Source organism: Streptomyces sp. NPDC002076 (assembly GCF_053593835.1).
In genome coordinates this window covers 1-57,671 of the sequence record NZ_JBSFDI010000034.1, presented here as the reverse complement: position 1 = coordinate 57,671, position 57,671 = coordinate 1, and the positions used below count along the sequence as shown (strand labels likewise).

Here is a 57,671-nt window from a genome sequence, read left to right as displayed (position 1 = left end):
GTGGCCAGCGCGGACTGGCCGCCGGCCGCGATCAGCACCTCGGCCGCGGTGACGCCCCCGCCGATCCCCCGCGCGAACCACTCCCGCAGCTCCGGCAGCCCCTCCAGCGGAGGCCTCTCCCAGGCGCCCGGCCGCCGCCCGGCCCGGGCGAGTGCCGCCGCCATGGCCCGCTCGGGCTGGAGGGAGGGATGGAGATAGCCGCCGTTGAACTCCAGCACGCCGGGCGGCGGCGCGGCCAGGGAGACCGTGACCCCGGAGGCGTCCACCGTGCGCGGTACGAGCTCGGCGGCGCCGTCGGCGCTCAGCGCGACCTCCTGCCAGGAGGTGTCCCCGGCCGGGGTCTGCTGCGCGCGCGGCCGGGCCCGGAAGGCGCCGGCGCCGGGCCGGGTGACCACCAGCCCCTCGGCGGCCAGCTGGGCGAGGGCGCGCGAGACGGTCACCGGGCTCACGTGGAACCGCTCGACGAGCGCCCGACTCGACGGGAGCTTTCCACCGGGAGAGTAGCGGTCAAGGTCGTGCCGGAGCTGTTCTGCCAGATCACTGACGCTGCTACGCTGGCGCATGAGAACACAGAGTAGCGCTACTGCTCCGAGCCCGATAGCGGTCACCGCTTCCCGCGAGCGCCGCGGCCTCGGCACCGGTCTCGCCGCCCTCGGCGTCGCCTCCTTTTCCCTGACCTTCCCGGCCACCGCATGGGGTCTGCAGGGCTTCGGCCCCTGGTCGCTGGTGGCCGTGCGCAGTGCGCTTGCCGCGCTCGTCGCGGGCGGCTGCCTCCTCGCGCTGCGGGTACCGCTGCCGGAGCGCCGGCATCTGCCGGGCCTCGCCGTCGTCGCCGCCGGTGTCGTGATCGGCTTCCCCCTGCTGACGACGCTCGCCCTGCAGACCTCCACCACCGCGCACGCCGCCGTCGTGGTGGGACTGCTGCCGCTGACCACAGCCGTGTTCTCCGCGCTGCGCACCGGCAACCGCCCCTCGCGCCGGTTCTGGACGGCCGCGCTGGCGGGCGCCGCGGCCGTGGTCGCCTTCACCGTCGGGCAGAGCGGCGGCGCGCTCACGGCCGCCGACGGGTATCTGTTCGCGGCCCTGCTGGTGTGCGCGGCCGGCTACACCGAGGGCGGCCGGCTGGCCCGGATCATGCCGGGCTGGCAGGTGATCGGCTGGGCGCTCGTGCTGTGCCTGCCGCTGAGCGTGCCGGCCGCCGCGGTGGCGCTGACGTACGAGCCCGTCCGGCTCACCGCGCACGGCATCGCCGGCCTGCTGTGGGTGGCGCTGGGCTCGCAGTTCCTCGGCCTGGTCGTCTGGTACCGCGGCATGGCGGTCATCGGCATCCCCCGGGCCAGCCAGTTGCAGTTGGCTCAGCCGCTGCTCACACTGGTGTGGTCGGCGCTGCTGCTGGGCGAGCACTTCACGGCGGCCGCACCGGTGACCGCCGTCGCCGTGCTCGTGTGCATCGCCGTCACCCAGCGGTCGTGATCGTGAGGAGGGCCTGCGATATGCGCGCATCCAAGGGCGACCGGCTTGTCCAGCACGGCAGGGTGGTCGGTCAGCACGACCAGGTCTCGGAAGTCGTCGAGGTGCTGGGCCAGGAGGGCAACCCGCCCTACCGTGTCCGGTTCCAGGACGGACACGAGGCAATCATGTCCCCCGGGCCCGACTGCCAGGTCAAGCACCGGGACGAGCGGAATCAGCGAGGTGGCTTCGCCGATCGCCCGTAGTGGTCGGTGATCACGCGTGACATCGCCCCGATCGGATCGGCCGCCACGTCCGCGGCGGCGAAGAACACATGCCCGCGCACCTGCGGGTAGCCGGCGGCGAGGGTGAGGTGCCGGGACAGCTCGACCGGGTCCTGCCAGGCCGAGGGCTGCCCGGCAGCCCCGGCCCGGTACAGGGCCTCGCCGATGTACAGGTGTGTCTTCGTGCCCTTCGCGACCGCCGCCCACCATGCGACCAGCTTCGCGTAGTCGGCGGCGGCGAAGCCGATGTGCCAGTACAGCTGCGGGACGATGTAGTCGATCCAGTGGCTGCGCACCCAGGTGCGGGTGTCCGCGTACAGGTCGTCGTACGTCTGCGCGCCCGCCCGGGTGTCCGAGCCCCGCGGGTCGGTCGAGGCGTTGCGCCACACCCCGAACGGGCTGATCCCGAACCGGGTGCCGGGCCGCACCTTCCTGATGCCGGCGGCCATCCCCTTCACCAGCCTGTTGATGTTGTCCCGCCGCCAGCCGGCCCGGCTGGAGAAGTCGCCGCCGTAGCGGTCGTAGGCGTCATCGTCGTCGAAGGTCTGCCCCGCGACCGGATACGGATAGAAGTAGTCGTCGAAGTGGACGGCGTCGACCGGGTACCTGACGACCGCGTCGAGCACCGCCCGCTGGACGAAGGCCCGGACCTCGGGCAGGCCGGGGTTGTAGTAGAGCTTCCCGCCGTAGGGCACCGCCCAGTCGGGGTGCTTGCGCGCCGGGTGCGAGGCGGCGAGCCGGCCGGGGTCGGTGTGGTTCGCGATCCGGTACGGGTTGAACCAGGCGTGCAGTTCCAGGCCTCGGGCGTGGGCCTCCCGCACCGCGGTGCCCAGCGGGTCCCAGCCGGGGCTCCGGCCCTGGGTTCCGGTCAGGTACTCGGACCAGGGCTCGTACGGCGACGGCCACAGCGCGTCGGCGGTGGGCCGTACCTGGAAGATCACCGTGTTGAGCCGGTCCCGGGCCGCCCTGTCGAGATGGGCGATCAGCTCCTTGCGTTGCGCGTGGGCCGGGAGTCCGGGCCGGGACGGCCAGTCCCGGTTGGACACCGTGGCGAGCCACACGCCCCGCATCTCGGCGGCGGCCCGGGGCCGGCGATCCGCCGCCACCGCCGGGCCCGGCGCCATGGCCAGCGCCGACAGCGCCGCCGTGGTGAAGGCCCGCCGCGAGAGTTGCCGCATCCGCGCACCCCATACGCTCCGGATCCGCTCCGTCACGGATCGTTCCGCGCCCCAGGATGCCCCCACCCCGCCGATCGATCATCGATACTTGACGGTAACGTGCTCGATCGGAGCAGGCGCCGAAACCCGGAGTCCTGCCAGCGAGCCGGAGAACCAGCGAAGGGGACGATGTGACGGGCATCCCAGCGGGAGACATTGCGCGCGTCGGAGTCGTGGGCTGCGGCCAGATGGGCGCGGGCATCGCCGAGGTGTGCGCCCGCGCAGGACTGGACGTGAAGGTCGCCGAGACCACCGGCGAGGCCCTGGAGATCGGCCGTACCCGGCTGTTCAGCTCCCTGGCCAAGGCCGCCGAGCGCGGCAAGATCACCGAAGAGGAGCGGGACGCCACGCAGGCGCGGCTCACCTTCACCACCGACCTCGGCGAGTTCGCGGACCGCGACCTGGTGATCGAGGCCGTGGTGGAGAGCGAGCCGGTGAAGACGGAGATCTTCCAGGTCCTCGACCAGGTGGTGACCCGCCCGGACGCGATCCTGGCCTCCAACACCTCCTCGATCCCGCTGGTGAAGCTGGCGGTGGCCACCTCCCGCCCGGACCACGTGGTGGGCATCCACTTCTTCAACCCGGCCCCGGTGCAGCAGCTGGTCGAGCTGATCCCGGCGCTCACCACCTCCGAGGGCACCCTCAGCCGCGCCCAGGTCTTCGCCGAGAAGGTGCTCGGCAAGCACGCCATCCGCGCCCAGGACCGCTCCGGCTTCGTGGTCAACGCACTGCTCGTGCCCTATCTGCTCTCCGCGATCCGGATGTTCGAGTCGGGCATCGCGAGCCGCGAGGACATCGACAACGGCATGGAGATGGGCTGCGCCCACCCGATGGGCCCGCTGAAGCTGTCCGACCTGATCGGCCTGGACACCATCGTCTCCATCGCGAACAGCATGTACGCCGAGTACAAGGAGCCGCTGTACGCCGCTCCCCCGCTGCTGCAGCGCATGGTCGAGGCGGGCCGGCTGGGGCGGAAGACCGGCTCGGGCTTCTACACGTACTAGCGAGTGCGGCGACGCCGCCAAGTGGCGCTGTTCCAGAGCGAGTTCACCTGGGCCGGCGCCCATGGCGGCGTTGCCGTCGCGGGTTCTCACTGCGCCCGCCAGGTCCTCATCCGCGCATCCTCGCCCTGCCCATGTGGACTGCACGGGGACACGGCCTTGTGAGCGGCTTCGACCGACACCAAATGGGCTCTGACCTGGGGCTTTGTGTCTTTCGAAGCTGTCAGGGTCTTTCCCGCTTACTCAGCGGAAAATCCCTGGAAGTCCCTGGGACAGAGCTGAAAGTCCCTGAAAAGTCCCTGGTTCGGAGCAACCTGTCGAGCGCTTGCGGGCCCCGCACGGGCGTCCCGGGCGACTGGATTCGAACCCAGGACCTGGGCATTACGAGGGCCCGCAAGATCATCCCGGGTAGTGCTGGACGGTGCCACTAAATCCCATTGCGCGCAGCCAGCGGCCACGAACGTCACCGACAAGCCCTCGTTCGTCGACGCCGCGCACCCGGCGAACTGGCCGTACGAGGAGAAGGTGATGGGCTGGGCCACCGAGTCCATCGATACCGGCTACTCCTACGACACCGACGGGAACCAGGACCGCCAGGGCGCCTCCGGCTACTCCACGGCGGGCTTCCGCCCCGCGTGGTGGGACACCGAGAAGGACCGGATCATGGTCAAGCCGCCACTGGAAACGTTCTGCTCCACCAGCGCCAACGCCTGCGACACCGCCTCCCCGCCGCAGTGCGAACCGCAGCACCTGGGCTCCTCCTGCGACATCCCGCACTGGTGGCACCAGCAGAACGCGACCTGGAAATCGGACTGCTCCACCAGCTGCGGCCACGAGAGCCTGAAGTACGACGCCCTGCGCGCCGAACCCGGGCGCGGCTACAACCTCCTGCACGGCCAAACCCAGTGCTCGGGCGGCCTGCCCTCCGGCGCACAGATCGTCACCACTGTCCCCAACGGCACCCCCACCTACTCCGACTGCGGGAACGTCAGCGGTGACGACGGCGCCTTCTTCTTCTCCTTCCAGCCGGACGCCGACAGCTACTACGAGGCCCGCATGGACCTTCAGCAGATCGGCGGCGGCTGGGGCGGGCACTTCTGGTACGCCCACACCCGGGCCGACAGCGCCGGGGTCTCCGGCGTGGGCCTGTCCTCCGGCGTCGACGGTGTCACCGGACCGATGTCCATCGTCGGCTCCTGGAAACTGTTCAGCGCACCTCCGCCGAGCCTGCCTCATCCTTCTTCTCGCTTCGGGCCTCAGTCTGCGATCGTGTCAGTGGGGCTTGACCGCAGGGTGATCCTGCCGGGCAGTACCGTCGCGATGAGGGCCAGCGTCGCGGCTGCCGCCACGATCGTCAGATAGATCACGGGGGACATGGCCGGAGCCGCCTCACCTGCCATGCCGATGCTGAAGGACGTGAGCGTGGCCAACGAGATCCCCGTGCCGAGCACGATCGCGGTGAGTGCCACGGTCAAGGCCTCCAGGCGGAGCATCCGCAGGACCTGCCGCCGGGTCATGCCGGCCAGGCGCAGGAGGGCGAACTCGCGTGACCGGTCGGCGGTGGACATGGCCAGGGTGTTGACTGAGGCGATGGCGGTGAAGGCCACGATGAGCCCCATGGCCACGTAGTTGACCTCGGCGTTCTCCTTGTGGGTCGTCGCCTGACGGTCCGCCATACGTCCGCTGCCGGTGACCACCGCGCCGGGGAAGTCCCTCACGACCCCTGCCAGTTGCTCCCGTACCGTGTCCCGCTTGGCACCACCGCCGACCGCGACGAGCACGGAGTCGCTGAGCGGATTGTCGATGTGACCGGCCACGAGATCATGTGCCATGGTCAGGTCTCCGAAGCCGAGACCCCGCTTGTACACCGCGACGACGCTCACGGTGGCGGGAGTGCCGTCGCCCAACACCAGTTTCATCGTGTCGCCGGGCTGAAGGCCCTTGCTGTTGGCGACCACATCACTGACGGCGACCGCGTGGCCGCCGAGCCGGTCCAATGAGCCCTCGGTGACCTTCAGGTCCATGGTCGAGGCAAGGCCGCGGGGGGTTACGCCCTGGACGGAGTACTTGTCCAGGCCTGGCGTGCGGACGGACGTGTGGACGATCTCGGTCACGGCCATCACGCCGGGCAGGCCCCGTATCCGGTCGGCTACGGCGCCGGGCACGCCGGGACCTGTGGAGTCGACCACCCAATCCGCTGTGACACCGTCGCGGACCTGATGCTCGGCCGCATTGCCCAGGGTGGTCTGGACGAAGATGATGGTGGACGCCATGCCGACCAGGAGGGTGAGTGGCGTGATCACGGCCGCCAGCCGCTTGGCGTTGGCGCGAGCGTTGTGCGCCGCGAGGTACCCGGCGACCCTGGACAGCCGCAGCGGAACACCCAGCACGGCCAGTGCGCCCTTGGCCGTCAGCGGGCCGAGCAGCGCGAGCCCGATCGAGATCACGAGGACCACGAGGTAGGTCACCGGCATCGAGGTCGGTTCCGTGTGCAGTGCGGCCAGGACCACGAGCAGGACGACCCCGCCGACCAGTGCGATTCCCCCGGCCACGAGCCGCCCCCAGGGCAGGCGGTCGCCCTCGATGGCGGCTTCGGACATCGCCTCGGCCGGACGGATCCGGGAGATGCGGCGCGCCGAGATACGCGCCGCCGCCCACGCCGCGAACAGTGTCGCGGCCATCGCCGCGAACACCGGGAAGGGGCTGCGGACGAGCTTGAGGGTCTCCGGGATCGTCCCGAAGTCCACGAACTTTCCGTGCAGCCAGGACGCCAGCGGCAGACCGGCCGCCGCGCCGAGCAGACCGGCGCCGAAGCCGACGCACACCGCCTCCCGGCCGATCAGCCGGCGCACCTGCTTGGGGGTTGCCGCCACGGCCCGCAACAGGGCGATCTCCTGGCGGCGTTGCTGGATGGACAGGGCGAACGTGCCGGACACGACCAGGACCGCCACGAGCAGCCCGATGGCGCCGATCGCGCCTCCCATGCTGATCAGCTTGACCCGGGCCTTGGCCGCCCCGAGGAACTCCACCCGGCCGCGGTCACCGCCGGTGGACACCTGTTCGTGGGACGACTCACCGAGGGCCGTCCGCACCGCCTTGGCCAACTCCCCGGTGCTCACACCCTCCTTGGGCAGCACGCCGATCACGGCTTCCTGGCCAGGGTGGCCGGCCAGCCGCCGGGCCTCGTCCGAGGAGAAGAAGACCGCGGCCTGTTCCTTCAGATCGCCGTTGGGGGTGGTGGCGATCCCCGTCACCGTGTAGGTCGAAGGCGAGCCGGTGGCCTGAACGGTCACCTTGTCGCCGGGGGCCAGACCCGCACGGGAGGCCAGTCCCCGGTCGATGACGATCTCATGGTCGGTCCGCGGAGGCGTCCCCTTGTCGATGCGGAACGGTGTCAGCTGGGCAGACGCCCATGCGTGCCCCGACGACTCCTTGCCGTCCGGGCCGCCGAAGATCCTGCCGTTCGGTCCGACCACGTACGCGGGGAAGTCGAGTTCCGGCACGACCGCCCGCACCCCGGGGGCTGTCTCGATCCGCTCTCGGGCGGCCGAGGGCAGCCACACCCTCTCGTCGAGCGGCTTGGCCTTGTCCTTGGTCTTGCCCTTCTTCTTCGTGACGTGGTGGACGTTCTGGTCTGCCGCCACGATGACCGGCGTGCCGGAGTACCGTTCGGTACCGATCTCGCCGCGCAGTCCGGTCTCCAGCAGACCACCGCAGGCGGTCACCAGAGCCGCGGCGCACATCAGCGCCAGGAATGCCCCGATGAACCCCGCCTTGCGGGCCTTCAGGGACTGCAGTGCGTAACGCAGCATCAGGCCCACGCTCCGAGGTGCGTCATACGGTCGGCGACGCGGTCGGCGGACGGCGACTGCATCCGGTCGGCGATGCGGCCGTCCGCGAGGAAGAGCACCGTGTCCGCGTAGGACGCCGCGACCGGATCATGGGTGACCATCACCACCGACTGGCCGGTGGCGTCGACGCACGAACGCAGCAGGGTGAGGATGTCCCTGGCGGTGACCGTGTCCAGCGCGCCGGTCGGCTCGTCACCGAAGATGACATGAGGGCGCGTGATCAACGCACGAGCGATGGCGACCCGCTGCTGCTGGCCGCCGGAGAGCTGGGACGGCCGCGTGTTGGCCTTTCCGGTGAGACCCACCCGGGCCAGCACCTCCTCCAGCCAGCGCCTGTCGACCCGTTCACCGGACAGCCTCAGTGGCAGGATGATGTTGTCCCGGACCGTCAGTGACGACACGAGGTTGTACGCCTGGAAGACGAATCCGACGTGCTTGCGGCGCAGCTTCGTCAACTGGGTCTCGTTCATGCCGCTGAGCGCGATGCCGCCGATCCAGCAGGCGCCGGAGGTGAGGCTGTCCAGGCCCGCCGCGCAGTGCAGAAACGTGCTCTTGCCCGATCCCGACGGACCCATGACCGCGGTGAAGGTGCCGGGTGGGATGGTGACGGACACCGTGTCGAGCGCCCGGACTTCACGTCCTCTGCGGTCTGCGCTGCCGTAGATCTTGGTCACCGAATCGAGCCGGACGGCCTGGGGCGTACCGCTAAGCAACGTCTTCTCCTGACGGGTTCGGGGCCGGAAAGGCCAGGAATCGGGTGAGTACGGTCCGTGCCCCCGCCGGGGCTCCCTCGGGCCGCTTGTACCGGTTGAGGAGCGCGATGTACTCCTCGAAGAGGTCGTGCAGCTCGGTGAGGGTCACCTGGACGGTTCCGCGTGAGTAGGGGAAGGCGTCCATCCACGCCCCCAGGTCTTCGCCTTGCTGCTGGAGTTGTTCGAACAGCCGTAGATCCGCGGTGTAGGCGAGCCGGTTCATCTCGTCGACGACGACACGGGTCTGCGGATCCTGCGCGCTGCGCATCGGTAGCCGCAGGTCGCCGGAGACCGCACGCCACCAGCGCTCGCGACCGTGTCCCTTGCCCTTGTTCCCGGATACGGCGTCGGCCTGGATCTCCTCGACGAAACCGTGCCGGGCGAGTTCTCGCAGGTGGTAGCTGGTCGCGCCGGTGTTGAGATCGAGGGCACGGGCGAGGGTGGCGGACGTGGCCGGTCCGTGCATGGCCAACTGCTCCAGCATCTGCTGGCGTCTGGGATGTGCGAGAGCCTTCAGCCCGCTGAGGGAGGGGATGAACGTCATGTCCACAGATTGCTGTGCACAGACCTTTGTGCACGATCCTGCAGGCACCCCGGGCCATGGTGGGGATATCCCCACCATGGGCCGGGGCCGGCCGGCCCGGCACCGCCACAGCGGGGGGTTACCTTTCCGCCACGGTGCTCGGCTGCCGCCGCGTTGGTGGTCGCCCTGCGCGCAGGCGGGCTTGTGCCCGGTCGAGCAGGGACAGGAGAGGGCCCGTCAGGGTGGTGGTGGCGAGGGCCATCACCACCAGGGCCAGGAACATGGGCGGTGTCACCATTCCGGTGCTGTAACCGACCTGAAGAACGATCAGCTCGGTGAGTCCCCGCGTGTTCAGCAGGACACCGAGGCGTGCCGCCGTCCATCGGGACTCCCCGCCCAGGAGTGCCCCGAGAAAGCCGCCGCCGATCTTGCCCAGGGTGCCCAGTACGGTAGTGAGGATCAGCAGGGTCCACGGCGCCGAACTGAGGCTTTTGGTGAACACGGTGACACCGGTGACCACGAAGAACACCGGCACGAGTGGCCGGCCGCAGCCGGTCACAGAGGTCACGGCCGGGGTCCAGGCCGACGACGTGCCCGTGGGCATCGCAAGGCCGAAGAGCACCGAACCGAAGATCATCGACAGGCCGAGTGATTCCGATATCAGTGCCGCCGCGATGGCACCGGCACCGACCGCGGCGGCTCCCAGGCGCGGGAACCGGGTGACCCACGCCCGGGCGGGCCCGGTGTGCAGGAGAGGTCTGAGCAGCAGCATGGTCACGGCCACCGCGGCGGTGATCGTCAGCACCCGCAGCGTGCCGCTCACGCTTCCCTTGTCGAGTCCGACCGCGACGGACAGCAGGATCCAGCCCACGCCGTCGAGAATGATCGCGCAGGTGAGGGCGAGCTGTCCCGCACGTGAGGTCGTCAGGCCACGGTCCGATAAGAGGCGCGCCAGCACCGGCACCGCTGTGATCGACATGGCCACCGCGGTGAACAGCGCGAACGCGGGCAGTGGGGAGGTGCCGCGCAGCGCCGGGTCGTCGACGAGCAGCACCCAGCCGACCAGCAGTGTGCCGGCGCACAACGGGGGTACCAGCGCACCGAAGACGATCCAGGACAGCGTGCGGCGGCCGGGTCCAAAGGCTCCTGTGCGCAGTTCGTGGGTGAGACCGACCAGAAGCAGCGCGAGTCCGGCCTCGCCGAGCGTCTTCAGCGCGTGCAACACGTCGCCGGGCAGCAGCTGCCCGAATACGTCCGTGCCGACCAGTGCCTTGACGGCCGGCCCGGCGAGCAGGCCTCCGGTGATCTCGCCGATCACCTCCGGCTGCCGTAGTCGCCGGGCCGCGCCGCGGCCGAGCCGGGCCAGGGCCAGCACGGCTCCCAGGCATACGGCTACGTGGGTCAGGAACAGCGGTGCGTGTCCCGCACTCATGGAGGTTGTCCTTCACTTGGGGCACTTGCGTCGGATTCGGCAGACGGCCGCGGAGCCGGAGGGCAGCGGGCGGGCTCCTTGACCGCGGGTCCGGAACCGGTCATCCGGTCGCGAGGAAGTCGCCGTCGCCCTCCGTTCGCACGCATGGCCTGCCGGACACCCCCCAGGCCGCCTCCACGGTGCGGCCGCGGTGTCAGCGGGCCAGCAGGGTGCCGGTCCCGTTCCTGCGTGCGGCCGCGTGCACCAGCGCGGCGAGCGCGACATCATGGACGCCCATGCCGAAGGGGTTGACGACGATGCGGTCCTCGGCGCTGACGGGCCGCCTGTAGCCGCCGGAGAACAAGGTGGCGAGGTCGGCATCGACCTGCCGCCCGCCCTGGGGCGGCGCCACGTCCGGCCCGGTCACCCGGCCCGCCCGCGCGAGCCTGCCCAGCAGGCGGGTCTCGTCCTCGGCGACCAGCGGCCAGTCGTCGACCAGCAGGTGGTCGCAGCCCAGCAGCAGTTCCTCGGTCGCGTCGTCCAGCGAGACGTTCACGAACACCGCGCCCCTGGGCAGCCACTCCAGGGGAACGTACGCGGTGGTGGTCGTGGTCGCGGCGATGGTCACGTCCCCGGCGCGTACCGCGTCCCGTGGGGTGACCGCGACCTCGACGGCGGCGTCCGGCAGCGTCCGCGCCACCCGGTCGGCGAAAGCCGCCGCACGCCCGGCGTCCATGTCGTGGACAGTGACCGCGACCGGGTGGGTGCGGGCGGCGAACAGTTCCAGATGGGTGTCCGCCTGCCGACCCGCGCCGAGGAACGCCAGGTGACGGATGTCGCCGAGGTCGCGGACCCCGCGCACCGCGGCCAGCGAGACCGCGGCGGTACGCAGGGCGCTGAGCCGACCGCCCTCCATGACGCACACCGGCATGGCGGTGTCCGGGTCGAACAGGAGGATCAGCCCGTGGGCGCGGGGAAGGCCGCGGTCCGGGTTGCCCACACAGGCGTTGATGATCTTGCAGCCGTAGGAGTCACCGTGCCAGGCGGGCAGCACCAGGCTCCGCGCGCCGGTGCCGTCGGACGCCCTCCAGCGCAGGGCGGCCTCGGGGGTGATCCCGGCCTTCCCCGCGTGCACGGCGAGGAAGCTGTCCGTGACGACCTGGAGCGGGTCGATCGTCCGGCTCAGATCGGCAACCTGCGCGGCGTCCAGGTACAGCAGCTCTTCCGGGTCGGGAACGGTCATCGGTACTGCCTTCCGAGCGTCGGTTCGGGGGTGAGCGTGACCCGAAGCCCGCTGTAGCCGTGGACGAAGTTGGAGAACAGGCGCTGGGGCGCCTCCTGGAGCCGGATCTCGCTCACCCGGGTGCGCAACGCCTCGGCCATGGCGCTGACATGGGCCCGGCCCAGGAACGCGCCGAGGCAGAAGTGCGGGCCGTGTCCGAAGGCGATGTGCTTGTTCGGCGTACGCGCCAGATCGAAGGCATACGGGTCGGTGAACACGTCTTCGTCGAAGTTGGCGGAGCTGTTCCACAGGCTCACCACATCGCCCGCCCGGATCGTCCGGTCGCGTACCGGGACGTCGACGAGGGCGCGCCGGCCGAAGTGCATCGCGGGTGTCGTCCAGCGAAGCACCTCCTCGGTGGTGCTCTCGACGCTCACCTCGCCTTCCTTGAACCGGCGCCACTGCTCGGGGTGCTGGCTGAAGGCGATGAGGCCGCCGACCGACGAGAACCTGCTGGACTCGTCGCCTCCCAGGATGAGGCTGTAGCAGTTGAAGACGATCTCCTTTTCGGAGAGCGGCTCTCCGTCGATGGTGGCCGTCGCCAGAACGCTGATGACATCGTCGCCGGGGTTGCGGCGCCTACGGGCGGCGAGTTGGGAGAAGTAGAGCAGGATCTCGTTGCGCGCCAGCATCTCGTCCAGTTCACTGCTGTCGGAGCTGTGGCGGGAGAGAGTCATGGTGTTCCACTCGACCAGCTGCTCCCGGTCGGCGGTCGGGATGTCCATCAGATCGCCGATGGTGTTGATGGGGATGCGGTCGGCGACGTCCGCGACGAAGTCCAGGTCGCCGCGGTCCACCGCGTACGCGACCAGCTCGTCGGTACGTCGCCGTACGCCCTCTACGACAGGTTCGAGCACGCGCGGCGCGAACATTTTGAGCATCAGATTGCGGATCTCGCGGTGCCGGGGTCCGTCGGTGACGGCCAGCATCTGCCGGGACGCGGAGTCCTCGCCCTTGAGCAGGGTCGTCAGGACGTTGCCCTGCTCGGACGTGAACCGCTCGTTGTCCCGGTACGCGGCGACGATGTCGGCGTACTTGGACAGCACCCAGAAGCCGGGCGCCCGCCGCGTCGCGGGGTGCCAGTGCACGGGGCTGTGCTCGCGGTAGGCCCGCCACATCTGATGCGGGTCGTGATCAAGAAAGGTCTGCGGGTCGGTGAGATCCAGGGCTTCGGGATCGGCCGCCTTCGACTGCGACTGGAGGGGCATGGTGTGTTCTTCTCCGGGCGGAAGGGCCAAGACGACGTCACTTGCCGTGGAGTTTGCAGAGGTACTCGTACGTCGAGGGCAAGGTCTCCAGCAGTTCGTCTCGCCTGCGCCGGATGTCCGCGAAAACCGTCTCGGCCGACTCGACCGACGACGGCCGGTGGTGCAGTGCGGGCAGCGAGTGGTCTGGCAGCATCCCGAGCCCGGCGAACACGCAGTAGTAGTTCGCGTTGCTCCAGAAGTTGCGGAACTCGGCTTCGAAGTTGCCGTAGTAGTTGCTCTCGTCGGTGACGGGCAGGCTCACTCCCAGACCCGACTTGTATACGGCGACCTTCTCCTGGAAGTCGCTCGCGAGTTCCAGCTCCTTGCACGCCTGCCAGAACGGTGTGTCGTTGCGCGGCGCGAAGCTGAAGTGAGCTTGGATGAAGTCCCGGGTGTCGTCGAACATGGTCTCGATCTCACGGTTGAACTGGCCGATCAGGACCGGATCGAAACGCTTGTCCGGGAAGTGCTTGACCAGCTGGTAGAGCGCCGCGTAGACGAAGTAGATGCCGGTGGACTCCAGCGGTTCCAGGAAGCACGAGGAGAGGCCGATACCGACGCAGTTCTTCACCCAGGCGCGGCGGTTGCGGCCGACCCGGAACGTGATGTGGTTCAGCGGCTGCTGCTCCGGGTCCAGGTTCCACATCCGGCAGAACTCCTCCGTCGCCTCGTCCTGTGAGGAGAAGCGACTGGAGTACACATAGCCGGTCCCGAACCGCCCCAGCATGGGAATCTTCCACGTCCAGCCGGAGGACATGGCGATAGCCGAGGTGAAGGGCTCGACCCCCTCGGTCGCGTCGTCGTGCGGCACCTGCGTGGCGACGGCCCGGTCGTTCAGCAAGTGATCGCTCATGTCCAGGAACGGCTCTTTCATCACCTGGTTGATGAGCAGGCTGCGAAAGCCGGAACAGTCGACGAACAGGTCGGCCTCGATCCTGCGTCCGGCTTCTGTGCTGACCGCGACGATGTGACCGGACTGATCGATCTCCGCGCTGGTGAACCTGTCCTCGATGTGCACCGCGCCCTGCTTCTCGGTGGAGAACCGGCGCAGGAAGTCCGCTACCAGATTGGCGTCGAAATGCCAGGCGTAACTGGCCCACCTGGTCCCGTCGAGGTGGCGGGGGGACAGGTTCTGGTCGAATACCGCCGGCTGCGGGTAGCATGCGCGGTCGAAGGGCTCGTCTGTGGCGCCGCTCAGCCTCTTGTGCGTCCAGTAGTGCGACAGCGGCAGGCCGTCATGGGCCGGCAGCAGCCCGAAGAGGTGGTCGAAGTGGTCCACGTCGTTGCCGAACGGCCGCGCCGTGGCCGCACCCGTGCCGGGGGTCCGCCAGTTGACGAACCGTATGCCCATCTTGAAGCTGGCGTTGCACTCGGTCATCCACTCCTCCTCGGACAGGCCGAGGAAGTCGAAGAAGACTTTCTGGAGGTTCGGGATCGTGGCCTCGCCTACGCCGATCTTCGGAACGCCCGGCGCTTCCAGGACCGTGATCGAAACCGTCGGCCCGAGTGCTCTTCCCAGGTACGACGCGGCCATCCAGCCGGCCGTACCGCCCCCGAGTACGAGTATTTTCTTGATGCGGTTGTCATCCATGGCGGTCAGCTCTCCAAGCAGTCGGGGGGACGGGGCCCCGGTCCGGTCTTCATCTCTGTTCTTCGGTCACCGCACCGGCCGGTGCCGGCCAGCTGGCGTATCGGCGCAGCCCGTACAGAAGGGGAGTCGGTGTCAGATCGCGCGAGACGACGTTCTCGACCTCGGCGAAGACGGCGGTGTGGTCTCCGATCGGGGTGGTGCTCGACACGGCGCAGTCGGCCGTGGCGTGGGCAACGGTGCCCAGGTGCGGGCCCCTGGCCCGCACCGGAAGTTGCCAGTCGACGGCGTCGAACCGATGGGGGTCCCCGCGGCTGAAGAAGCGCGAAACCGCCTCGGCCCCGTCGTGGAGCAGATTGAGCGCGAAGCCGCCGTGCTGTCGCACAGCGGCCAGGGTCGGACTGGCACTGCGCAGGCACACGACGAGAGTGGGCGGTTCGAGTGAGACGCTGCACAGCGACGTGCAGGTCATGCCCCACGGCCGCAGATCGGCGTCGAGGGAGGCGATGATGGCGACGCCGGTGGGAAAGGCGGCCATGAAGGGACGCAGATCCACGGGCGTCTTTGCCTCGGCCGGCTGCTCGGCGGAGGCGGCTCCCGGCACGGAGGCAGGTACCAAGCGGGACATTCAGGGCTCCTCCCGTCGGTGGGATGTCATGAGGAACAGCGGCGAACGCACCGGCCGCACGACCGGGAGGGGGCCGGGCACCGTCGGCGGCTCAGCGCTCGTGCAGCCGGCACAGGTACTCGTACGTGCTGGGCAGGGTCTCCAGGAGGTGCTCCTGCCGCTTCCTGACCTCGTCGAACAGCGGCTGCGCGGTCTCGACGGACCGGGGCCGGTGCGCCAGCGACGGCAGCGGGCCGTCCGGCAGGAAGCCCAGACCCGCGAACATGCAGTAGTAGCTGCCGTTGGTCCAGAAGTTGCGGAACTCGGCTTCGAAGTTGCCGTAGTAGGTGCTCTCGTCGGTGATCGGCGGATTGACCGGCAGTCCGGCCTGATAGGCCGCGATCTTCTCCCGGATGCTGTCGGCGAGCGTCAGCTCCTTGTTGGCCTTCCAGAAGTCGGTGTCCGCCCTGGGGGCGAAGTAGAAGTGCGTCTGGACGAAGTCCCGGCAGTCGTCGAACATCACCTCGATCTCGCGGTTGAAGCCGTCGATCAGGGCATCGTTGAACGAGCGGTCCGGGAAGTGCTTGGCGAGCTGGTAGAGCGCGGCGGTGATGAAGTAGATCCCGGTCGACTCCAGCGGCTCCAGGAAACACGAGGAGAGGCCGACGCTGACGACGTTCTTCACCCAGGCGCGGCGGTTGCGGCCGACCCGGAACCTGATGTGGTTCAGCGGCTGCTGCTCCGGGTCCAGGTTCCACATCCGGCAGAACTCCTCCGTCGCCTCGTCCTGTGAGGAGAAGCGACTGGAGTACACATAGCCGGTCCCGAACCGCCCCAGCATGGGAATCTTCCACGTCCAGCCGGAGGACATGGCGATGGCCGAGGTGTACGGTTCGATGCCCTCCGACTGATCGTCGTACGGCACGGCGGTGGCCACCGCACTGTCGCAGAGCAGGTGGTCGCTCATGTCGATGAAGGGCTCCGCCATCGCCTTGTTGATCAGCAGGCCGCGGAAGCCGGAGCAGTCGATGAACAGGTCGCCGTCGATCCGCTCACCGCCCTTGGTGCGCAGTGCCTCGACGAAACCGCGCTCGTCCGTGACCACCTCCGTCATCTCGTCCGCCACGCGCCGTACTCCCAGCCGCTGAGTCGCGAGGCGGCACAGGAAGTCGGCGACCAGCTGCGCGTCGAAGTGCCAGGCGTATCGCGTGGAGGGTGTGCCGTCCGACCGGCGCGGTGACTTCTTGGCGTCCATCACCGCGGGCTCGGGGAAGCACGCGTAGTCGAAGGGCTGGTCGGTCCGGCCGTGGTGGAAGTCGTTGTACCAGTAGTGGGACAACGGCACCTGATCGTGATCCGGGAGCAGCCCGAAGGTGTGGTAGAAGCTGTCATCGCCGCCGCCGGGCAGCGGACGCGGCTCGGGCCGGCCCCTGCCGTCCGTACGCCAGTTGATGAACCGGATCCCCATCTTGAAGCTCGCGTTGCACTCGCGCATCCACTCTTCCTCGTCGACGCCGAGGAAGTCGAAGAACACCTTCTGGAGATTGGGAATGGTGGCCTCGCCGACCCCGATGCGGGGGATCGACGGCGCCTCCAGCACGGTGACGTCGGCAGTACCCTCCAGGGCCTTGCCGAGGTAGGCGGCGGTCATCCAGCCGGCGGTGCCGCCGCCGAGGATGACGACACTCCGAATGCGATTGCCGTGATTCTCCATAGGGGTTCCTCGTCTCGCTACAGCCGGCGAAAGGGGTCCGCGCCGGCCGGTGGCGGTAGTGGTGTCGGTGATGGGGTCGCCGTCCCAAATCAGCGCAGGACGGCCCCGTCGGCCTCTCGTGCGGGCCGGGAGCGGCGGTAGTCCAGGCAGGCGTAGACCCGGTGCAGCCACCGGTCGCTGCCGTCGTAGCGGGGTGTGAAGGGGGTCCGTCCGTGTACGGCGAGCCGGTTGTCGACCACCGCGAGGTCACCGGCTCGCAGGGGGTGCGCGACGGTGGTGCGCGAGAGGGCCTCGCTCAGCTCCGTCATGGCGGCCGCGGCCTGCTCGTCGAGGGGATGGGTGGCGGCGAAGTCCACTACCAGATCCGGATCTTCCGCGGCCCCGGTGAGCAGCGCGTGGTGCGGGGTGACCGTTCCCAGCCCGCCGAAGGACGGGGGCGGTTCGGTCATGAAGCGCTCCTCGGACAGGACACGGCGCGTGGCGCGCGTCAGCAGTGGCAGAGCGCGGCGGATGGACGCGGTGCACAGCCGCGCGGCCCCGGAGGGGTCCTCTCGTACGCCCAACAGGCCTACGTAGTCCGGGCGGCCGGGGTGGAAGGCGTTCTCCGAGTGCATCTCCAGCCGGACGGATCCGGCGTTGCTCTGCTGCCGTTCCCTGCCGGGCACCGGGACGACGTTCTGCACCAGGGCGCCGCCCTTCTCGTTGCGGTAGGCGATCACCTCGCCGAGCTGGAGCATGGCGAGGGTGATGACCGCGGCGGAGGTGGTGGGGGTGCGCTCGACGGAGTCGGCTTCGGTGGGAGTGGGGGGCAGGGCCGGACCGACGGGAAGGTTGCCGATCAGGAGCAGGGCGTCGGGGCCGGCGTCGTGCCGGAACGAGCGCAGTGCGGTGAGGAGTTCGCCGGGGAGGCGAGTGGACGCCGCGCGCGCCGCGTCCAGCCACTTGGCGCTGTCCAACGGCTCTCGCGTGGTTTCCACAAGTTCCCTGGCGACGGCGGCGACCTGGGCACGCTGAATGTCGTCCAGTCTCAGCGTCGTCGCGTGCAGAGGTGGAAGTATGTCGGTGTCAGCCATGATGACCTACCTCTTTTTCATCCGCATATCCGCGCTCGCATTCCGATGTGCCGTCAGGTTGCCGCGCCCGGCTATAAAGCATCTATAACTGATGCGGAATCACCGCTGCCGTAGAAAATGTATAGAACCGCTGTGCACACTCCGCTGAGCAGCCCCACCACGCACCCACCCAGCGGGAGAGACGCATGGCAACCTCCGAGACGGCGAGGCTCCTGGACGAGGAACGCCGACGTATCAAGGAACTGGTTTGCGGCATTCTGGAGCTGAATCCCGAAGACCTCACCGATGACAGCCTCTTCAAGGCCGAGCACGGTGCGGATTCGCTGGGCCTGCTGGAGGTCCAGGCCGGCCTGGAGCAGGAGTACGGCATCTCGCTGGAACACCTGGAACTGGTCGACATGACGAACCTTGAGGCGCTCTACGTGGCCGTGGCCACGGCCCGGGGACCGGTCGAGCAGTGATGCGCACCGCGCGAGAACCCCGGCGTCGAGTGGTGATCACCGGCATGGGGGTCATCAGCTGCATCGGCACCGGAGTCGACGCGTTCGCCGAGGGCCTGAGGGCCGGCCGCAGCGGCGCCAAGCCGATCACGGCCTTCGACACCTCGGGCTTCGCCCACTCCATCGGCTGTGAGATCACCGACGCGGAGCCCGCCGACTGGTTGCGCACCCTGCCCGCCGACGAACTCGGGCGGGCGGCGCGGTTCGCCGCGGCCGCGAGCCGTATGGCGGTAGCCGACGCCGGACTCACCGAGGAGGACGTGCAGGCCCGTCGCGCGCTGGTCGCCGTGGGGACCAGCGACGGCGAGAGCAGGGACCTGGACCACTTGGTCGCCGCCCAGATCGCCGGGGGTACCGGCAGCATGGATCCGACGGTGGCCCGCAGGGTCGGCCTGAGCCGTCTGTCTGTGGGAGTGGCGCGCGAACTCGGCCTGGAGGACGTGGAGGCTGTCACGGTGCCGACGGCCTGCGCCGCCGGAAACTACGCCATCGGAGCCGGTTACGACGGCATCAGCGCGGGTGATGTGGAGATGGCGCTGTGCGGTGGCACGGACGCCGTCTGCCGCAAGACCTTCACGGGGTTCTACCGGCTGCGCACCATCGCGCCACAGGTGTGCCGTCCCTTCGACCTCCACCGTGAGGGGATGCTGGTCGGTGAGGGCTCGGGCGTGCTGCTGATGGAGAGCCTGGAGTCCGCGCTGGCGCGCGGAGCGCACGTGTACGCGGAGGTCCTGGGCTACGGGCTCTCCTGCGACGCCCGCCACCCCGTGGCCCCGGACCGCGACAGCATCGCCCGCAGCATCCGGGCCGCCCACCGGCAGGCCGGCATCACCGCGGCGGATGTGGACCTCATCTCGGCGCACGGCACGGGGACCCGGGCCAACGACGCGACCGAAGTCAGTGCGATCCGCGAGGTGTTCGGCGAGGACATGCCGCGGACCGTGTCCATCAAATCGATGATCGGCCACGCCATGGGCGCCGCCAGCGCGCTGGCGGCGGTCGCGTGCGCCATCGCCCTGCGGCAGGGCTTCATCCCGCCCACCATCAACCACGTCGAGACCGACCCGGAATGTGCCGTGGACTGCGTGCCCAACAAGGCCGTCGAGGCGGACCTGAGAGTCGCGGAGAACCACGGGCTCGCGTTCGGCGGCAACAACGCCGTCCTCGTCCTCGCCCGATACGACGAGCGGGACAGGCCGGCGCTCACGCGCACGGCTCTCGCGGACGACTGAGGAGCAGCAATGGCTGACACCCTGGGCGGATGGGTCATCTCCGAGATGGCTGTGGCCTCGCCGTACGGGCTCGGGGAGGAGGCGTTCGCCGAAGGCATCCTCGCCGGACGGCGGGCACCGGCTCCCCTCGACGCCGGTGACTGGCCGGTCCCGTACACCGAGGCGGGGCTGATTCCCGGGTTCGACGTGGTGAAAGCGCTCGGTCCCAAGGGCACCCGTTCCATGGACCGGCTCACCGGCATCGTCGTCGCGACCACGGGGCTGCTGCTGGAAAGGTGCGGCACCGCGGTCGCGGATGCCGCGGAGGAGACCGGGCTGGTGCTGGGAACCCCGGGGAGTGTCCAGAGCGTCATGGCCTTCACCCACGACGCCCTCTCCGGGGAACGGCCCTACAACGTCAATCCGGCCCATTTCCCCAACACCGTGCTGAACCACCCCGCCGGACGCAGTGCCATCTGGCACGGCCTCAAAGGCCCGAACGTGAGCGTCTCCGGTGGTGCCGCGAGCGGACTGCACGCCCTCAACTACGCGTCCCGGCTGCTGCGCGGGAGCCATGCCGGCACGGTGATGTGCGGCGCTGCGGAGGAGTTCTCCGTGCAGCGGGCCCGCCTGGAGCACGTGCTCACCGAGGGCACGGGCGCGCCACTCGGTGAGGGTGCCGCGTTCTTCCTCCTGGAGTCCGTCCGCAGCGCGCAGCGCGGCGGACGCACTCCCCGGGCAGAACTGCTCGGCTGCCGGTTCCGCGTCTTCACCCGGCCTGAGCTGGCCGGCAAGGCACTGGTCACCTGCGTCACCGACCTGCTCCGGGAGACGGGCACGGACGCCGGGGAGATCGGCGCGGTCGCGCCGACGGGGGCACCCGGATTCCTGGGAGAGCAGGAGGCGGCAGCCCTGGAGGAGGTCCTGGGCCGAAGAGGCACCGACGGGCGGGCCCGCCTGGAGCTGCACGACCTGCTCGGTGGCACCGGAGCGGCCTCGGCGGCCCTCCAGTTCGCCGGGCTGCTCACTCTCGCCGCCCATGCGCCGTGGGGCACCCGACGCCTGGCGCTGGTGACGGCCGTCGACGGGGAGGGCAGCGCCGCCTGCGCTCTGTTCCGGTCGGCCACGGCAGACGGGAACGGTCTGCGATGACCTCGAAGACACCGCCCATGCCCCTTTCCGCGGTCCAGGAAGCCCTGTGGGCCGCGTACCGGATCGCACCGCGCAGTTCGGCCTACAACACCGTGCTGCGGCTGCGCGTGCGCGGGCGCGTCCACATCGATCTCCTTCAGCGGGCGGTCCGGGCCGTGCAGGAACGTCACGAGCAGCTGCGCTCGCTGTTCACCGAGGTCGAGGGCCGGCCCTGCCGGATCCCGCTGGAGGAGCCCCCGGAGTGCTTCGCGCTGCAGGACCTCACCGGGGCCGGCGAAGGGGAGTTGCTCGCCGCGTCCCAGCAGGCCTGCCTGGCGCCGTTCCGGCTGGAGGCCTCGGGGCCGCTGCGCGTCGTGCTGGTGCGCCGCGGTCCGCAGGACGGCGTCCTGGTGATCGCGGTCCACCACATCGTCAACGACTTCGTCTCACGCGCTCTGATCGTGCGTGACCTCCTCGGGGCCTACACCGACCTGGCCGCGGGCGCGGATCCGCAGCTGCCGCCCCCGACGGCCTCCTACGCCGACCACGTCGAACAGGAACGCCGCTACGTGGTGTCCGCCGCCGGGCAGGAGACGGCTGCCCGGTGGGGCCGGCTCCTCGCCGGCGCGGTCCCGGCGGAGTTCCCCCTGGACCGTCCGCGGCCCGCGGTGCGTTCCTACGAGGGCGACACGGTGCAGCGACACCTGCCCGCCGACCTCGTGTCCTCGCTGACGCGCCGCGCCGAATCCGTGGGGGTGACGCCCTTCGCGTTCGTGCTGGCCGCCTTCCAGGCGCTGTTCCACCGCTGGACGGGACAGGACGACTTCCTGGTGGGTGTCCCCGCCACCACGCGGGTCGGCCGCCGCTTCAGTGAGGTCGTGGGCTGCTTCACCAACACCGTGCCCGTGCGGGCGAGATGCCACCCGGGTCTCACGTTCGACGACCTGGCGGTGGCGGCCGGCCGTGAGGTGCTGCGCGGGCTGAGGGACGGACGTTATCCCAGCGCTCTGCTGAGCCTTCCCACCGGTGCCGGACGGGACGCGGGGCGGGCGCCCCTGTACCACATGGCGTTGTTCATGGTGGACCTGGAGAAGATGTACAGGTCGGTGCCGCGCCCCCCGGAAGGTTCCCTGGAGGGGCCTTCGGCCCACTACGCGGGGCTTCGGGTCGCCATGATCGACACACCGCAACAGGAAGGGCAGATGGATCTCATGATCCGTCTGGAGCGGGGCAGGACGACGATATCCGCGGCGTACTCCTACAGCACGGATGTTTTCGACCGAGGGTCCGTCGAACGCTTCGCGGACGGATTCGAGCGGATTCTGCGCGCGGTTGTCCGGACCCCGGGGATGCCCGTGGCCGAGATTCCGCTGACGGGCGCGGACGACCTGGCGGAGCTGCTGGAGCTGGGCATCAGCGACGGGCATCCGATGTGAAAGGGGGGAGTATGGCGGTGACGGGACTCAGAGGAATCCTTTCAGCCGTGGGCAATACACCACTGGTCGAGCTGGAAAGGCTGCTGGACGGATATCCACTTCGGGTATTCGCCAAGATTGAGCGTGGCAACCCTGGTGGCAGTGTCAAGGACCGCTCCGCACTCGGCATGCTCATGCACGCCATTCAGGCGGGTGAACTCATACCCGGAAAGTCCACGGTCATCGAGTCGAGTTCCGGGAACCTGGCCATCGGAATAGCCCAGATCTGCCGCTACTTCGGCATCCGGTTCATCTGTGTCGTGGACGCGCGGACCACCGAGCAGAATCTGGCGATCCTGCGCGCGTACCAGGCCGAGATCGAGATCGTCACCGAACCGGACCCCGTCTCGGGTGAGTACCTGCCGCAGCGGCTGCGCCGGGTCGAGGAGCTGATGGGTACGGTGCCGTCCGCGTACCGGCCCGATCAGTACGCCAACCCGGCCAACCGGCGGGCGCACCTGGAGACCATGCGGGAGATCGACCAGGCCCTGGACGGCGCCGTCGACTATGTCTTCTGCGCGGTCGGCACGGCCGGGACCCTGGGTGGGTGTGCCGACTACGTGCGGTACCACTCCCTGCCCACCACGGTCGTGGCGGTGGACGCCGTCGGAAGCGTGCTGTTCGACTCCCCGGTCAGATGCCAGCGCCTCATCCCCGGGCACGGTGCCTCGGTCGTGCCGGCCCTGCTCGCGGTTTCGGACGCCGACCGGGTGGTCCACGTCGACGACCTGGGAGCGGTGGTGGGCTGCCGCCGGCTGATGCAGCGTGAAGCCGTGCTCGCGGGCGGGTCATCGGGAGCCGTCGCCACGGCGCTGGAGAAGATCGCCCCCGACATCCCGGCAGGCTCCACGTGCGTCCTGGTGCTGCCGGACGGCGGCGATCGCTATCTGGACACCGTGTACTCCGACACCTGGGTACGCAGCCACTTCGGTGACGTCGCGCACCTGTGGCAGGACTTCGACCCCGCGAACCCGTGGCCCCGGGAAACCGTCCGCTGCTGATCGCCGCTCAGCTGTACCGGACCGCAGAACCTCACACCGACTCAGGAGTCAACTCATGAACGACGGCACCGCCGCCGCTGCGGAGCGAACCCACCGCGTGGTCCGCAACGACGAGGAGCAGTACTCGATCTGGTGGGCCGACCGGGCGCTGCCCGACGGGTGGCACCCGGAGGGAACCGAGGGCAGCCGGGAGGAGTGCCTGGCCCGGATCGAAGAAGTGTGGACCGACATGCGGCCGCTGAGCCTGCGGCGCCGCATGGAAGCGGAGACCGCCGGATAAGGCGCCGCCCCGCCGCTCCCCTCGTCATGCCCGCTGGGGCGATCTTCTCAAGGAGTACCTGTGAACGACTGTGCCTTGTCGAGGCAATCACCTGCGGAGAGCGGCGTGCCGAGTGCACCGGACACCCGACCGCTGCACGAGTTGTTCGCCGCTCAGGCGGCCCGCACTCCTGACGCGATCGCGGTCGAGACCGCCGCTCCCGGCGGGCTGGGCGCCCTCACGTACAGTGCCCTGGAGCAGCGGGCGGAACAGGTGGCGCATCGGCTGCATGCGCTCGGCGTCGGCCCCGGCGCCGTCGTCGGCGTGTGCCTGCGGCGCGGACCGGACCTGCTCGCGGCTCTGCTGGGCGTGTGGAAGGCGGGAGCGGCCTATCTGCCGCTGGATCCCGGCCACCCCGCCGAGCGGCTGCGCTGGTGCGTCGCGGACACCCGGGCCTCGGTGATCCTCACCCGCGGCGACGCCGCGGACGCTCTGCTGAACCTGGACGGCACCCTCGTCGTCGCGCTGGACGACACCGGTGCGGACGAGGGCAGGCAGGGGGGCCTCGGCTTCGCGTCCCAGGCGGGTCCCGCGGATCCGGCCCGGCCGGCGTATGTGCTCTACACCTCGGGGTCCACCGGCCGTCCCAAAGGCGTCGTGGTGCCGCACGCGGGCATCGCCAACCGTGTGCGCTGGCTGGTGGACCGCCATGGGCTGGGCACCGGTGACCGCGTGCTGCAGAAGACCACGATCGGTTTCGACGCGGCCGCACTGGAGCTGTTCGCCCCGCTGATCAGCGGGGGCCGCGTCGTGCTCGCCCCCGAGGGCGCCGAAGGCGACCCGGCCGCGCTGGTCCGCGCCGTGGCCGACGGACGGATAACGGTTCTGCAGGCGGTGCCCTCGGTGTTGCGAGCCCTCGCGGACGCGCCCGGCTGGGCCGGCTGCGGCGCGCTGAGGCTGATCTTCAGCGCCGGCGAACCGCTGCAGGCGGAACTCTGCCACCGCCTGCTGGCGCGCGCGCCCCAGGCACGGATCTGGAACACCTACGGCCCGACGGAGTGCTCGGTCGACATCACCGAGCACGAGTTCGACCCGGCCCAGACCACGGGTCCGGTGCCCATCGGCCGCCCCCTCGCGCAGCTGCGGGTGCTGATCCTCGATCCGCGCGGCCTGCCGGCACCGCGAGGCGGCGTCGGCGAACTGCATGTGGGCGGTGTCGGCCTCGCGCACGGCTACCTCGGTCGCCCGGGGCTGACCGCTGAGCGCTTCGTTCCCGACCCCTACGGGCCTCCCGGCTCCCGGCTGTACCGCACCGGCGACCGCGCGCGGTGGCGCGCGGACGGCGCGTTGGAGTACCTGGGGCGCCTGGACCAGCAGGTGAAGGTCAACGGTGTGCGCATCGAGCCGGGCGAGGTGGAGGCCGCGCTGGCCGCCCATCCCCGGCTGGAGGCCGCCGTGGTGGCGGCCCTCCCGGGCCGCGAGGGCGGCCTGCGGCTCGCCGCCTGGGTACAGGCGCGCGGCACCCGGCCCCTCCCCCAGGAGCTGCGTGCCTTCCTCCGCCGCACGCTGCCGGAACCGCTCATCCCGTCCGTCTTCATAGCCGTCGACGCCTTCCCGCGGACGCTCAACGGGAAGATCGACCGGTCGGCGCTGCCTGAACCCCGGCACGGTGAACAGCTGCGTGCCGAGCACATCGCCGCACGCGACGAGGGCGAGCGTGCGGTCGTCCAGGTTTGGGCACAGATGCTGGACATCCCGGGCGACACGATCGGCGTGCACGACGACTTCTTCCAGCACGGCGGCTCGTCACTGCTGCTCACCCAGCTCGCCGAACGGCTCTTCACGGCCACCGGCCGGCGGGTCGCACTGCGCGCCCTGCTGACCGCGTCGACGGTCGAACAACAGGCGGCTCTGCTGGCAGCGGCTTCCACGACGGGCCCCGACGGCGCCGACGCGACGCTCTCGGCAGGCTCCGCGGCGATCACGCCGGTCCCGCGTGACCAGCCGCTGCCGCTCTCCTACGGCCAGGAGGGGATGTGGCTGTCCGAGCAGATGCAGCCCGGCAGCCCCGAATGGGTCGCGCCGCTGTGGATCCGCCTGCCCGCGGGCTGGACCGAGGACACGGTCCGCGCGGCCCTGGCGGCACTCGTCGAGCGCCACGAGGCCCTGCGCACGCGCTACGCCGTGCGCGACGACGGTCCCGTCCAGATCATCGCCCCGGCCGACGGCAGGCCCGGGCTGCGCGTCGTCGACGCGGCAGGGCCCCACGAGGTACGCGCGGCGCTGGAGGCGGAGTTCGCCCACGGCTTCGACCTGGAGCGGGGACCGGTGTGGCGGGCACTGCTGGTGCGTACCCCCGGCACCGAACCCGCACTCGTTCTGAGCATCCATCACATCGCCTGCGACGGCTGGTCGTCGGTGGTCCTGGAGCGCGACCTGCTGGCCCTGGGCGAGGCCGTACGCAACGGTGCGCCCGCGGACCTGCCACCGGTGCCGGTGCAGTACGCCGACCACGCGGTCTGGCAGCGCCGCCGCCTGGACGCGGACGTCCTCGACAAGGAGTTGGCCTACTGGCGTGCCGTACTCGACGGCAGCCCGGCGCTGGACCTGCCCGCCGACCGCCCCCGCCCCGCCGAACGCGACGCACGGGGTGCCGCGCACACCTTCACCGTGCCGGCCCGGGTCGTCGAACAGGCCGAAGCGCTCGGCCGCAGCGTCGACGCCACGCTGCACCAGACGTTGCTCACCGCGTACGCCGTCCTGCTGGCGCGCCTCTCCGGCTGTATGGACCTGGCCATCGGCATCTCGGTGGCCGGCCGGCATCGCCCCGAAGTAACGCAGACCGTGGGTGTCTTCCTCAACACCCTCGTCCTGCGCTGCAGACTGGACGGCGACGACACCGCCGCCGAGGCCGTGGCGAAGGTCAGGGAGACCACCCGGGACGCCCTCGCCCACCAGGAGATGCCGTTCAGCCGGCTCGTACAGGAGCTGGTACCGGAACGCGATCCGTCCCGCACCCCCCTCTACCAGGTGATGTTCAACTTCCAGGAGGAGGGCCGCACCTCCACCAACGCCTCCGGAACCGACCTGGACACCGTCCGTGACGCCTGGCAGAGCGCCCGTACCGACCTCACCCTCGTGGTCCAGCGCGAGAGCGACGGCGGTCTGCTGTGTGTGATGGAGTACGCGACCGCGCTGTTCGACGCGACCACCGTGGAGCGGTTCGCCGCCTACTGGGCGCAGCTCCTGGAGTCGTTGGCGGCCGCTCCCTCAGCGAACCTGACCGAGGCGAGGCTGCTCCCGCCCGGCGAATCCGCCCGGCTGCTGGCCCTCGGCGCCCCCGAACCGCGTGGCGAGGGAGCGCTCGCACCGGACATCTGCGTGCACACGGCGTTCGAAGAGACCGTACGCAGGATGCCGGACGCCGTCGCCGTCGTCCACGACTCGGCGGTGTGGTCGTACGCCGAGCTGGAGGCCCGCGCCAACCGGATCGCGCACCGGCTGCTCGAACTGGGCGCCGGACCGGAGACCACCGTGGCCACCATGCTCGACCGGGTCCCGGACCTGATCGCCTGCCTGCTGGGGGTCTGGAAGGCCGGAGCCGTCCACGTTCCCCTCGATACGACGGTCCCCGACGAGCGCCTGGCCCACATCATGGCCGACGCGGGCGTCGGCGTCGTCGTGTCGGACCTCCAGGGCACCGGGCGCCTTCGCCGGCTCCGGAGCGTCCCGGCGCTGGCCCTGGACGACGACACCGCCCTGGCCGCGGCCGGCACCACCCCGCCGGTCCGCGACCTGACCTCCGGCCACCTCGCGTACATCCTCTACACCTCGGGCTCCACAGGCCGTCCCAAGGGGGTCGAGGTCCAGCACGGCTCCCTGCTGCGGATGCTGCTGGCCTCACAGGACCATCTGGACTTCGGCCAAAGGCCGGATGACGCGTGGCTCGCCCTGGCCCAGCCCACGTACGACATCTCCTTCACCGAGCTGGTCATGCCGCTCGTGGCAGGAAGCCGTGTCGTCCTCGCCGACCAGGAGCAGAGCGCCGACCCGGCGGCCCAGCTGGAGCTGATCGAAAAGCACCGGGTGACCCATCTGCAGGTCTCCCCGTCGCACTGGCGCATGCTCATCGACGCCGGGCTGGAGGAACGCGCACTGGTGGGCCTGACCGGGGGCGAGCCCTGCCCGCCCGCGCTCGCCCGCGAGCTGGCCCGCCGCCTCACCCGCTTCATCAACGAATACGGCCTCACCGAGACCACCATCGCCACCACTCGCTGCGACGTGGGCACCGACGCGCGAGCCGTCCCGATCGGGCGGCCCTACCCGCACACCACCGCTCGCGTGCTCGACTCCCGTCTGGGCCTGGTGCCCGTGGGGGTGATCGGCGAGCTGTGCATCGGCGGCGCCGGAGTGGCCCGCGGCTACACCGGACAACCGCGGTTGACGGCCGAGCGGTTCGTGCCCGATCCGTACGGGCCGGCGGGTGCCCGGCTCTACCGCACCGGTGACCTCGCCCGCGTACTGCCCGACGGCACACTGGCCTTCGCCGGACGCACCGACGACCAGGTCAAGATCCGGGGCCGGCGGGTGGAGACCGGGGAGGTGCAGTCCGTACTGGCCGAACACCCCGGCCTCGCCGACGTCGCCGTCACCGTCCACGGCGCCGGCGACGACGCGCGGCTCATCGCCTACTGCGTACCCGCCGGTGACCGGCTGCCCCCTGAGGCCGAACTGATCGAGCACTGTGCCCGGTACCTGCCGGAGCACATGCTGCCCGCGCTGGTCGTACCCCTGGAGGCGCTGCCGCTGACCCGGCACAACAAGGTCGACGCCGCCGCGCTCCCGGCCCCGGATATGGGCGATATGTCGAGTGATGTCCCCTACGTCGCTCCACGGGGACCGGCGGAGGAGACGATCGCCAGGGTCTGGGCCGAGGTACTGGCCGGGCCGGACGGACAGACGCCGCGCATCGGCGCCCAGCACGACTTCTTCCGGATCGGCGGCGACTCGATGGGAGCCGCCCGCGTCGTCGCCAGCCTGCGTGAGGAGTTCGATATCGACCTGCCGCTGCGTGTCCTGTTCACGCAGACGACGGTGGCCGAACTCGCCGTGGCGGTCGAGGAGGCGCTACGGGCCGACATCGCGGCACTCAGCGAGGCCGAAGTGGCCGACGCCTACAGGGAGTTCCACCCGTGACCACACCCTCCGAACACGACGCGGTCCCCGACCGCGGCACCGACCGGCGTGCAGAACTCCTCCGCCGCCGCCTCAGCGGCGGCGGACCCCGCCGCGTCATCCCGCGCGTCTCCCGCCGCACCACGCTCGCCCTCTCCCCCGGCCAGCGCCAGCTGTGGTTCCTGCACCAGCTCGACCCGGCCTCCCCCGCCTACCTGCTGCCCCTCGTCCACCGGTTGCGCGGACCGCTGGACACCGGCGCGCTGGACCACGCGCTTCGAGCCCTCACCGAACGACACGAGATCCTGCGCACCCGTTTCGGCCTCGTCGGCACCGAACCCCACCAGATCATCGATCCGCCGGGGCGCGTGGACTTCCGCCGTACGGAGCGCATCGGACTCGACGACGACGAGCGCGACCGCGTGGCGGCCCAGTTCGCGGAGCGGGAATCGCTGACCCCCATCGATCTGGCCGCCTGTCCGCCACTGCGCGTGCGCCAGGTCGCCTTCGCCCCGGACGACCACCTGCTGGTGATGGTCTTCCACCACATCGCGTGCGACGCGTCCACCCGTCCGCTGCTCATGGCCGAACTCGCCGAGCTGTACCGTGCGCGGATCGAGCACCGGGCCCCCGCGCTGCCCGCGCCCACCCAGTACGCCGACTACGCGGCCTGGCTGAACACACGGCAGGACAGCCCCGAGGCACGCCGAGACCTCGGCTGGTGGGTCGAGCAGCTGGACGGAGCCGCCCCGCTCGATCTGCCGGTCGACCGCCCGCGGCCGGCCGTACCCTCGTGGGAGGGCAGCGAGGAACGGTTCACCGTGCCGGCCGCGACCACGGGGCGGCTACGCGAGTTCGCCCGTGAGCACGGCGCTTCCCTGTTCATGGTGACGCTGACCGCCTTCCAGGTCCTGCTGTCCCGCTACACGGGCACACGGGACGTCACCGTGGGGACCGCCGTGTCCCTGCGCGACCGGCCAGAACTGATGGCCATGGCCGGTTACGCCTACAACAGCCTCGCCCTGCGGGCACATTGGGACGGACACGCCTCCTTCGCGCAGCTCGTCGACGGCAACCGGGAACGGCTCCTTGCCGCCTTCGACCGCCGGAGCACCGCCTTGGACCGGCTCGCCGAAGAACTGGCACCCGAACGTGCCCCCGGAGCCACACCGCTGTTCCAGGTGATGTTCGACCTCGCCGCCGCGGACGGCGCGGACGCGCTCGGGCTGCCGCACATCGAGGCAGTGCCCATCCGCCCGGCCTGCCGCATCTCCCGCTTCGACCTCACCCTGCACCTGGAGGAGCGCTCGGACGGCTCCCTGGAAGGCTTCGTGGAGTACCCCACGGCCCTCTTCGACGCGTCGACCATCCGCCGCATGATGGGCCACTACACTCGACTGCTGACCGCCGCCGTCGCCACGCCCGGGCTCCCCGCCGCCGCTCTGGACATCTTCGGCCCGCACGAGCGCGCGCTGCTCCTGGACGGGCCGCGCCAGCCCGTGGGTACCCGGACCGCCCTCGATGCCGACGCGCTGCGCCCGATCCACGAGGAGATCACCCGCCAGGCGCTGGCCACGCCCGAGGCGGTCGCCGTGGTGCACGGGGAGCGCCGGGTCACCTACCGAGAACTGGACGTCCTGGCCGGCCGCATGGCCGGGCGGCTGCGTGCGCTCGGTGCGGGACCCGAGGAGACCGTCGGTGTCCTGCTGGACCGGACACCGGAGATGGTCGCCTGCCTCCTGGGCATCTGGCGGTCCGGTGCCGCCTATGTGCCACTGGACCCCGGATACCCGGACGACCGGCTGGCGTACATCCTGGCCGACACCGCCGCCCGCGTCGTCGTGACCGAACGCCGCCACGCCGACCGGACGGACGGCGTCGACGCCCGGGTCGTCGTGATCGACGCGCCGGACGAACAGGGTGCCCTGCGTCGCTGCGCGGCCCCGTCGCCTCCCGCGGGCGGCTACGACCTCGACAGCCTGGCGTACGTCATCTACACCTCGGGATCCACCGGCCGGCCCAAGGGCGTGCTGGTCTCCCACCGGGGCCTGGCCAACTACGTCGGGTGGACGGTGGACGCGTACGCGAGCGCCGGGGAAGGCGGTGCCCCGCTGTTCTCCTCCATCGCCTTCGACCTGGGCGTACCCAATCTCTACACCCCGCTGATGGCCGGTCAGCCGGTCCACCTGATCGACCAGGACTTCGACGTCGCCGACCTGGGCCGCCTGCTCCTGGCGGGAGCGCCGTACGCGTTCGTCAAACTCACCCCCGGCCACCTCGACCTGCTGCTTCAGCAGCTGCCGCCGGACCGGATCGCCCGGCTGGCCGGCCTGGTCATCGCCGCGGGCGACTCCTTCACGAGCCGGCTCGCCGAGCGCTGGGCGCGGGCCGCGGGACCACAGGGGACCGCGCTCGCGGCCGAATACGGCCCCACCGAGATCACCGTGGGCAACTCGGCCTACTTCATCGACGGTCCGCCGCACACCGAACTGGTCTCCATCGGCCGCGCGATCCCGCATACGACCATGCTCGTCCTCGACGACGACCTGCGGCCGGTGCCGGTCGGCTGCGTGGGCGAGGTCTGCATCGGGGGTATCGGCCTGGCCCGGGGGTACGTCGGCAGGCCTGGGCAGACAGCGCAGCGGTTCGTACCGGACCCGTACGGGCCCGCGGGGTCCCGGCTCTACCGCACCGGTGACCTCGCCCGCGTGCTGCCCGACGGCAATGTGGACTTCGTCTCCCGGACGGACCATCAGGTCAAGTTGCGCGGCTACCGGGTGGAACTCGGCGAGGTCGAGAGCGTGCTCGCCGACGACCCCGCGGTAGCCGAGGCGGTGGCCGTCATACGGGAGGACCAGCCAGGCGACAGGAGGCTCGTCAGCTACCTGGTGCCCGCCCATGACGCCGACCCATCCGCACTGGAGCCGGCCCGCTTGCAGGCCCGCCTCGCCGAATCGCTGCCCTCCTACATGGTTCCCGCGGCCTTCGTCGTCCTCCAGTCCCTGCCGCTGACCGCCAACGGGAAGCTGGACCGCGGCGCGCTGCCGGCGCCGGGCCGCGGGGCCACGGCCGTGGGCGAGCACACGGCGCCCCGCTCGGCGGCGGAACGCGCGATGGCCGAGGTGTGGACACGGACCCTGGGGGTGGAGGACATCGGGGTCCACGACAACTTCTTCGACCTCGGTGGCGACTCCCTTCGCGCCGTCGCCCTGGCCGGAGCGCTGCGCGAAGCGGGGCTCGCGGTGACGGTCCGGGACATCATCGAACACCGCACGGTGGCACGGTTGTGTGAAGCCCTCGACCACGGGCAGGGCCGACAGGCCGCGGCCCCGCTGCAGCAAGTGGCCCCCTTCGCCCTGATCGGGCAGGACGACCGGCGCGCCCTGCCCGCCGACGCCGTCGACGCGTACCCTCTCTCCCGCGTCCAGGCCGGGATGTTCGTGGAGATGTTCGGCGGCAGCGGCCAGAACGACTACCACAACGTCACGTCATTCCGGATCCGCGACAAGATCCCGTTCGATCCGCACGCCTTCCGCTCGGCCGCCGACCTCGTTGTCGCGCGCCACGAGGTGATGCGGACCTCCTTCGCCCTCACGGGTTTCTCCCAGCCCCTGCAGATCGTGCACGGGCACGCGACGATGCCGGTCGTCCACCACGACGTGACACATCTGCCGGAGCGCCAACGGCAGCAGGCCCTGGCGGACTTCTGCGACCAGGACCGCCGGGAACTGTTCGACATCTCCGTCGCGCCCCTGATGCGGATGGCCGTACACGTCCTCGACGACGAGAGCTGGTGGCTGTCGATCACCGAGTGCCACCCCATCATCGAAGGCTGGAGCTACCACTCCCAGCTCATGGAGATGCTCCACGCCTACGAACGGATCCGCGGCGGGCAGGAGCCGGCCCTCGCACCGGTGCCGCGCACGGTCCGCTACGCCGACTTCATCGCCGCGGAACTGCGCTCCCTGGCGTCGGACGAGGACCGCGCCTTCTGGCACCGCCTCATCGACGGCCACGAGCAGTTCCGGATTCCCCGGGAGTGGACGGGCGGCCCCGGCTCGGACCGCGAGCGGTACCGCATCGACATCCCGCTGCACGAACTCGAACCCGGCCTGCGTTCCCTCGCCTCGGCGACCGGCACCTCGTACAAGAGTGTCCTGCACGCCGCGCACGCCAAGGTGCTCGGTCTGCTCACCCGGGCCGGGACATTCCGCGGGGGCATGGTCATCGACGCCAGACCCGAGGCGTCCGGTGCCGACCGGGTGTCGGGCATGTACCTGAACTCGGTGCCGTTCCCCTACGAACGCACGGCCCGCACCTGGGGCGAACTGGTCCAGCAGGTCTTCGACCGGGAGGTCGAGCTGTGGCCGCACCGCCGCTTCCCGATGCCCTCCATGCGCCGCACCGCCGACGAGGGGCACCTCGTCGACGTGCTCTTCCACTACCTGGACTTCCACCAGATCGACACCGACCTCGTCGACATCGCGGCCAGCCGTGACGACAGCCCGAACGAGTTCCCCCTCGTGGTCGGCACACCGTCGGCAGGTCACCTCAGCATCGCCTCGGACACCCGCACCCTGCGCCGTGAACACGGCGAGCGACTCGCCCGCCTCTATCGCGCGGTGCTCTCCGACATGGCCGCCGAAGGCCCCGCCGGTACGGCGCTGAAGGGCTACGCGTACGACCCGGAGGCGGACCCGGCGACCGGCACCGCGCGCACGGGCCCCGAACCGGTCGACGCGCTGGCCGGATTCGAGGCACAGGCCCGGCTGACCCCTGACGCCCTCGCCGTTGTCGCAGGGGGTGAGCGGCTGACGTACGGCCAGGTCGACGTCCGTGCCAATCGACTGGCCCGCCGGCTGATCGCGCTGGGCGTCGGCGTGGAGAGCAGGGTCGGTGTCCTGCTGGACCGGGGACCGGACCTCGTGGTGGCCATGCTGGCGGTGTGGAAGGCGGCCGCGGCCTACGTTCCGATCGACCCGTGTGACCCGCAGCCGCGCCTGCGAGCCCAGCTCGCCGCCGGCGCATGCGGCATCGTCATCACCGAGAGCGCTCACGCCAAGCGCGTCGCGCCGCTGCGGTCCCTGGTCCTCGACACGGAGGAAGAACGGGCGGCACAGCGGGCAGAGCTACCGGATCCGCCCGCCCGCGACGGCGCGGCGCGCGACGGCCGGCGGCTCGCCTACCTCCTGCACACCTCCGGCTCGACGGGAACGCCGAAGGCCGTCATGGTCAGCCACCGTGCCCTCGCCCACTATCTGGGCTGGGCCACCGACGCCTATCTCACCGGCCACCCGGGAGGCGCGCCGGCCTTCACCTCCGTCGGCTCCGACCTGGGCGTGACCGCCCTGTTCGCACCGCTGATGAGGGGGCGGCCGGTCCACCTGCTCCCGCAGCGGTTCGACCTGGCGCGGCTGGGACAGCTGCTCACCGAGCACGCCCCCTACGCGTATCTCGGACTCACCCCCGGCCACCTCGCCCTGCTGGAGGAGCAGCTGAGCGACGCGCAGCTGGCCGGGCTGACCGCGGTGCTCGCCTGTGCGGGCGACGCCTATCCGAGCGCCCAGGCCAACCGGGTGCGGGCACGACTGGCCGGCCAGGGCAGCCGGACCCGGCTCGTGTCCGAGTACGGGCCCGCCGAGGCCACCGTGGCCGCCGCCGCCCACTTCCTCGACGGGCCCTCGCGGCGTCCCCTGGTGCAGCTGGGGCGCGCACTGCCCGGCACGGCACTGCGGGTTCTGGACGAGAACGCCGCGCCCGTCCCCCTCGGGGTCGTCGGGGAGGTGCACATCGCCGGCCCCGGCCTGGCCCGCGGCTACGCCGGGCAGCCCGCGCTGACCGCGGACCGCTTCCTGCCCGATCCGTACGGTCCGCCGGGCGCACGGATGTACCGCACCGGGGACCTCGCGCGCGTGCTGCCCGAAGGTGAACTTGAGTTCTGCGGCCGCGCCGATGACCAGATCAAGGTGCGCGGACACCGGGTGGAACCCGCGGAGATCGAGGCCGCGCTCCGCACCGACCCGGCCGTGCACGACGCGCTGGTCGCCTCCGTGCCCGCGCCGTCCGGAGCCCCGCGCCTCGTCGCGTGGGTGGTCCCCGCCGAGGGGTCGGCCGTGCCGCCGGCGCCTGCCCGGCTCCGCGACCGGCTGCGGGCGGTGCTGCCGGCACCACTGGTCCCGGCGTCCTTCGAGACGGTCGCCGCACTGCCGCTGACCGAGCACGGCAAGCGGGACCGCCGGGCCATGACGCCCCCGGCCTCAAGGTCCCGGGCGGACACCGCGGTCAGCCCTGCCTTCCGGGCCCCGCGCACCCCCACACAGCGGCAGCTGGCCAAGGCGTGGGAGCAGACGCTCGGCATCGACCGGGTCGGACTCGACGACGCGTTCCTCGATCTCGGCGGCGACTCGCTGATGGTGCTGTCCGTCCTGTCCGCCGCCCGTCGGCTCGGGCTGGATGTGGACTTGGCCACCGCCCTGAAACACCCGACGATCGCCGCACTCGCCGCGGCTCTGGACGGCGCCCGGGCTGCGGTCGGCGGCGCCCCTACGGAAGGTTGATTCCTGTGGAAGAGCGCCCAGCGCGCCATCTGATCTCCCTCGAAGACCTGAGCGACGCGGACCTGCGCGCGCTGGTGGATCGCGGAGTGCACTATGCCGTGGAGGGCGCGGGGACACAGCACCCGCTTGAGGGACTGGTGGCGGGCATCTACTTCACCAAGACGTCGACCCGGACGCGCACGGCGTTCTCCACGGCCGTGCTGCGGCTGGGGGGATCTGTCGTCACCTACGGTCCCGGCGACCTCCAGACCAACACGGGCGAGACCGCCGAGGACACCGGCCGGATCATGTCCCGGATGCTGGACCTGCTGGTGACCCGCACCGCCGGTGACCCGCAGGAGATGCGGATGTGGGCCCGCCAGAGCCGGATGTCGGTGGTCAACGCCATGAGTTCCGAAGAGCACCCCACGCAGGCACTGGCCGATCTGACCACGCTGACCCGGCACTTCGGGCGCGTGGAGGGGCTTCGTGTCCTGTACGTGGGCGAGGGCAACAACACGGCGGCCGCACTCGCCCTGGCTCTCAGCCGCTATCCGGATGTACGGCTTGAGCTGCGCACCCCGCCTGGTTACGGGCTGTCGGCCGCGGTCGCGCAGACGGCTCGCCGGCAGGCGTCCCGAAGCGGGGCGGCGGTGCACGAGCGGCACGACATGGACGCGCTCCCTCCCGGTTTTGACGTCATCTACACCACGCGGTGGCAGACCACGGGCACCACCAAACCGGATCCGCGCTGGCACGAGACCTTCGCGCCGTTCCAGGTCGGCCAGGAGCTGTGGCACGGCAGCCCGGAAGCCGTCTTCATGCACGACCTGCCGGCCCACAGGGGGGAGGAAGTCACCGCCGACGTCCTGGACGGGCCGATGAGTATCGCGTTCGACCAGGCGGAGAACAAGGCGTACAGCGCGATGGCCGTCCTCGACTGGTGCCGCCCTGTCCGGCCGCGCCATGCGCACGGGGTGCCGCGCACGGCCATAGGTACGGGGAGGACATGACACTCGCCGAGACACCGACCGATCCTCCCGTCCCGCTCCGGCACAACCGTGACTTCCACATGCTGTGGGGCGGCGCCGGGCTCGTGGTCCTCGGCGGCCGGACCACGGCTTTCGCCTATCCCCTGACGGTCCTGTGGACCACCGGCTCCGCCCGGACGGCCGGGCTGGTCGGGTTCGCCCTGCTGCTGCCCTACCTGCTGATCCAGCTCCCGGGGGGAGCAGTGGTGGACCGGTGCGACCGCAGACGGCTGATGCTGCTGTGCGCCACCGGCTCGGCGCTGGTGGCAGCGGGGGTCGCGGCGGCCCTGTTGTCGGGCACCGTGTGGCTTCCGCACCTGCTGGCGTCAGCGTTTGCGGAGGGCTGTCTGCTGACGCTGTACCAGCTGGCGGAGCGGGCCGCCGTACCCGCGGTGGTAACGCCAGAGCAGCTTCCCTCCGCCCTGGTGCGCAACGAGGCGCGGACCCGGGCTGCATCGGTGCTGGGCCAGCCGGTGGGAAGTGGACTGGCCGGTGTGGCCGCCGGTCTGCCGTTCGCCTTCGCCTCCCTCGCACACGCCGCCTCGCTGGGGTTCCTGGCCCGGACGCGCGGACCCTTCCAGGAGGTGAGCGGGGTTCCGCGGCGCACCATCGCCTCCGAGGTGAGGGAGGGCCTGAGGTGGCTGTGGGGGCAGCACTTCCTGCGCGCGGTGATCGCGGCCATCGCCGTGACCAACGTGCTGTTCCAGGGGCTCAACCTCTCGGTGATGGCCGCCATGAAGGGCGACGGGCGGTCGGCCCTGTCCATCGGACTGGTGACCATGCTCAGCGGCGCCGGCGGACTGGTGGGGTCGCTGGGAGCCGGCAGGTGGATGCGGCGGTGCACCCTGCGCATTCTGGTGGTGGGCGGGCTGGTGGCGTGGACGGCCCTGATGGTCCCCGTGGCAGGCCTCCACCAACCCGTGGCGCTCGGTGCCCTGTTCGCAGCCAGTGGATACGTGGGCGGCGTCTTCAACGTCGTCGCCGGGGTCCTGCTGACCGGCACCGCGCCCAGCCACATGCAGGGGCGGGCCAACAGCGTTGTCATCCTGGTCAGTTCCGGGGCCATGGCGACGGGGCCGCTGATCGCCGGAAACCTCCTGGAGGCCGTCGGCTCCGCCCGTACGATCCTGGTCTTCAGCGTGGTCATGGGCGTCACCGCCTTGCTGACCGCGCTCTCCCCCGGGGTCCGCGCCGGCGCGACCCTTCCGGTTCCGAAAGAGTGACAGCGCGGCGGGTGCGTTTCCAGCGTGGCCACCGAGAAGAAACGCACCCGCGCGGGAAGGCCGACCCCACCCGAGCCAAGCGCAGGAGGTGACGCTCACGTGGAGGCGACCACCGCCGGCCCGGTACACGACCCGATCGTCATCCATACCCTGAACGCCACGCTCCGCTCCACGCTCACACCCGGCGCGCTCAACTGGCTGGAGGAGTCCAGCACCCTCATCGCCAAGGACATCACACTGCTCAGCGACCACTACCGCCAGGCCGACCCCCGGTGCGGCCGACGACCACTGCCCGGCTGGAGAGACTGGAGCCGCACCGACGGCGCCCGCGCCCGGCTCCTGATGAGTGCCGAGCCGGACGGCCCTGAACTGGTCGCCATGGCGGGCTCACTCTATGTGTGCGGAGACCTGGCCGAGCGCCGTGGCATCTTGCACGCCTTGCCGTTCCTCGCCATCGGAAACAAAGCACTGCCCATCGTCGACGACGCGCTGGACACCGACGACAGCCGCCTGGTCCGCGCCGCGCTGGGCCCCTACGCGGGGGCGTACCTGGACCAAGCCCGTTGGCGGCAGGCCGTTGTCAAGTGCCTGTCCATGGGCATTCCCCTGATCGGTGTCGCTGGACTCGACAAGCGCCGCGATGCCGAACTGGCCCGGATGGGCGAGGCGTTCGCCCGGCGGCAGCGGACGGCGGGCAGACCCGTCCCTCATGACGTCTGGCTTATCACCCGCCCCCGTTGAACTCTACCGAGCAACGACACGGCTCCGTGCTACGCCCAGGCCCCAAGGCGTGTCATCCGCTCCGCGACACCGTCCGCGGTCGGCGCGTCCGTTGGATGAGATTGTCCGGGGCTCCGGCAGGCCCGTCGTCAAGCTCCAGGCGTCGACGGCGCTGCAGGCCGATCGGCCGGACCGGGCGGCTGTGCGGGAGGCCCTCGCCCCCTTCGCTGAGCCGCGTTTCCTGCACCAGACCCGGGAGGCCGTCCGACGTGCCGGTACGGTCGTCCTGCTCGACCGGGGCGACCTCGCCGATGCACTGGACCCGACCGCCGGGCTCCCCGGTGACAACGCATGGCGCGTCCACTACCACGTACCCCTGCACGCCGATCCGTGTCCGCCGCTGCGCAGCACCCGCCCCACGCTCGCCCGGACATTGGAAGCACTGTTTGCCGGGCGTACCGCGGGCACCCGGCACGTCGAGGTGGAGACCTACACCTGGTCCGTGCTGCCCGAGCGCCACCGGCGCTCCCCCGCGAGGACCTGCCGACCGGCATCGCGGCCGAACTCGACTGAATGCGCGGCGTGTTGAGCGCGCTTGGCATGATGGAGGAGACGGCGCCGTGAGCGCGGACCAGACCAGCAAGCGGGTGGCGGTGATCTGCACCGTGGGTGTCACCACGTCTGCTGCGCCACATGCCCAACCTCCGGGCCGTCGGCGAGCAGGGCTTCACCGCGCGGCTGGACACCAGCTTCCCGGCGTTCACCGTGACCGTTCAGGCCACCTTCACCACCGGTCTGCTGCCCCGGGACCACGGCGCGGTCGCCAACGGCTGGTACCACCGCGACCAGGGCGAAGTCTTCATGTGGCGCCAGCACAACGGGCTGGTACGGGGCGACAAGGTCTGGCACGCGGCGCGCTCCCGGGAGCCCGGGCTGAGTTCGGCCTATCTGTGCTGGTGGTGGGCGATGGGCGCGGAGGTGGACACCGTGCTGACTCCGCGCCCGGTGTACCACTACGACGGCCGCAAGGGACCTGACTGCTACACCGTACCGGCGTCCCTGCGCGACGAACTCACCAGGCGTTTCGGTCCGTTCCCGCTGTTCTCCTACTGGGGTCCGACCGCGGGGATCGCCTCCAGCCGCTGGATCGCCGCCGCGACCCGCCATGTGGCGGACAGCAGGGATCCTCATCTGGTCTTCGTGTACGTCCCGCGCCTCGACTACGACCTGCAGCGGTTCGGCCCCGGTAGCGCGCAGGCCGTCCGGGCCGCTCAGGAGGCGGACACCGCGCTCGGCCCGCTCCTCGCCGACCTGCGCGCGGGGGTTCGCCGTACTCGCGCTGAGCGAGTACGGCATCACACCAGCGCACCGCCCGGTGGACATCAACCGTGCCCTGCGGCGCGAGGGTCTGCTCACGGTGTACGCCCAGAGCGGCATGGAGTACCTCGATCCGCACACCTCCCGGGCCTTTGCCGTGGCCGATCACCAGGCAGCTCACGTCTACGTTCATGACCGGGCGGACATTCCACGGGTACGGGACGTGCTGGCCGCTGTGCCCGGTGTCGACGAGGTCATCGACCGCGAAGGGCAGGAGCAGCTCGGCATCGATCACGCCAACGCGGGTGAGCTGGTGGCCGTCGCCGATCCTGGAGCGTGGTTCACGTACTACTACTGGCTGGACGACGACCGCGCGTCCGACTTCGCACGCGGGGTCGAGATCCACCGCAAGCCTGGCTACGACCCGGCGGAGCTGTTCTTCGACCCAGCCGACCCGCTGGTCAAGGCCAAGGCGGCCATGACCTTGCTGCGGAAGAAGGCCGGTATGCGCGCACCGCTGACGGTCGTGCCGCTCGACCCGGCGTGTGTGCGCGGGACGCACGGCCGACTGCCGGACGACGCGGCGGACGGGCCGGTGGTGCTCTGTTCCGAGTCGTCGCAGGAGCGGGCCCGTTTCCGCGCCCCGGAGATCAAGGAGTTGATCCTGCGTCTCGGCGGATGGGGCTGACCGCCGGCCCGGGACGGCCCGGAGCGGGCCGCGCGGCGCCAGGAGGCGTCGCGCGACGGAGCCCGACGTCAGCGGGCGGGCGCCCCGAGTCCGGTCATTAGTTCCGCGACCCGGGCCGCCGTCGGCGCGTCAGCGCGGTCCACCACACGGCCGTCGGCGAGGATCCACACGGTGTCGGCGAAGGAGGCCGCGACAGGATCGTGGGTGACCATCAGGACGGTCTGCCCTGTCTCGTCCACACACGCCCGCAGCTGCGTCAGGATCTCCTTCGCCATGACGGTGTCCAGGGCGCCGGTGGGCTCGTCGGCCAGGATGATGTCCGGCCGGGTCACCAGTGCCCGGGCGACCGCGACGCGCTGCTGCTGCCCGCCAGAGAGCTGGGCCGGAAGCCGATGGACCTGGTTGCGCAGCCCAAGCCGAAGGATGATCTCTTCGACCCACGTCGCGTCCTCCGGCATCCCGGCCAGGCGCAGCGGCAGCATAATGTTCTCGCTGACGGTCAGTGCAGGGACCAGGTTGAACGACTGGGCGACGAACCCCACCCGCGTGCGGCGCAACCGGGTGAGCTGCGCTTCGTCCAGCCCGTCTATCCGGGTGCCGCCGATCCATAACACGCCGGAGGTCACCGTCTCCAGGCCGAGCGCGCAGTAGAGCAGGGTGCTCTTCCCGGAGCCCGAGGGTCCCATCAGGGCGGTAAGGGTCCCGCGCGGTATGGAAAGGGACACGTTGTCGAGTGCCTGTACCCGCCTCCCGACGCCTCCGTAGGTCTTGGTGACCTCTTCCATGCGGATTGCGTGGTCGAGCCCGGTACGGCTCACCGTCGGCGGCAGGTCGCCTTGTCGAGCGATCATGATCAACCTCTCCCTGTATCCGTCGTTCCTGCGGTCCGGTCCTGCCACATCGACGTGCAAGAGGCATCGTTCACATGAGGCTTCCCTCAGCTACCGGGGCGGCGTGCGGCCGGTACCGGCGCCGCAGTTCGGGGCGCAGATCCTCGTACACGCAGACCAAGGCGTCGTTCATGAACAGTTCGCGGGTCAGCCTGCGCGAGACCCTGCCGGTCTCCGTCCTCGGCACACCGCCCGGCTGGACGAACACCACACCGCCCAGCGAGACACCGCACGAGCCTGCCACTGCTCTGCGTATCTCACTCACGAGGTCCTGCGGACTGCGCGCCGAGGCGGTGACGTCGTACTCGCACAGGACCACGACCTCCTGCCCTGGCGCCGCCACGGTGAAGACGCTGCCGGCCAGCACGCACAGGCCGTCGTCCAAGGGCTCGATCAGCTTCAGCACATGATCCAGATAGAGATACCCCCCCTCGTGGAAGACGGTGTCCTCCAGCCGTCCGGAGACGTACAGCTCCCCGTCACGGAGTACGCCGAGGTCCCCCGTCCGCAGAAACCCCCCTTCTCCGTCCGCAGTGACTGCCCGGAAGGTGCGCACCGTGGCGTCCTGCTTGTTCCAGTAGCCGCGCCCCAGGCTCTTGCCGCGCAGCCAGATCTCCCCGACGTGCCCGTCGGGTACAACCGCGAGGGTCTGCGGATCGACAACGCGCACATCAATGCCGATGGGCGCTCCCCGGCTGACGAACTGCGGCAAGGTGGCGTCCGCGGCGCGGGGTAGCCCGTTGACGAACAAGACCCGGCTCGGGCGTGCCGTGTGGACGGACGGGGCCCGTCCGGTGGGCGACAGGGTGGCGCATCCGCTCGTGCCGGGCGAGTGGTAGCCAGTACGCAGCGCCGAGCGCCGGAAGCCGGACACGGCGAAGCGCTCCGAGAACCGGTCCAGAGCGGCAACGTCCACGGGACTGCCCGAGACGAAGGCATGCCGCCATGCGGACAGGTCCAGCTCCACCGCCTGCTGTGTCGTCACCTCCGCGGCGCACAGGGCGAAACCGAACGCCGGCGCCACGCTGGCCTCGGCACCCCAGCGGCTGATCATCCGCAGCCATATCTCAGGGGACCGGAGGAACGCGCCGAATGACGTCATGACGGTCGTGGCACCGAGGTACAGGGGGGTCAGCAGCATCCCGACCAGCCCCGTTCCCTGCTCGACGGGCAGCCAGTTGGCGAAGACCGCGGCCGAGTCCAGACGCAGCGCCCGCCGGTGGCCGTCGAGGGCGTGCAGCAGGTTGTCATGACCGATCATCACCCCGTGCGGGGTGGCCGCCGGACCCCAGGTGTACTGCAGGAGCGCGAACGGTTCACGGGAGATAAGCGGCGGGCGCCACTCCTCGGGCGGTCCCGCGGCGGCGATATCGGTGGCGCTGCACAGCATCCGGTCCAGCCCCTGCTGGTCCACCCACGCGGCCACAGTCGCCAGATGGGCGCTGTCGGTAAGGGCGATGCGAGGGTCAGCGTCCAGGGCGATCCCAGTGGCACGAGTCAGATGGTGGCGCCGGCCGTCGGGCATCGGTGCCGGTACCGGCACCACTCCGGCATACAGGCAGCCCAGCAGGCTCTTGACGAATTCGAGGCCGGCCGGATAGAGCAGCAGGACACGTTCCCCGCTCGTGCATCGCTCGCGCAGCCACACGGCGCGCGCCCTCGCAGCTCGGTCGAGTTCTGCGTAGGACAGGGTTGTCTCACGCGGTTGCCGCCCGTCCTCCTCGTCCACGAAGATGACCGCTGGATGGTGGGGGAAATCGTCAGCGCGACTCGTGACGACATCCACTATGTTCGTCGGCATGTGGGGGGGTCCTCCAGTGGCGGTGATTCCTCCAGGCCTGTGTGGTCGGCTCGTTCATCGGCCGCAGGCCAAGGCGCTTTCCAAGCGCAGCCGGGAGGCGAGACGATGCGTATCTGCGCTCTCGTCCCGGCCGAGGCTGAAGTGCGCCGGGCGGTCGAGCCGCTCCAGGGCTTCCCGCCGTTCTCTGACGCTGCCGTTCGCCCTCGCCCGCTCCCGCATATAGGAGCGCATCAGGCTGTGCAGGGTGTAGACGGACTGACCGGTGGTGGTGTCGAAGGCCAGGTCGACCACGTGGACGTCGACCAGTTGGTCGATGACGTCGTCCGTGGCGTCCAGGGGGAGATCGAGGAGGAGGGCCGCCGTCCAGGTGGAGAAGGTCGGGGCCTCCAGGAGCGACAGCAGGCGCAAGGCACGCTGCGCGGAGGGCGACAGGCGGTCGTAGCTCGAGGCGAAGACGTCCCGCAGCGCGAGGTCAGCAATTCGGAACTCGTCCAGCCGGCGGTGAGGTTCCGCCAGCCGCTTGGTCATGCGTTCCAGCGGCCACTGCGGGCGGGCGGCGAGCCGGGAACCGACGATCCGTACGGCGAGCGGCAGCCGGACGCAGTCTTCCACGAGTGTCCGTGCCGCCTGCGGAGCGGCCGACAAGCGTTCGGCACCGACGATGCTCTGCAGCAGGGCGTGCGCGTCGGCGGCGGTGAACGGACCGAGCGAGACGGGCCTGATGCCCGGCAGGGCGGACAGCCGGGCGCGGCTGGTGAGCAGCACACCGCAGCTCGGGAGGGTCGGCAGCAGCGGCCTTATCTGCCGCTCATCCACCACGTCGTCAAGGACGATGAGAGTCCGACGGCCCATCAGGCGTCTGCGGCACATTTCTCTGCGGCTGTCCGCGGGTGCGCGCAGCTCGTCCTCGTCCGCGCCGAGCATGCGGAGGATCTCACCGACGGCGCCGTCCGCCGTCAGCGGGTCGGGACGGCTGCCGCGCAGATCCACGAAGAGCTGACCGTCGGGGTACTGGCCGGACACCAGGCCAGCGACGTGCAGGGCGAGTGCGGTCTTGCCGATTCCGGGCATCCCGATGACGGCCCCCACAGCCGGCGGGCCCGACCGTTTCCCGGGTGCGGCGAGCAACTCCTTGAGCTCCGCCACCTCCGCCTGCCGACCGGTGAAGTCGGCCGGTGCGGCGGGCAGCAGCCCCGGTGCCACCGGGTGCGCGCCGAGGGCCAGGCGCTGCACAGGGGCAGACAGGGATGGATCGCCCACCAGTATGGCCTGATAAAGGTTGCTCAGCGTGGGACCGGGATCGATGCCCAGCGACTCGGCGAGCGCCTGCCTGCCCTCCTGGAAGACGGAGAGGGCGTCCGCCTGCCGGTCGCATCGGTACAGCGCCGTCATCAGCTGGCCCCGCAGCCGTTCCCGCAACGGGTGTGCCCTGACCCAGCCCATCAGTTCGTGGACCAGATCCGCGTGGCGGCCGAGTGCGAGATCGGCTTCGATGCGCTGCTCCAGCACCGACAGCCGAGTCTCCTCCAGGTGCGGGCGCTCGTCCTCTGCCAGAGAGTCTGTGACACCGCCCAGCACCGGCCCGGACCAGGTGGCGAGCGCCGCGCTCAGCAGGTCGGATGCGGCGACGACGTCCCCGCGCTTGTGCGCCTCGCGTCCTTGCGCGGTGAGTCGCTCGAACTCCAGCAGATCCACGGTCACTGCGGGCTCAAGAACGGCCGGTTCCCGCCGGGTGTTGAGCGGCATCCGTAACAGGTATCCGGAGCTCTGCCGAATCACCGCGGCCTGCGGGCCGATCAGATGCCGGAGCCGGGACATGTAGGTGTGGATCTGCGCGGTGTACGTGGAGGGCGGAACCTCGCCCCATAACAGGGAGGTAAGTTTCGAGTCACTGACGACTCGTCCCCGGGCGAGCAACAGCGCCGCGAGCACGGTCCGGAGTTTCGGTCCACCGAGCAGGACTTGAGTCTGCCCCTCCCAGACTTCTACCGGACCTAGAACCTGAAATCTCATGTTTCCCCGTAGTGTTATTGAGTTTCCATGCCGAATCGGTCAGGGAAGTCATCACTTCCGCCGGCAGTCCAAGGGGCGGATCAGAAAACGCCCATCGGCTCAATTCCAGTCACACAGAAGAGAGACGAGCGGTCACCGAGCCATCGAGATCCAGCCGCCCATGGGTTCAATCTGCCGGCCAATCCCCTGACACGAAAGCAACGTGCTCTTTCGATAACACGCAAAAGCCATCACGCGTAACGTACACAGCTCGCGTTCGGTTTCTCTAGTCCTTTACCCGAACACGGATTCGCCCCTGCGGCAGCGGTACAGACGGGCGATCTACCACATCTCCGGTCGCTCCGTCCTTTTAAATTACGCTCTTCGCAGAGAAGACAACACATTCAAGCCACGGGTGAAGCCAGGCTGGCCTGCACGGCCAGTGGCCTGATCGAAGTGCCCTTCTTCCCGCCCGTGTCCGGGCGGGAAGAAGGAGCGGTCGGCCCGCGGGACCGGCGGACTCGCCCCTGCGGGCTACTCCCGGGCGCCGATCACGTCCGCCGGCCTGCCCAGCAGGGAGACTCTGGCCGCGATCATCGTTGCGGCCAGCGCCAGGCATGCGGCGATCGCCACCACACCCGCGTAGACGGACAAGGAGAGATAGGGCGACGCGCTGCCCGTCATACCGATGGCGAACGCGGTGAGCGTCGCCACCGCGATGAGCGTGCCGACGACCACCGCGAGCAGTACCACCGTGAGCGACTCCAGGCGGAGCATCCGCAGTACCTGCCGCCGGGTCGTACCGACCAGCCGCAGCAGCGCGAACTCCCGGGTGCGGCCCGTGGTGGCCATGGCGAGCGTATTGACCACGGCGATGGCCGTGAAGGCGATGATCAGGCCCATCGCCACGAAGTTGACGGCGGCGTTGGACTGCTGCTGGTCCGCCGACAGCGAGTCCACCTGGTCACGGTCGAGGACGTGGACCCCGGGATAGCCACGCACCGCGGCGGCCAGTTCCTGCTTCGACCGGTCGGTCTTGACGAGGACCGCGGAACTCAGCGGATTGTCAACGTGTGCGGCCACCAGGTCATGGGCCATGGTGAGATCGCCGAAGCCCAGCCCCCGGTCGTACACCGCGACCACAGTGAGCCGCACCCGGGTGCCGTCTCCCATGGTCACCTTGACCTTGCTGCCGACGCCGCCGACGATGCCTTTGGCCACCTTGCTGACAGCCACGCCATTGCCGCCCAGATCGCCCAGGGAACCCGAGGCGACGTCCGGATCCATGGTCTTGCTCAGGCCCTTGGTGCTGACGCCCTGTACCTGGAACTTGTCCAGGCCCACACGTACGGTGCTGCGCACGACCTCGGTGACGGTGCTGACGCCGGGCAACTCACGTACTTTGTCCGCCGCTTCCCGAGGCACGCCCGGCCCGGCGGAAGCCAGGGTGTAGTTCGCAAGGTTGCCCTCCCTGGCCTGGCTCTGTGCCGCGTGCCCCAGGGTCGACTGGACGAAGATGATGGTGCAGGTCATGCCCACCAGCAGGGTGAGCGGAGTGAGGGCACCGGAAACCCGCCGCAGGTTGGTCCGGCTGTTGGCCATCGCGAGGTATCCGCTGATCCGCCACAGCCCCAGTGGCTTGCTGAGCGCGGCGATACCGGCCCGCGCGATGACCGGTCCCAGCAGCGCCACAGCGGCGGAGAGCATGATCACGCACAGATAGGTGACGGGCGCCGACGCCGGCTCCGTGTGCAGCACGCTCAGAACAAACAGCGTCACGATGCCGACCGCCAGGAAGATCGCGCCGGGGATCAGCCGCCGCGGCACGTACGCCTGGGTCTCCATCGCGGCCTCGGACAGCGCCTCAGCGGGGCGGATCTTCGCCACCCGCCGGGCCGAGACCCGAGCCGCCGCCCAGGCACCGAGCACCGTGACGGCCACTGCGGCGAGCATCGGGTACGGGCTGAGAGTCAACTCCAGCGTGTCCGGAATGGTGCCGAAGTCGACGAACTTGCCGTGCAGCCAGAGGGCGATCGGCAGCCCGGCGACCGCGCCGACGGCACCCGCGACGAGCCCGATGATGGCGGCTTCCCTGCCGATCAGACGGCGGATCTGTCGGGGTGTCGCCGCCACGGCACGCAGCAGGGCCAGTTCCCGGTGCCGCTGCTGAATGGAGAGCGCAAAGGTTCCGACCACCACGAGGATGGCCACGAGCAGGGAGACCGCCGCGATCGCGCCACCCATGCTGATCAGCGATACCCGGGCCTTGCTGGCACCGAGGAACTCCACGCCGCCACGGTCGTCGGCGCCGTGCACCTGGGCGGAGGTGCCGTCGAGCGCGCGCGAGATGGCGTCCTTGAGCTGCCCTGGGTCGGCGCCCGTCTTGGGGATGACCCCAATAGCGGCCACATGGCCCGGGCGCTCGCTCAGCCGCTTGGCCTCCTCATCGGAGAAGAACAGGGAGGACTGCTCGCGCAGATCACCGCCGTCGGCGGCAGCGATGCCGGACACTCGGTATGTGGTCGGCGCCGCTGTGGACTGCACAGTGACGCGGTCGCCGGTCTTGAGGCCAGCCCGCGCGGCCAGTTCCCGGTCGAGCACGACCTCCCCAGTGGTACGGGGGGCGTTGCCGGCCATGAGCCGGAACGGCGTCAGCGCGGCCGACGTCCAGGAGTGACCCCACGAGGCCTTGCCGTCCGGGCCTTGAACGATCCGGTCGTCGCGAGTGACGACGTAGGCGGGGAAGTCCAGTTCGGGCACGGCGGCTCTGACACCGGGGACGGCACCGATCTTCGCGGTGAGGCCGGCAGGCAGCCAGACCCGTTCGTCGAGCGGTTTGGCCTTGTGCTTGACCTTCTTCTTGCCGTGCTTCTCCTTCACCGTCGTCTGGTGGACGTTCTGGTCCCCGGCCACCACGATCGGCGCTGCGGCATAGCGTTCTGCCTTGATCTTTCCGCTCAGCCCGGTCACCAGCAGGGTGCCGCAGGCGGTGATGAGGGCGGCGGCGCACAGCAGCGCCAGGAAGGCTCCGATGAAGCCGCCCTTCCGGAACCGCAGCGTGCTGAACGCATAACGGATCATCAGGCCCACGCTCCCAGATGCGTCATGCGTTCGGCGACCTGGTCGGCCGTAGGGTTGTCCGCGTAGTCCACGATGCGGCCGTCAGCGAGAAACAGCACCCGGTGCGCGTAGGAGGCCGCGACCGGGTCGTGAGTGACGAGGACGACCGTCTGCCCGTCTTCGTCGACACACCCTCGCAGCAGAGTGAGGATCTCCTTTGCGGTGACGGTGTCCAGCGCACCGGTCGGCTCGTCACCGAAGATGACGTCGGGCCGAGTGATCAGGGCCCTGGCGATCGCGACCCGCTGCTGCTGGCCGCCGGACAACTGCGCCGGCCGGTGGTCTGCGCGTCCGGACAGCCCGACGCTGTGGAGGATCTCCTCCAGCCACCCCCGATCGGCACGCTGCCTCGCCAGGCGCAGCGGCAGTGTGACGTTCTGCCGGACCGTGAGCGCGGGGACGAGATTGAACGCCTGAAACACAAAGCCCACGCGCTGTCGGCGTAAGTGCGTCAACTCGGTCTCGTCCATGCCGGTCAGCTCCTGATCGGCGATCTTGACGGAGCCCGAGGTGGGCTGGTCCAGGCCCGCGGCGCAGTGCAGGAACGTGCTCTTTCCGGAGCCGGACGGGCCCATGACGGCCGTGAAGGTGCCTCGGGGGATCGTGACGGACACATTGTTCAGCGCGGTGACGGCGTGGGCTCCGCGCCCGTATGTCTTGCTGACGGCCTCGAGTCGCACGGCCTGGCCAATCATGCTCTCTCCCATGCCTGACCTGCCCCTGGCTCTCATCCTCACGAACTCTCGTTCCTCTCACGCACGGGCTCGGACGCGGCCCCTGGTACAACGGTCTCGGTGGTCTGGGTCTCGGCTTGTTCTGGATCGGGAGCCGGAAGGGCGAAGAACCGCGTCAGCACGGTGCGCGCACCGGCTGGGACCTCGTCGTCGGTCCGCTTGTAGCGGTTGATCAGGGTGATGAAGTCCTCGAAGAAGGAGCGCAGTTCGTCGAGGGTCAACTGCATCGAGCCCCGCGAGTAGAGGAACGCGTCGGCCCACTCGGCGAGATCGTCGCTCTGCCGCTGAAGCTGCTCGAACAACTCGATATCCGCCATGTAGGCCCGGCGATTCATCTCGTCGATGACCGGGCGAACCTCCGCGCTCTGCTTGCTGCGCTCGGGAAACCGCAGGTCGACGGGGGCCACCCGCCACCACCGCTCCCGCGCGTGTGCATACGGATCCTTGGGCACCTCCTCGATGAATCCGTACCGAGCCAGTTCCCGCAGGTGGTAGCTGGTGGCCCCGGTGTTGAGGTCGAGTTCCCGCGCGAGCATCGCCGACGTGGCCGAGCCGAGCAGGGAAAGCTGCTGGAAGATCTGATACCGCCGTGGGTGACTGAGGGTCTTCAGAGCCGCCAGATCGGCGATCTCTCTCAGCCTGGGTTCTCCGGGCACGGTATGCATAATTCCATATGCACAGAAATCTGTGCAACTGTCGATGGGACGTCAGGAGTGTCTGAGCAACCGGGACTCCACAGAGATCGGGGCGACACGGCACTGCCGGCCGTTGCTTGCCGCTGCTGAAGCCGTACGCCGCGGCCAGATCGCCCCCAGGTGAAGCGGTGGTTCGCCGAACTGGAGCTGCGCCGCCTCGAACGCGGCGTGTTCTGCTCACTGGACGAGCTGAAGACCCCACTCGAGGAATGGATCAAGACCTAGAACCAAGAGGCCAGGCCCTTCAAGTGGAGCAAGACCCCTGACCAGACCATCGACCGAATCTGCCACTTCTGCGACAGGATCTCCGGACCGGGACACTAGGGCCGCCACGGATGGCCGCAGCGGCCGCCATGACCGTCACCCCTGCGCGTTCGGGTCCTGTCTGTAATTCTCCGGATACCCCTGCGCGTCTTGTTGAGCTGCCGGGAAATATCGGCGGTGACCTGCATGGATTCCTCGAACTGCTCAAGGAGACCGGAGGCGGTCGGGTCCCATTCACCCCCGGGCGCGTACAGCTCCCCGATCGCCTTGCACACCACGACAATCTCTGCCATCAAGCGATGGAATTCGGCCACATCAGCTTCGGTGAAGTCGCCGTCAGTCAGTTGAAGCGCCTTCCGCACAGTTGGCGCACGCATACACACGTCTCCGATTCAACGATTGAAAAACAAACAGATCGCGACATCTCCGTCATGGGGAAGTTGCCCATCGGACACGGCTCGACTCGCCAAGATCGTGCTAGGCCCAATAAGCAATGTCAACGATCGTTTTCGGCTAAAGGATCGTTGAAAGCATGCAGTGCGCCACACCCGCTGGTCTTGCACACCTGGGCGTTCAGACCACCAGCGGCGCTGCAGGTGCCACTTGACGTGGCGGACTCACCCACGCCCCGTCAGCGCCTGTCCGGCACTTCGCAGGGCAGGTCACGGGCCGCCGCACCAACGGCGCCCGCGACACGGGATGACGGCGTTGCCGCATCCGCAGAGCTACGCTGCACACCGCCTCCTTACGTCCTGCCAGCACGAGTGGACCGATGCACAGCGATCTCAATTTCGGCGATAAATGATCGTTGAGCCGCCGACCGGGGGCCCTGTAAGATCCCATGCCCAGACCAACCTAATCCACCCGTACCTTGGGAGTGTCTCAGTGGGCTCCGCCTCACCCCTGCCGATGACGCTTGCGCGTCTCGAGACACTGCTCAAAGAACGGGGCATGAATCGATCGCAACTACTCAACATCGGGGAACTGGCAGCCAAGACGGCACTTCCCGAAGACACCGTCGCCGCCCTGCTGGGAGGCGGTCACATTCCGGCCGAAACCGTGACTGCCCGGGTCAGCGCACGCATCAAGGTTCTCGCAGATGCCTACTTGGTACGCACCGGAAAGCCTATGTCAGACCTGGCTAGCAGCATTTCCCGACAGCTAGGTGTTTCCTCCTTCTGGGCACGGCAGGTGTGCTCGGGCGACAAAATCCCCAGTGTTGAACTGCTGCACGGTCTGGTGGGATTCTTCGGAATCGAAGGGGGCGAGGCGTTCTTTACTGCGCCAGCTGCTGAGGCACTCAACCGCGTACTGCTGCCCATGTTGGCCGCACTGCAGCAGACCTCAGTGAGGCCGGAGGCTGAAGTTTTGGCCACTTCGCCGGCGGGACGCCCAGTGTCGGTGCCCTCGCCTCGGGAGGCGGACGCCGACAACGCACCGAGGCCGGCACCGCCGCCATCCGCCGTCCGGGACCTCTCGACGAGGCTGAACCGCCTTTTTGCGGTCATGCACCCCAAGGGGCGTGAGAGGTACACCTCGCACGAGGTCGCCGAGACAGTCACTGCGCATGGCGTCAAGATCACGGCAGCACAAGTCGAGCAGCTACGGCGCGGCACTTGGGATTCGCCGAGTGCTGAGCAACTCGAAGCCCTCGCTGACTTCTTCGGCGTGCCGGTGGGCTACTTCGTCAGCGACGAAGTAGCTTCTCAGGTCTCCGCGGATCTCAACCTGGTGGAGACACTGAAAGCCCAGGGCATCGGCCCCCGCCAGATCGCTCTTCGGGCAGTTGCCGATCTGGACGAGGAGGCGCTTGCTGCCCTTGTCCCGGTGATCCAGCACCTGCAGCGGGCAAGCAAGAGGCAACGGATGTGAGCTTCTGATAGAGGGGAATACGAAGATGCTCCGCTGCAGCCAACTGGTTTGATTCCTGCGGTTCATGCGGGCTTTCACCGCTGCCGAGCGAGACAGCCGCCATGGTGGTGAAAGAGAGCACGAGAGTGGTCTTTGTTCAGTGGCAGTGGGCCGACCCGGGGGGAGCGAGGATGAATGACAGGGAACTACGTCGCTACTGTGCCGACCTGGTCCAGCAGCTCGATCTCCCCGAGCCGTTCGACATCAACACTCTCGTCGACCAGGTAGAGGAGCGCCGCGGACGTGCCATCTCGCTCGTACCGATGCCGCTCCCCGCCGACCGAGGCCTGTGCGGCATGTGGGTCGCTACCCCCGACGTGGACTACGTCATCTACGAGGCGAAGGCCAGAAAAGCACACCAAGGCCACATCGTCCTCCACGAGATCGGCCACATGCTCTGCGAGCACGAGTCCACGCCGGCTGAGGAGGAAGAGGTCTCCCGACTCCTTCTGCCCAACATCGACCCTGCGCTCGTGCGGACCGTCCTCGGACGTACCTGCTACGACCGGAGCGAGGAGAAGGCTGCCGAGCTCGTTGCCTCGTTGATCCCCCTGCAGGCCACCAACGCCGCTCCCCGGCCGACGGCGAGTCTTTCGGAAGACGTGGGCAACCTCGTCAGCCACCTCGAGCGTTCCCTGGGGCGCAGTTCCGCACTAAGGACATAACCGAGTGTTATTCAACATCGTCTACGGAACGCTCTCCTTGATCGCTTGGAGCGCGTTCGCCTTCAAGCTGAGAGACCTCGCCCGCGACTGGCGCAACAAGGAACTGCAGCTGTTGTGTCTGGCGATCGCAATGTTCGCCGCGCCGTTCGGCTTCGCCGCTCCCCCAGTGTACGTACATGTCGATGCTCTGATCGGCACGCCCAACATCAGTTCGCTGATCATCTACACGACCGTGGAGGTCTGCCTCACCTCGTTCCTGGCCCTCCTCATCAGCTGGTCGTCTGCGCAGTCGAAGGTACAGCTCCGTCACCGGCTGATCCTCGGATACGCCATCGCCACGGTCACCACGAACTGGGTACTGTTCTTCTTGGGGGACGCCACCGATACGTCCCATGCCCTTGATTTCGACGTTCACTATGCCAAGGCCGCGTACATTTGGGAGTTCCTCCTCGTCCACCAGACCCTGTACACGGTCAGCATGATCGGCCTGATCCGTCTCTGTTGGCGCTATTCCAAGATCGTCGGCGAGCCTTGGCTGCGCCGTGGCCTGCGCACCGTTACCGCGGGAGCAGTGGCCGGCTTGGGCTACTGCCTGCCCAAGGTCATCTCCCTCGTCTGGGACAAGCTCGGCATCTCGCCACTCGGCTTCGTCAACTCCGTCGTCGCCCCAATGTTCGCCAGCGTCTCGGCGGCACTCTTCGCCGTAGGATTCACCATGCCCGCCTGGGGCGTCGGCCTCGGCAGGGCCATGGCGTGGATGTCCGACTACCGCACCTTCCACCGCCGCTACCCGCTCTGGCAGGCGATCACCCACGCCTTCCCCGAAGTCGTCCTCGTCGCCCCGCCGGCCTCCCGCAGGGAACTGGCGCGCGACCTCCGGTTCTTCCTCGGCCGTCAGGTGATCGAGATACTCGACGGCGAAATGAGACTTCGTCCCCACCATGACCCGGAAATCAGCCGTATGACACGAGAAATAGCAGCCGCCCAAAGCGTCACCGGCGACGAGGCCGATGCCGTGGTAGAAGCCGCGCGCCTCGCAGCAGCCCTTCAGGCTCGGTCTACCGGCCGCGAGGCATCAGGAGGACACGGCACAGACTTCGACGACGCCGCCAACGGCGACCTCAATAAGGAAGGTGCTCGTCTGACCCGGGTCGCCGACGCCTTCAGCACCTCCACCGTCATCCCCGCCGTTCTCGAGCGGCTCCAGTCGGAGAAGACAGACGCATGAGCAGCACCGAACGGACCGCCAGCGTCTCGTCACTGCTCAGTGAAGCACTCATCGCCGACCCACATGGTGCCTTCGCCCGGCTTCGCGAAGCCGCCCCGGTCCACCGCACCACCACTCCCGACGGCGAACCCGTGTGGCTGATCACCCGGTACGCCGAGGCCCGCGCGGCCCTGGCAGACCCCCGGCTATCCCTGAACAAGGCGAACGCCAAGACCAGCGGCGAGTACAGATCCTCCATGCCCCCTGAGCTCGACGCTCACCTGCTCAACATGGATCCGCCCGACCACACTCGCCTGCGCCGACTCGTCGCGAAGGCATTCACTCCTCGTCGCGTCGAGGGCCTGCGCATGCGCATCCAGAAGCTGACCGACGAACTCCTCACCACGATGACCGGGCCTCGCGTGGACCTCGTCCACGATGTGGCCGTTCCGCTGCCGATGGGCGTCATCTGTGAACTGCTCGGCATCCCGGAGACGGTGACGCGCGACTTCCGGGCCTGGACCGACACTCTTTTCTCACCAGCGCCGGGAGCGGCAACGGAGTCACGCACTGCGATGAGGCAGATGCACCAGTTCCTCAAAAAGGTCATCGAGGACAAACGAAACAGTCCAACCGATGACCTTCTGTCTGCCCTCGTCCAAGCACGCGACGACCGCGACGTACTCACCGAGTCCGAACTCGTCTCCCTGGCGTTCCTCATCCTGTTCGCCGGCTACGACAACGCCGTACATCTCATCGGCAACACAGCACTCAGTCTGCTGCTGCATCCCCGACTGCTGACGGCAGTGCGAGGTGGCGCCGTCCCGATACGGTCGGTGGTCGAGGAGACGCTGCGCTGGAACCCCCCTTTCGCACTGGCGGTACGCCGCTTCGCCCTCGAAGACGTCAGCATCGGGAACGCTCTCATCCCGGCCGGCAACCGAGTGTGGGTCTCCATCGCGTCCGCGAACCGGGACGGGCGAGAGTTCCCGTCTCCCGACGTGTTCGACCCAGGCCGAGCACCAACTCACCTGGCATTCGGCTACGGAGTGCACTACTGCCTTGGCGCCCCGCTCGCACGAATGGAAGCAGAAATCGCCGTGCGCTCCCTCCTCGAACGGTTCCCCACGCTTGAACTGGCGGTAGCGCCCAAGGAGCTGGAGTGGTGGCCGACATTTCACAAGCGGGGATTGCGCAGCCTCCCTGTGGTGACTTAGTGATCCGATGAGGGGGTCTCCCGCCCCCTTCATCGCATCAGTACACCAAGCCATTCCTCCGCAGCCGAGCCATCAATTACCGATGGCCCGCCGCCGCACCATCGAGCCCCCGCCTCGCTTCATACTCAGCGGTCATCTCGACAACTGTCAGCAGCGAGCGCGCAATCACGCCGAGGTCATGCAGCCGTGCCGGCCGGTCGGCTCTCGGCGCCGCTGGGTCAAGCACATCGTCCGCGTACCGCAGCGTGTGCATCGCGGCGCCCTGCATCTCGTCCTCGAGCGTAGGGGTGAGCGCCGCGACCTCGGGCGAAAGCTGCCGGACGAACCCCTCGAGGGCCTCGACGAGCGACTCCGCCTCTCCTGACTCGTACGGGGTGATGTCCCACAACACCCGACGACAGGCTGCCTTGATGGTCTCGGGGTCGAAGGGAGCGGCCCGCTCAGTTCCCACTGTCACCCTCGCCCATCACGAGCAGGTGTCGCCCGTAGGAGGCGAGTTGCGACACGGCTTCGGCGTCGCATAAGGCGCCCGGCCCACCCATCGGCACACACCAGTAGCTGAAATGCCGATCCGGCGCGTCGATATCCGGCCGGGGTACACCAACGTAGGAGTCACGGCCGAGGCACTCGGCGTACGGCGCGTGGCGCCGGTCGTGCCACTCCGCCCGGTTCGCTGTGCTCGCTGGTACGAGCACGTAGTAGCGGGCGCTGTGCTGGTCGAGGAAGACCGGCCCGCCAAACAGCGCTTCGGCGAGGTATTCGCTGACCTTCTCGGCGTCGCTTGTGTCGGCCGCCGCGTGCACCAGGTCGGCGGTCATGCGAACCGCAGCGAAGAGCGCGCCACAGCGGAGCAGCGCGATACCGCCCGTGTCTGAGTCCTGCCGTGCGATCAGATACGGACGGTGCAAGGTCCGCTACCGTAGGGCTCCTACCAGGCAGTAACAGGGACAGGATGTCCCAGGTTCACGGGCCGTCCCCCTAGCTGGCGGCGCTCACCCCCACCATTTCGGCCAACCGTGCCGCTTCGGGCCTGAGCGCACGCGGAGCCTTCCGCCACAGGTCAGCGGCCACCGTCCGCGCCGATGGCGTGAATCTCACCGTCTCGGCTGCCGGTGGCCCTCTACCGCGGAACCGCGTTCATCGCGACCACCAACCGGCTGCAGGCCGTGGACACCGCGACCGGGCAGATCACAGCCACGGTCACACCCCAGGGCAAACCGGTGGGCTCGGGCGACGGATGGACCGACACCGTTCTCGCCTCGGCCCCGGTACTGGCCACCGCAGACGGAACCGAGACCGTGATCCCGCCGTTCGTGGTGCGGCAGACCGGCACGGGAACCCAAGCGGACCACACGGTCGTGGAGGTCTCCGGAGTCAACGCCGCCACAGGCAAGCTCATATGGCAGCTGGCGCTCCGCCCGCCTCACTGGGACGACGTCTATTCCGATCTCCGGACATCCATCGTGGGCGCGGAGAACGGCGTTGCTGTGGTGCGCGTCTCCACACAGAGCGGCGATCACGCCATGGCGTACGGCATCGATCTGGACACCTCCCGCCAGACATGGACCATCGACCAGTTCAAGGCGGGCGCGGTAGCCGGGGGTTCCGTGGTGGGAACAGCCCTCGATGACAGCGTCGGCGTCGACCAGCATCCCGCCGGGTACGACCTCACCACCGGCAACCCCGCTGGCGCGGAGGGCGCAGCACCGACGTTGGCACCGCCCCGGCCAGCCCCCGCCTGGTACGCGTCTCCGGCAAGGACTACGACAGCGGGGACGCCTACGACCGCCTGGTGGACCCCGGCTCGGGCCACACCGTGCGCACGATGCCGGCAGACCTCGCCAGCTCCAAGTGTGTATACGACGATCGCAACGCTCTGGTGTGTTTCGGTACGGGGCCGGAGGGGCTGCTCGCGTACGGTCTGGACGCCTCCAACGGCAAGGATCTGTGGCAGCTCCCCGACCAGCAGGCCGACCGTATCGCCCCGCAGGTCACGGCGGTCTGGCACGGACGGGTCTACGGCACAACGGACCATGGCACAGTCACCTTGGACGCACGCACCGGCAAGGATCTGCCGAACCCGGGCGTCGCGCCTTATCTCGTCAACGAGTCGGCCGGCCTGGCCCTGGACAAGAAGCGGTTCAAACCTGATCGCCTACCCCACCAGCAGCTGATGCCGGGCGGGGCCCCGAGTGACCGTCAGCGCTCGGGGCCCTGCTGACGACCGGTACGGCGCGGGTCCCGCTGCGCCTCCCGGTCCCGGTTCCGGTCCTGTGCCTGGGGGCCGTTGCAGACTACCTGTTCACCAGTACAAGGAGCCGCTGTACGCCGCTCCCCCGCTGCTGCAGCGCATGGTCGAGGCGGGCCGGCTGGGCCGGAAGACCGGCTCGGGCTTCTACACCTACGGCTGATCACGGACAACGGCGCTTCACACGCCGTGTGTGCGACGGGCACGCATATGCCCGTCGCACACGCTCCCCACGTGTCCGCCGGGCGAGTTGACTCCTCATGCCCATGCAAGGGATGCAACAACGTCCGACTACGGAAAGGAGTGGACACGTGACCGCCCATCCGGAGCATCCCGTGATCCGGGGAGAACTCGCAGAGTTACGGCGCCGCCTCGACGTGGCCTACGCACACGTCGAGGGCGGGCTGGCGCTGCTGCGGCACCGGACCGACGAGACCGCCAAGGAACTGGACGAGCTGGACACCCGCCTGAACTCGCTGGAACACGCACGCTGGCCGCTGCCCTCGCTCGCCGCGCTCACCTCCCTGGGCGCGCTCCTCGTGACGATCTGGCAGGCGCTGGGCCGCTAGGCCCTGTCGTCAAACTCCCTCCCCCAGCCTTCGGCCGGGCGGTGCCCCCAGCCCCGCGACGCCATGCACGCTCCCCCAAAGGGGGCACCCCC

The 57,671-nt window shown here is 69.6% G+C and carries 43 protein-coding genes and 2 pseudogenes (1 of these 45 running past the window's edge); 24 read left to right on the top strand and 21 right to left on the bottom strand.

Translation table 11 applies throughout. From position 1 onward, the window contains the following. Positions 1-563: the 5' portion of an aminotransferase-like domain-containing protein gene (locus ACWCQS_RS42155; protein WP_451009423.1), read on the bottom strand. Its footprint begins 916 nt before the window's first position; 563 of the gene's 1,479 nt are visible here — the first part of the coding sequence; its start codon is at positions 561-563; its stop codon lies off the left edge, out of view. On the opposite strand from ACWCQS_RS42155, the gene ACWCQS_RS42150 reads away from it, so the two are divergent. Together ACWCQS_RS42150 and ACWCQS_RS42145 are read left to right on the top strand one after the other, a co-directional pair. Beyond that, complete coding sequence (locus ACWCQS_RS42150) at positions 562-1,473, top strand: DMT family transporter (RefSeq protein WP_451009422.1); 912 nt, start codon at positions 562-564, stop codon at positions 1,471-1,473. The two genes, ACWCQS_RS42155 and ACWCQS_RS42150, sit on opposite strands and share 2 nt — an antisense overlap. Before the next feature lie 20 nt (positions 1,474-1,493). Beyond that, entirely contained in the window at positions 1,494-1,715 is a 222-nt protein-coding gene (locus tag ACWCQS_RS42145; RefSeq protein WP_450982462.1) for a DUF1918 domain-containing protein, read from the top strand. Here ACWCQS_RS42145 and ACWCQS_RS42140 read toward each other — a convergent pair. After that, positions 1,685-2,911 (bottom strand): glycoside hydrolase family 10 protein, encoded by a 1,227-nt coding sequence (locus tag ACWCQS_RS42140; protein WP_451009421.1) that lies wholly within the window; start codon positions 2,909-2,911, stop codon positions 1,685-1,687. The two genes, ACWCQS_RS42145 and ACWCQS_RS42140, sit on opposite strands and share 31 nt — an antisense overlap. Positions 2,912-3,081: 170 nt before the next feature. Here ACWCQS_RS42140 and ACWCQS_RS42135 point away from each other — a divergent pair, with 170 nt between their 5' ends. Continuing rightward, positions 3,082-3,954: a 3-hydroxybutyryl-CoA dehydrogenase gene (locus ACWCQS_RS42135; protein WP_451009420.1), complete on the top strand. Its 873-nt coding sequence runs from the start codon at positions 3,082-3,084 to the stop codon at positions 3,952-3,954. Between the two features lie 408 nt (positions 3,955-4,362). After that, positions 4,363-5,313 carry a hypothetical protein gene (locus ACWCQS_RS42130; protein WP_451009419.1) on the top strand — a complete coding sequence of 317 codons (951 nt, stop codon included), beginning with the start codon at positions 4,363-4,365 and terminating at the stop codon, positions 5,311-5,313. Here ACWCQS_RS42130 and ACWCQS_RS42125 read toward each other — a convergent pair. The 10 genes from ACWCQS_RS42125 to ACWCQS_RS42080 form a co-directional block, all read right to left on the bottom strand. Beyond that, complete coding sequence (locus tag ACWCQS_RS42125) at positions 5,208-7,763, bottom strand: ABC transporter permease (RefSeq protein WP_451009418.1); 2,556 nt, start codon at positions 7,761-7,763, stop codon at positions 5,208-5,210. The two genes, ACWCQS_RS42130 and ACWCQS_RS42125, sit on opposite strands and share 106 nt — an antisense overlap. Further along, a complete protein-coding gene (locus ACWCQS_RS42120; RefSeq protein ID WP_451009417.1) occupies positions 7,763-8,515 on the bottom strand; it encodes an ABC transporter ATP-binding protein in 753 nt (250 codons plus the stop codon). The genes ACWCQS_RS42125 and ACWCQS_RS42120 overlap by 1 nt, the downstream gene beginning before the upstream one ends. Then, on the bottom strand, positions 8,508-9,098 hold the full coding sequence (locus ACWCQS_RS42115) for an ArsR/SmtB family transcription factor (RefSeq protein ID WP_451009416.1): 591 nt from the start codon (positions 9,096-9,098) through the stop codon (positions 8,508-8,510). Before ACWCQS_RS42115 ends, ACWCQS_RS42120 begins: the two co-directional genes overlap by 8 nt. A gap of 118 nt (positions 9,099-9,216) precedes the next feature. After that, complete coding sequence (locus ACWCQS_RS42110; protein WP_451009415.1) at positions 9,217-10,509, bottom strand: cation:proton antiporter; 1,293 nt, start codon at positions 10,507-10,509, stop codon at positions 9,217-9,219. 193 nt (positions 10,510-10,702) lie between these two features. After that, positions 10,703-11,731 carry an ornithine cyclodeaminase gene (locus tag ACWCQS_RS42105; RefSeq protein ID WP_451009414.1) on the bottom strand — a complete coding sequence of 343 codons (1,029 nt, stop codon included), beginning with the start codon at positions 11,729-11,731 and terminating at the stop codon, positions 10,703-10,705. Next, positions 11,728-12,978, bottom strand: a complete 1,251-nt coding sequence (locus ACWCQS_RS42100; protein WP_451009413.1) for a cytochrome P450 — start codon at positions 12,976-12,978, stop codon at positions 11,728-11,730. The genes ACWCQS_RS42105 and ACWCQS_RS42100 overlap by 4 nt, the downstream gene beginning before the upstream one ends. Positions 12,979-13,015: 37 nt before the next feature. Next, positions 13,016-14,608, bottom strand: a complete 1,593-nt coding sequence (locus tag ACWCQS_RS42095; protein ID WP_451009412.1) for a tryptophan halogenase family protein — start codon at positions 14,606-14,608, stop codon at positions 13,016-13,018. Between the two features lie 49 nt (positions 14,609-14,657). Beyond that, the gene (locus ACWCQS_RS42090) at positions 14,658-15,233 is read right to left on the bottom strand and encodes a flavin reductase family protein (protein WP_451009411.1); all 576 of its coding nucleotides are present in this window, start codon (positions 15,231-15,233) and stop codon (positions 14,658-14,660) included. Positions 15,234-15,324: 91 nt separating this feature from the next. Further along, complete coding sequence (locus ACWCQS_RS42085; protein ID WP_451009410.1) at positions 15,325-16,926, bottom strand: tryptophan halogenase family protein; 1,602 nt, start codon at positions 16,924-16,926, stop codon at positions 15,325-15,327. Positions 16,927-17,015: 89 nt separating this feature from the next. Further along, positions 17,016-17,999, bottom strand: a complete 984-nt coding sequence (locus ACWCQS_RS42080) for a TauD/TfdA family dioxygenase (protein WP_451009409.1) — start codon at positions 17,997-17,999, stop codon at positions 17,016-17,018. A 185-nt stretch (positions 18,000-18,184) separates the two neighbouring features. On the opposite strand from ACWCQS_RS42080, the gene ACWCQS_RS42075 reads away from it, so the two are divergent. The 13 genes and pseudogenes from ACWCQS_RS42075 (at position 18,185) to ACWCQS_RS42015 (ending at position 40,266) form a co-directional block, all read left to right on the top strand. Then, positions 18,185-18,460: an acyl carrier protein gene (locus tag ACWCQS_RS42075; RefSeq protein WP_451009408.1), complete on the top strand. Its 276-nt coding sequence runs from the start codon at positions 18,185-18,187 to the stop codon at positions 18,458-18,460. Beyond that, on the top strand, positions 18,460-19,731 hold the full coding sequence (locus tag ACWCQS_RS42070) for a beta-ketoacyl-[acyl-carrier-protein] synthase family protein (RefSeq protein WP_451009407.1): 1,272 nt from the start codon (positions 18,460-18,462) through the stop codon (positions 19,729-19,731). Before ACWCQS_RS42075 ends, ACWCQS_RS42070 begins: the two co-directional genes overlap by 1 nt. A gap of 9 nt (positions 19,732-19,740) precedes the next feature. After that, positions 19,741-20,862, top strand: a complete 1,122-nt coding sequence (locus ACWCQS_RS42065) for a beta-ketoacyl synthase N-terminal-like domain-containing protein (protein WP_451009406.1) — start codon at positions 19,741-19,743, stop codon at positions 20,860-20,862. Then, entirely contained in the window at positions 20,859-22,277 is a 1,419-nt protein-coding gene (locus ACWCQS_RS42060; RefSeq protein WP_451009405.1) for a condensation domain-containing protein, read from the top strand. The genes ACWCQS_RS42065 and ACWCQS_RS42060 overlap by 4 nt, the downstream gene beginning before the upstream one ends. Before the next feature lie 11 nt (positions 22,278-22,288). Further along, positions 22,289-23,317 (top strand): 2,3-diaminopropionate biosynthesis protein SbnA, encoded by a 1,029-nt coding sequence (sbnA, locus tag ACWCQS_RS42055; protein ID WP_451009404.1) that lies wholly within the window; start codon positions 22,289-22,291, stop codon positions 23,315-23,317. A gap of 55 nt (positions 23,318-23,372) precedes the next feature. Further along, positions 23,373-23,597 (top strand): MbtH family protein, encoded by a 225-nt coding sequence (locus tag ACWCQS_RS42050; protein WP_451009403.1) that lies wholly within the window; start codon positions 23,373-23,375, stop codon positions 23,595-23,597. A 105-nt stretch (positions 23,598-23,702) separates the two neighbouring features. Continuing rightward, a complete protein-coding gene (locus ACWCQS_RS42045; protein ID WP_451009402.1) occupies positions 23,703-28,772 on the top strand; it encodes an amino acid adenylation domain-containing protein in 5,070 nt (1,689 codons plus the stop codon). Further along, the gene (locus tag ACWCQS_RS42040) at positions 28,769-35,308 is read left to right on the top strand and encodes an amino acid adenylation domain-containing protein (RefSeq protein WP_451009401.1); all 6,540 of its coding nucleotides are present in this window, start codon (positions 28,769-28,771) and stop codon (positions 35,306-35,308) included. Before ACWCQS_RS42045 ends, ACWCQS_RS42040 begins: the two co-directional genes overlap by 4 nt. Next, positions 35,308-36,300: an ornithine carbamoyltransferase gene (locus ACWCQS_RS42035; RefSeq protein WP_451009446.1), complete on the top strand. Its 993-nt coding sequence runs from the start codon at positions 35,308-35,310 to the stop codon at positions 36,298-36,300. The genes ACWCQS_RS42040 and ACWCQS_RS42035 overlap by 1 nt, the downstream gene beginning before the upstream one ends. Then, positions 36,297-37,541 carry an MFS transporter gene (locus ACWCQS_RS42030; protein ID WP_451009400.1) on the top strand — a complete coding sequence of 415 codons (1,245 nt, stop codon included), beginning with the start codon at positions 36,297-36,299 and terminating at the stop codon, positions 37,539-37,541. Before ACWCQS_RS42035 ends, ACWCQS_RS42030 begins: the two co-directional genes overlap by 4 nt. 99 nt (positions 37,542-37,640) lie before the next feature. Further along, a complete protein-coding gene (locus tag ACWCQS_RS42025; protein WP_451009399.1) occupies positions 37,641-38,282 on the top strand; it encodes an EboA domain-containing protein in 642 nt (213 codons plus the stop codon). 91 nt (positions 38,283-38,373) lie between these two features. Further along, positions 38,374-38,850 (top strand): hypothetical protein, encoded by a 477-nt coding sequence (locus tag ACWCQS_RS42020; RefSeq protein WP_451009398.1) that lies wholly within the window; start codon positions 38,374-38,376, stop codon positions 38,848-38,850. A 104-nt stretch (positions 38,851-38,954) separates the two neighbouring features. After that, a pseudogene (locus tag ACWCQS_RS42015) lies at positions 38,955-40,266 on the top strand (alkaline phosphatase family protein). Positions 40,267-40,334: 68 nt separating this feature from the next. On the opposite strand, the gene ACWCQS_RS42010 reads toward ACWCQS_RS42015, so the two are convergent. The 7 genes from ACWCQS_RS42010 to ACWCQS_RS41980 form a co-directional block, all read right to left on the bottom strand. Further along, a complete protein-coding gene (locus ACWCQS_RS42010; protein ID WP_451009397.1) occupies positions 40,335-41,117 on the bottom strand; it encodes an ABC transporter ATP-binding protein in 783 nt (260 codons plus the stop codon). 70 nt (positions 41,118-41,187) lie between these two features. Then, entirely contained in the window at positions 41,188-42,957 is a 1,770-nt protein-coding gene (locus ACWCQS_RS42005; RefSeq protein WP_451009396.1) for an AMP-binding protein, read from the bottom strand. 54 nt (positions 42,958-43,011) lie between these two features. Next, positions 43,012-44,970 (bottom strand): BTAD domain-containing putative transcriptional regulator, encoded by a 1,959-nt coding sequence (locus ACWCQS_RS42000; RefSeq protein ID WP_451009395.1) that lies wholly within the window; start codon positions 44,968-44,970, stop codon positions 43,012-43,014. A gap of 513 nt (positions 44,971-45,483) precedes the next feature. Continuing rightward, positions 45,484-48,030, bottom strand: a complete 2,547-nt coding sequence (locus ACWCQS_RS41995; protein ID WP_451009394.1) for an ABC transporter permease — start codon at positions 48,028-48,030, stop codon at positions 45,484-45,486. Then, positions 48,030-48,764, bottom strand: coding sequence for an ABC transporter ATP-binding protein (locus ACWCQS_RS41990; RefSeq protein ID WP_451009393.1), 735 nt, complete (start codon positions 48,762-48,764; stop codon positions 48,030-48,032). The genes ACWCQS_RS41995 and ACWCQS_RS41990 overlap by 1 nt, the downstream gene beginning before the upstream one ends. Before the next feature lie 38 nt (positions 48,765-48,802). Then, positions 48,803-49,468 carry a winged helix-turn-helix domain-containing protein gene (locus tag ACWCQS_RS41985; RefSeq protein WP_451009392.1) on the bottom strand — a complete coding sequence of 222 codons (666 nt, stop codon included), beginning with the start codon at positions 49,466-49,468 and terminating at the stop codon, positions 48,803-48,805. A gap of 350 nt (positions 49,469-49,818) precedes the next feature. Further along, entirely contained in the window at positions 49,819-50,139 is a 321-nt protein-coding gene (locus ACWCQS_RS41980) for a hypothetical protein (RefSeq protein WP_451009391.1), read from the bottom strand. 532 nt (positions 50,140-50,671) lie between these two features. Between ACWCQS_RS41980 and ACWCQS_RS41975 the strand changes: the two genes are divergently transcribed. The 4 genes from ACWCQS_RS41975 to ACWCQS_RS41960 all read left to right on the top strand — a co-directional run bounded on the left by ACWCQS_RS41975 (position 50,672) and on the right by ACWCQS_RS41960 (position 54,762). Then, positions 50,672-51,634: a hypothetical protein gene (locus ACWCQS_RS41975; RefSeq protein ID WP_451009390.1), complete on the top strand. Its 963-nt coding sequence runs from the start codon at positions 50,672-50,674 to the stop codon at positions 51,632-51,634. A 101-nt stretch (positions 51,635-51,735) separates the two neighbouring features. Then, positions 51,736-52,338 carry a hypothetical protein gene (locus tag ACWCQS_RS41970; RefSeq protein ID WP_451009389.1) on the top strand — a complete coding sequence of 201 codons (603 nt, stop codon included), beginning with the start codon at positions 51,736-51,738 and terminating at the stop codon, positions 52,336-52,338. Between the two features lie 4 nt (positions 52,339-52,342). Further along, the gene (locus tag ACWCQS_RS41965; protein ID WP_451009388.1) at positions 52,343-53,566 is read left to right on the top strand and encodes an MAB_1171c family putative transporter; all 1,224 of its coding nucleotides are present in this window, start codon (positions 52,343-52,345) and stop codon (positions 53,564-53,566) included. Further along, positions 53,563-54,762, top strand: coding sequence for a cytochrome P450 family protein (locus ACWCQS_RS41960; RefSeq protein WP_451009387.1), 1,200 nt, complete (start codon positions 53,563-53,565; stop codon positions 54,760-54,762). Before ACWCQS_RS41965 ends, ACWCQS_RS41960 begins: the two co-directional genes overlap by 4 nt. 76 nt (positions 54,763-54,838) lie before the next feature. On the opposite strand, the gene ACWCQS_RS41955 is transcribed toward ACWCQS_RS41960, so the two are convergent. Continuing rightward, positions 54,839-55,213 carry a DUF6415 family natural product biosynthesis protein gene (locus tag ACWCQS_RS41955; RefSeq protein WP_451009386.1) on the bottom strand — a complete coding sequence of 125 codons (375 nt, stop codon included), beginning with the start codon at positions 55,211-55,213 and terminating at the stop codon, positions 54,839-54,841. Further along, positions 55,203-55,580 carry a hypothetical protein gene (locus ACWCQS_RS41950; RefSeq protein WP_451009385.1) on the bottom strand — a complete coding sequence of 126 codons (378 nt, stop codon included), beginning with the start codon at positions 55,578-55,580 and terminating at the stop codon, positions 55,203-55,205. Before ACWCQS_RS41950 ends, ACWCQS_RS41955 begins: the two co-directional genes overlap by 11 nt. A 1,007-nt stretch (positions 55,581-56,587) precedes the next feature. On the opposite strand from ACWCQS_RS41950, the gene ACWCQS_RS41945 reads away from it, so the two are divergent. From ACWCQS_RS41945 to ACWCQS_RS41935, 3 genes and pseudogenes are all read left to right on the top strand, one after another. Continuing rightward, entirely contained in the window at positions 56,588-56,983 is a 396-nt protein-coding gene (locus tag ACWCQS_RS41945) for a hypothetical protein (RefSeq protein ID WP_451009384.1), read from the top strand. A gap of 85 nt (positions 56,984-57,068) precedes the next feature. Next, positions 57,069-57,173, top strand: a pseudogene (locus ACWCQS_RS41940) (3-hydroxyacyl-CoA dehydrogenase family protein); the annotation flags it as partial. Between the two features lie 148 nt (positions 57,174-57,321). Further along, positions 57,322-57,579, top strand: a complete 258-nt coding sequence (locus ACWCQS_RS41935) for a hypothetical protein (RefSeq protein WP_451009383.1) — start codon at positions 57,322-57,324, stop codon at positions 57,577-57,579. Positions 57,580-57,671: the final 92 nt, after the last annotated feature.

Bases quoted from the DNA above. Each gene is read 5' to 3' on its own strand.
- ACWCQS_RS42150 (WP_451009422.1), top strand. From the start codon at position 562: ATGAGAACACAGAGTAGCGCTACTGCTCCGAGCCCGATAGCGGTCACC.
- ACWCQS_RS42145 (WP_450982462.1), top strand. From the start codon at position 1,494: ATGCGCGCATCCAAGGGCGACCGGCTTGTCCAGCACGGCAGGGTGGTC.
- ACWCQS_RS42140 (WP_451009421.1), bottom strand. From the start codon at position 2,911: ATGCGGCAACTCTCGCGGCGGGCCTTCACCACGGCGGCGCTGTCGGCG.
- ACWCQS_RS42125 (WP_451009418.1), bottom strand. From the start codon at position 7,763: ATGCTGCGTTACGCACTGCAGTCCCTGAAGGCCCGCAAGGCGGGGTTC.
- ACWCQS_RS42115 (WP_451009416.1), bottom strand. From the start codon at position 9,098: ATGACGTTCATCCCCTCCCTCAGCGGGCTGAAGGCTCTCGCACATCCC.
- ACWCQS_RS42110 (WP_451009415.1), bottom strand. From the start codon at position 10,509: ATGAGTGCGGGACACGCACCGCTGTTCCTGACCCACGTAGCCGTATGC.
- ACWCQS_RS42105 (WP_451009414.1), bottom strand. From the start codon at position 11,731: ATGACCGTTCCCGACCCGGAAGAGCTGCTGTACCTGGACGCCGCGCAG.
- ACWCQS_RS42100 (WP_451009413.1), bottom strand. From the start codon at position 12,978: ATGCCCCTCCAGTCGCAGTCGAAGGCGGCCGATCCCGAAGCCCTGGAT.
- ACWCQS_RS42095 (WP_451009412.1), bottom strand. From the start codon at position 14,608: ATGGATGACAACCGCATCAAGAAAATACTCGTACTCGGGGGCGGTACG.
- ACWCQS_RS42090 (WP_451009411.1), bottom strand. From the start codon at position 15,233: ATGTCCCGCTTGGTACCTGCCTCCGTGCCGGGAGCCGCCTCCGCCGAG.
- ACWCQS_RS42085 (WP_451009410.1), bottom strand. From the start codon at position 16,926: ATGGAGAATCACGGCAATCGCATTCGGAGTGTCGTCATCCTCGGCGGC.
- ACWCQS_RS42080 (WP_451009409.1), bottom strand. From the start codon at position 17,999: ATGGCTGACACCGACATACTTCCACCTCTGCACGCGACGACGCTGAGA.
- ACWCQS_RS42075 (WP_451009408.1), top strand. From the start codon at position 18,185: ATGGCAACCTCCGAGACGGCGAGGCTCCTGGACGAGGAACGCCGACGT.
- ACWCQS_RS42070 (WP_451009407.1), top strand. From the start codon at position 18,460: ATGCGCACCGCGCGAGAACCCCGGCGTCGAGTGGTGATCACCGGCATG.
- ACWCQS_RS42065 (WP_451009406.1), top strand. From the start codon at position 19,741: ATGGCTGACACCCTGGGCGGATGGGTCATCTCCGAGATGGCTGTGGCC.
- ACWCQS_RS42060 (WP_451009405.1), top strand. From the start codon at position 20,859: ATGACCTCGAAGACACCGCCCATGCCCCTTTCCGCGGTCCAGGAAGCC.
- sbnA (WP_451009404.1), top strand. From the start codon at position 22,289: ATGGCGGTGACGGGACTCAGAGGAATCCTTTCAGCCGTGGGCAATACA.
- ACWCQS_RS42050 (WP_451009403.1), top strand. From the start codon at position 23,373: ATGAACGACGGCACCGCCGCCGCTGCGGAGCGAACCCACCGCGTGGTC.
- ACWCQS_RS42030 (WP_451009400.1), top strand. From the start codon at position 36,297: ATGACACTCGCCGAGACACCGACCGATCCTCCCGTCCCGCTCCGGCAC.
- ACWCQS_RS42010 (WP_451009397.1), bottom strand. From the start codon at position 41,117: ATGATCGCTCGACAAGGCGACCTGCCGCCGACGGTGAGCCGTACCGGG.
- ACWCQS_RS42005 (WP_451009396.1), bottom strand. From the start codon at position 42,957: ATGCCGACGAACATAGTGGATGTCGTCACGAGTCGCGCTGACGATTTC.
- ACWCQS_RS42000 (WP_451009395.1), bottom strand. From the start codon at position 44,970: ATGAGATTTCAGGTTCTAGGTCCGGTAGAAGTCTGGGAGGGGCAGACT.
- ACWCQS_RS41995 (WP_451009394.1), bottom strand. From the start codon at position 48,030: ATGATCCGTTATGCGTTCAGCACGCTGCGGTTCCGGAAGGGCGGCTTC.
- ACWCQS_RS41990 (WP_451009393.1), bottom strand. From the start codon at position 48,764: ATGATTGGCCAGGCCGTGCGACTCGAGGCCGTCAGCAAGACATACGGG.
- ACWCQS_RS41985 (WP_451009392.1), bottom strand. From the start codon at position 49,468: ATGCATACCGTGCCCGGAGAACCCAGGCTGAGAGAGATCGCCGATCTG.
- ACWCQS_RS41980 (WP_451009391.1), bottom strand. From the start codon at position 50,139: ATGCGTGCGCCAACTGTGCGGAAGGCGCTTCAACTGACTGACGGCGAC.
- ACWCQS_RS41975 (WP_451009390.1), top strand. From the start codon at position 50,672: ATGACGCTTGCGCGTCTCGAGACACTGCTCAAAGAACGGGGCATGAAT.
- ACWCQS_RS41970 (WP_451009389.1), top strand. From the start codon at position 51,736: ATGGTGGTGAAAGAGAGCACGAGAGTGGTCTTTGTTCAGTGGCAGTGG.
- ACWCQS_RS41960 (WP_451009387.1), top strand. From the start codon at position 53,563: ATGAGCAGCACCGAACGGACCGCCAGCGTCTCGTCACTGCTCAGTGAA.
- ACWCQS_RS41950 (WP_451009385.1), bottom strand. From the start codon at position 55,580: ATGACCGCCGACCTGGTGCACGCGGCGGCCGACACAAGCGACGCCGAG.
- ACWCQS_RS41945 (WP_451009384.1), top strand. From the start codon at position 56,588: ATGCCGGCAGACCTCGCCAGCTCCAAGTGTGTATACGACGATCGCAAC.